50 protein-coding genes (2 of these 50 only partly in view) are annotated in these 57136 nt (G+C 68.2%); 32 read left to right on the forward strand and 18 right to left on the reverse strand.

Going from position 1 to position 57136, the window contains the following annotated elements; all coding sequences use genetic code 11:
• On the forward strand, nt 1-143 hold the 3' portion of the coding sequence (locus tag AC07O4_RS05485; protein WP_495303945.1) for an NrsF family protein. The gene continues 499 nt to the left of window position 1, outside the view; the window shows 143 of its 642 coding nt (coding positions 500-642); the start codon falls outside the window, past its left edge; its stop codon occupies nt 141-143.
• A gap of 17 nt (nt 144-160) precedes the next feature.
• On the opposite strand, the gene AC07O4_RS05490 is transcribed toward AC07O4_RS05485, so the two are convergent.
• Nucleotides 161-1672 (reverse strand): helicase HerA-like C-terminal domain-containing protein, encoded by a 1512-nt coding sequence (locus tag AC07O4_RS05490; protein WP_307693558.1) that lies wholly within the window; start codon nt 1670-1672, stop codon nt 161-163.
• Nucleotides 1673-1774: 102 nt separating this feature from the next.
• Between AC07O4_RS05490 and AC07O4_RS05495 the strand changes: the two genes are divergently transcribed.
• Genes AC07O4_RS05495 through fabG form a run of 10 tightly spaced genes read left to right on the forward strand, consistent with a single transcriptional unit; the run spans nt 1775 to nt 11310 of the window.
• Nucleotides 1775-2086, forward strand: coding sequence for a phosphopantetheine-binding protein (locus tag AC07O4_RS05495; protein ID WP_062482694.1), 312 nt, complete (start codon nt 1775-1777; stop codon nt 2084-2086).
• A gap of 3 nt (nt 2087-2089) precedes the next feature.
• On the forward strand, nt 2090-2734 hold the full coding sequence (locus AC07O4_RS05500; RefSeq protein WP_492677032.1) for a COG4648 family protein: 645 nt from the start codon (nt 2090-2092) through the stop codon (nt 2732-2734).
• 16 nt (nt 2735-2750) lie between these two features.
• Nucleotides 2751-4466: an ApeI family dehydratase gene (locus tag AC07O4_RS05505; RefSeq protein WP_495303946.1), complete on the forward strand. Its 1716-nt coding sequence runs from the start codon at nt 2751-2753 to the stop codon at nt 4464-4466.
• A complete protein-coding gene (locus AC07O4_RS05510) occupies nt 4463-5473 on the forward strand; it encodes a lysophospholipid acyltransferase family protein (protein ID WP_495303947.1) in 1011 nt (336 codons plus the stop codon). Before AC07O4_RS05505 ends, AC07O4_RS05510 begins: the two co-directional genes overlap by 4 nt.
• A 28-nt stretch (nt 5474-5501) precedes the next feature.
• Entirely contained in the window at nt 5502-6080 is a 579-nt protein-coding gene (locus AC07O4_RS05515; RefSeq protein WP_495303948.1) for a LolA-related protein, read from the forward strand.
• The gene (locus AC07O4_RS05520; RefSeq protein ID WP_495303949.1) at nt 6077-8482 is read left to right on the forward strand and encodes an MMPL family transporter; all 2406 of its coding nucleotides are present in this window, start codon (nt 6077-6079) and stop codon (nt 8480-8482) included. Before AC07O4_RS05515 ends, AC07O4_RS05520 begins: the two co-directional genes overlap by 4 nt.
• A 20-nt stretch (nt 8483-8502) precedes the next feature.
• Nucleotides 8503-9345, forward strand: a complete 843-nt coding sequence (locus tag AC07O4_RS05525; protein WP_495303950.1) for a polysaccharide deacetylase family protein — start codon at nt 8503-8505, stop codon at nt 9343-9345.
• Nucleotides 9342-10112, forward strand: a complete 771-nt coding sequence (locus AC07O4_RS05530) for a class I SAM-dependent methyltransferase (RefSeq protein ID WP_495303951.1) — start codon at nt 9342-9344, stop codon at nt 10110-10112. The genes AC07O4_RS05525 and AC07O4_RS05530 overlap by 4 nt, the downstream gene beginning before the upstream one ends.
• On the forward strand, nt 10109-10582 hold the full coding sequence (locus tag AC07O4_RS05535) for a hotdog family protein (RefSeq protein ID WP_369647000.1): 474 nt from the start codon (nt 10109-10111) through the stop codon (nt 10580-10582). Before AC07O4_RS05530 ends, AC07O4_RS05535 begins: the two co-directional genes overlap by 4 nt.
• Nucleotides 10579-11310: a 3-oxoacyl-ACP reductase FabG gene (gene fabG / locus AC07O4_RS05540; protein ID WP_159271769.1), complete on the forward strand. Its 732-nt coding sequence runs from the start codon at nt 10579-10581 to the stop codon at nt 11308-11310. Before AC07O4_RS05535 ends, fabG begins: the two co-directional genes overlap by 4 nt.
• A gap of 256 nt (nt 11311-11566) precedes the next feature.
• Here fabG and AC07O4_RS05545 read toward each other — a convergent pair whose 3' ends face one another.
• From AC07O4_RS05545 to AC07O4_RS05560, 4 genes are all read right to left on the reverse strand, one after another.
• Entirely contained in the window at nt 11567-12259 is a 693-nt protein-coding gene (locus AC07O4_RS05545; RefSeq protein WP_062471226.1) for a P-loop NTPase family protein, read from the reverse strand.
• Between the two features lie 79 nt (nt 12260-12338).
• Nucleotides 12339-13637 carry a type II toxin-antitoxin system HipA family toxin gene (locus tag AC07O4_RS05550; RefSeq protein WP_495303952.1) on the reverse strand — a complete coding sequence of 433 codons (1299 nt, stop codon included), beginning with the start codon at nt 13635-13637 and terminating at the stop codon, nt 12339-12341.
• Nucleotides 13634-13954 (reverse strand): helix-turn-helix domain-containing protein, encoded by a 321-nt coding sequence (locus AC07O4_RS05555; RefSeq protein WP_070060699.1) that lies wholly within the window; start codon nt 13952-13954, stop codon nt 13634-13636. Before AC07O4_RS05555 ends, AC07O4_RS05550 begins: the two co-directional genes overlap by 4 nt.
• Before the next feature lie 55 nt (nt 13955-14009).
• On the reverse strand, nt 14010-14780 hold the full coding sequence (locus AC07O4_RS05560) for a hypothetical protein (protein WP_159276935.1): 771 nt from the start codon (nt 14778-14780) through the stop codon (nt 14010-14012).
• A gap of 113 nt (nt 14781-14893) precedes the next feature.
• Here AC07O4_RS05560 and smc point away from each other — a divergent pair, with 113 nt between their 5' ends.
• From smc to def, 5 genes are all read left to right on the forward strand, one after another.
• Nucleotides 14894-18409, forward strand: a complete 3516-nt coding sequence (smc, locus tag AC07O4_RS05565; RefSeq protein WP_495303953.1) for a chromosome segregation protein SMC — start codon at nt 14894-14896, stop codon at nt 18407-18409.
• Between the two features lie 13 nt (nt 18410-18422).
• On the forward strand, nt 18423-19529 hold the full coding sequence (locus AC07O4_RS05570; protein ID WP_062471237.1) for a cell division protein ZipA C-terminal FtsZ-binding domain-containing protein: 1107 nt from the start codon (nt 18423-18425) through the stop codon (nt 19527-19529).
• 26 nt (nt 19530-19555) lie between these two features.
• Complete coding sequence (gene ligA, locus AC07O4_RS05575) at nt 19556-21652, forward strand: NAD-dependent DNA ligase LigA (protein WP_495303954.1); 2097 nt, start codon at nt 19556-19558, stop codon at nt 21650-21652.
• A gap of 119 nt (nt 21653-21771) precedes the next feature.
• Nucleotides 21772-22212: a hypothetical protein gene (locus AC07O4_RS05580; RefSeq protein ID WP_307590163.1), complete on the forward strand. Its 441-nt coding sequence runs from the start codon at nt 21772-21774 to the stop codon at nt 22210-22212.
• 49 nt (nt 22213-22261) lie between these two features.
• Nucleotides 22262-22801 (forward strand): peptide deformylase, encoded by a 540-nt coding sequence (gene def, locus AC07O4_RS05585; protein WP_070060694.1) that lies wholly within the window; start codon nt 22262-22264, stop codon nt 22799-22801.
• A gap of 20 nt (nt 22802-22821) precedes the next feature.
• Here def and AC07O4_RS05590 read toward each other — a convergent pair whose 3' ends face one another.
• On the reverse strand, nt 22822-23211 hold the full coding sequence (locus AC07O4_RS05590) for a DoxX family protein (RefSeq protein WP_062471245.1): 390 nt from the start codon (nt 23209-23211) through the stop codon (nt 22822-22824).
• A gap of 179 nt (nt 23212-23390) precedes the next feature.
• Between AC07O4_RS05590 and AC07O4_RS05595 the strand changes: the two genes are divergently transcribed.
• Genes AC07O4_RS05595 through AC07O4_RS05605 form a run of 3 tightly spaced genes read left to right on the forward strand, consistent with a single transcriptional unit; the run spans nt 23391 to nt 26484 of the window.
• Nucleotides 23391-24434: an amino acid ABC transporter substrate-binding protein gene (locus tag AC07O4_RS05595; RefSeq protein WP_492743225.1), complete on the forward strand. Its 1044-nt coding sequence runs from the start codon at nt 23391-23393 to the stop codon at nt 24432-24434.
• Entirely contained in the window at nt 24431-25429 is a 999-nt protein-coding gene (locus AC07O4_RS05600) for an amino acid ABC transporter permease (protein WP_492743211.1), read from the forward strand. The genes AC07O4_RS05595 and AC07O4_RS05600 overlap by 4 nt, the downstream gene beginning before the upstream one ends.
• Nucleotides 25426-26484, forward strand: coding sequence for an amino acid ABC transporter permease (locus tag AC07O4_RS05605; RefSeq protein ID WP_495303955.1), 1059 nt, complete (start codon nt 25426-25428; stop codon nt 26482-26484). The genes AC07O4_RS05600 and AC07O4_RS05605 overlap by 4 nt, the downstream gene beginning before the upstream one ends.
• Here the strand turns inward: AC07O4_RS05605 and AC07O4_RS05610 are convergent.
• The 3 genes from AC07O4_RS05610 to AC07O4_RS05620 form a co-directional block, all read right to left on the reverse strand.
• Nucleotides 26439-26852, reverse strand: a complete 414-nt coding sequence (locus tag AC07O4_RS05610) for a PPC domain-containing DNA-binding protein (protein ID WP_495303956.1) — start codon at nt 26850-26852, stop codon at nt 26439-26441. The genes AC07O4_RS05605 and AC07O4_RS05610 overlap by 46 nt on opposite strands.
• A 16-nt stretch (nt 26853-26868) precedes the next feature.
• Nucleotides 26869-28524, reverse strand: a complete 1656-nt coding sequence (gene pgm / locus AC07O4_RS05615; protein WP_495303957.1) for a phosphoglucomutase (alpha-D-glucose-1,6-bisphosphate-dependent) — start codon at nt 28522-28524, stop codon at nt 26869-26871.
• Between the two features lie 124 nt (nt 28525-28648).
• Complete coding sequence (locus tag AC07O4_RS05620; RefSeq protein WP_062471259.1) at nt 28649-28891, reverse strand: helix-turn-helix domain-containing protein; 243 nt, start codon at nt 28889-28891, stop codon at nt 28649-28651.
• A 198-nt stretch (nt 28892-29089) separates the two neighbouring features.
• Here AC07O4_RS05620 and AC07O4_RS05625 point away from each other — a divergent pair, with 198 nt between their 5' ends.
• Together AC07O4_RS05625 and AC07O4_RS05630 are read left to right on the forward strand one after the other, a co-directional pair.
• Nucleotides 29090-29722 carry a response regulator gene (locus AC07O4_RS05625; RefSeq protein WP_495303958.1) on the forward strand — a complete coding sequence of 211 codons (633 nt, stop codon included), beginning with the start codon at nt 29090-29092 and terminating at the stop codon, nt 29720-29722.
• Between the two features lie 53 nt (nt 29723-29775).
• A complete protein-coding gene (locus tag AC07O4_RS05630; RefSeq protein ID WP_095948574.1) occupies nt 29776-30120 on the forward strand; it encodes a hypothetical protein in 345 nt (114 codons plus the stop codon).
• Nucleotides 30121-30144: 24 nt separating this feature from the next.
• Here AC07O4_RS05630 and AC07O4_RS05635 read toward each other — a convergent pair whose 3' ends face one another.
• Together AC07O4_RS05635 and map are read right to left on the reverse strand one after the other, a co-directional pair.
• A complete protein-coding gene (locus AC07O4_RS05635) occupies nt 30145-32754 on the reverse strand; it encodes a [protein-PII] uridylyltransferase (RefSeq protein ID WP_062471264.1) in 2610 nt (869 codons plus the stop codon).
• A 22-nt stretch (nt 32755-32776) separates the two neighbouring features.
• Nucleotides 32777-33601, reverse strand: a complete 825-nt coding sequence (gene map / locus AC07O4_RS05640) for a type I methionyl aminopeptidase (protein WP_062471267.1) — start codon at nt 33599-33601, stop codon at nt 32777-32779.
• Nucleotides 33602-33758: 157 nt separating this feature from the next.
• Between map and purL the strand changes: the two genes are divergently transcribed.
• A complete protein-coding gene (gene purL / locus AC07O4_RS05645; RefSeq protein ID WP_495303959.1) occupies nt 33759-37727 on the forward strand; it encodes a phosphoribosylformylglycinamidine synthase in 3969 nt (1322 codons plus the stop codon).
• 115 nt (nt 37728-37842) lie between these two features.
• Here purL and AC07O4_RS05650 read toward each other — a convergent pair whose 3' ends face one another.
• Nucleotides 37843-38526, reverse strand: coding sequence for a GntR family transcriptional regulator (locus tag AC07O4_RS05650; protein WP_095745340.1), 684 nt, complete (start codon nt 38524-38526; stop codon nt 37843-37845).
• Nucleotides 38527-38649: 123 nt separating this feature from the next.
• On the opposite strand from AC07O4_RS05650, the gene AC07O4_RS05655 reads away from it, so the two are divergent.
• Genes AC07O4_RS05655 through AC07O4_RS05665 form a run of 3 tightly spaced genes read left to right on the forward strand, consistent with a single transcriptional unit; the run spans nt 38650 to nt 41735 of the window.
• Nucleotides 38650-39336: a DUF2848 domain-containing protein gene (locus AC07O4_RS05655; protein ID WP_495303960.1), complete on the forward strand. Its 687-nt coding sequence runs from the start codon at nt 38650-38652 to the stop codon at nt 39334-39336.
• A gap of 16 nt (nt 39337-39352) precedes the next feature.
• Nucleotides 39353-40711: an amidase gene (locus AC07O4_RS05660; protein ID WP_495303961.1), complete on the forward strand. Its 1359-nt coding sequence runs from the start codon at nt 39353-39355 to the stop codon at nt 40709-40711.
• A 37-nt stretch (nt 40712-40748) separates the two neighbouring features.
• Nucleotides 40749-41735, forward strand: coding sequence for a Bug family tripartite tricarboxylate transporter substrate binding protein (locus tag AC07O4_RS05665; protein ID WP_139701590.1), 987 nt, complete (start codon nt 40749-40751; stop codon nt 41733-41735).
• Nucleotides 41736-41784: 49 nt separating this feature from the next.
• On the opposite strand, the gene AC07O4_RS05670 is transcribed toward AC07O4_RS05665, so the two are convergent.
• The 6 genes from AC07O4_RS05670 to AC07O4_RS05695 all read right to left on the reverse strand — a co-directional run bounded on the left by AC07O4_RS05670 (nt 41785) and on the right by AC07O4_RS05695 (nt 46567).
• Complete coding sequence (locus AC07O4_RS05670) at nt 41785-42570, reverse strand: peptidylprolyl isomerase (RefSeq protein ID WP_062471282.1); 786 nt, start codon at nt 42568-42570, stop codon at nt 41785-41787.
• Nucleotides 42571-42699: 129 nt separating this feature from the next.
• Complete coding sequence (locus AC07O4_RS05675; RefSeq protein ID WP_056580792.1) at nt 42700-42978, reverse strand: BolA family protein; 279 nt, start codon at nt 42976-42978, stop codon at nt 42700-42702.
• Nucleotides 42975-43514 carry a septation protein A gene (locus AC07O4_RS05680; protein WP_062471286.1) on the reverse strand — a complete coding sequence of 180 codons (540 nt, stop codon included), beginning with the start codon at nt 43512-43514 and terminating at the stop codon, nt 42975-42977. Before AC07O4_RS05680 ends, AC07O4_RS05675 begins: the two co-directional genes overlap by 4 nt.
• Entirely contained in the window at nt 43511-43924 is a 414-nt protein-coding gene (gene msrB, locus AC07O4_RS05685) for a peptide-methionine (R)-S-oxide reductase MsrB (RefSeq protein WP_070060682.1), read from the reverse strand. Before msrB ends, AC07O4_RS05680 begins: the two co-directional genes overlap by 4 nt.
• A complete protein-coding gene (locus AC07O4_RS05690) occupies nt 43921-45402 on the reverse strand; it encodes a protein adenylyltransferase SelO (RefSeq protein WP_495303962.1) in 1482 nt (493 codons plus the stop codon). Before AC07O4_RS05690 ends, msrB begins: the two co-directional genes overlap by 4 nt.
• A 73-nt stretch (nt 45403-45475) precedes the next feature.
• Nucleotides 45476-46567, reverse strand: coding sequence for an AraC family transcriptional regulator (locus tag AC07O4_RS05695; RefSeq protein ID WP_139701692.1), 1092 nt, complete (start codon nt 46565-46567; stop codon nt 45476-45478).
• Between the two features lie 149 nt (nt 46568-46716).
• Here AC07O4_RS05695 and AC07O4_RS05700 point away from each other — a divergent pair, with 149 nt between their 5' ends.
• The 7 genes from AC07O4_RS05700 to AC07O4_RS05730 all read left to right on the forward strand — a co-directional run.
• The gene (locus AC07O4_RS05700; protein ID WP_495303963.1) at nt 46717-48549 is read left to right on the forward strand and encodes a carboxylesterase/lipase family protein; all 1833 of its coding nucleotides are present in this window, start codon (nt 46717-46719) and stop codon (nt 48547-48549) included.
• Between the two features lie 91 nt (nt 48550-48640).
• Entirely contained in the window at nt 48641-50515 is a 1875-nt protein-coding gene (locus AC07O4_RS05705) for a CocE/NonD family hydrolase (RefSeq protein ID WP_495303964.1), read from the forward strand.
• Between the two features lie 114 nt (nt 50516-50629).
• Nucleotides 50630-52273 carry a 3-(methylthio)propionyl-CoA ligase gene (locus tag AC07O4_RS05710; RefSeq protein ID WP_495303965.1) on the forward strand — a complete coding sequence of 548 codons (1644 nt, stop codon included), beginning with the start codon at nt 50630-50632 and terminating at the stop codon, nt 52271-52273.
• Nucleotides 52274-52413: 140 nt separating this feature from the next.
• A complete protein-coding gene (locus AC07O4_RS05715; RefSeq protein ID WP_062471303.1) occupies nt 52414-53643 on the forward strand; it encodes a branched-chain amino acid ABC transporter substrate-binding protein in 1230 nt (409 codons plus the stop codon).
• Between the two features lie 201 nt (nt 53644-53844).
• Nucleotides 53845-55086, forward strand: coding sequence for a branched-chain amino acid ABC transporter substrate-binding protein (locus AC07O4_RS05720; RefSeq protein WP_062471306.1), 1242 nt, complete (start codon nt 53845-53847; stop codon nt 55084-55086).
• A gap of 83 nt (nt 55087-55169) precedes the next feature.
• Nucleotides 55170-56123 carry a branched-chain amino acid ABC transporter permease gene (locus AC07O4_RS05725; protein ID WP_062471309.1) on the forward strand — a complete coding sequence of 318 codons (954 nt, stop codon included), beginning with the start codon at nt 55170-55172 and terminating at the stop codon, nt 56121-56123.
• A gap of 4 nt (nt 56124-56127) precedes the next feature.
• Nucleotides 56128-57136, forward strand: the 5' portion of a protein-coding gene (locus AC07O4_RS05730) for a branched-chain amino acid ABC transporter permease (protein WP_062471312.1). Its footprint extends 317 nt past the window's final position; 1009 of the gene's 1326 nt are visible here — the first part of the coding sequence; the start codon lies at nt 56128-56130; its stop codon lies off the right edge, out of view.

The following is a 57136-nucleotide window of genomic DNA, read 5'->3' on the forward strand; positions in this document are numbered from 1 at the left end:
TGGCCGGCGGCGTGGGCGCGTCGGTCTACGCGCTGCACTGCATGGAGCTGACCGCGCCGTTCCTCGCGGTCTGGTACGTGAGCGGGATCGCGGTGCCGGTGCTGCTGGGCGCGGTACTGGGGCCGCGCCTGCTGCGCTGGTAGCGAGTCGCTTTCTACTTTTAGCGCTTCTTGCTGCCGAAGATCCCGCCCAGCACGCCGCGCAGGATCTCCTTGCCCACCGACGTGCCCATGGTGCGCACCGCCGACTTGGCCATGGTCTGCACGAGGCCGTCGCGCTTGCCGCCGCGCGGGCCGGTGCTGCCGAAGAGCATGTCGTTGAGCATGCCGCCCATGCCGGACGATTCTTCCGCGGCGGCCCCGCCCTTGGCGCCGGCAGCCGGTGCATCGGGGGCGCTCTCGGCGCGGCCCTTGAGCTTTTCGTAGGCCGATTCGCGGTCGACCGTCTTCTCGTACACACCCGCCACCAGCGAGCCCGCGATCAGCGCCTTGCGCTGCTCGGGCGTGATCGGGCCGAGCTGGCTGCCCGGCGGCAACACGTACACGCGCTCGGTGATGCTCGGACGGCCCTTGGCGTCCAGGAAGCTCACCAGCGCCTCGCCCACGGCGAGTTCGGTGATGGCGGTCTCGATGTCCAGGCCGGGCTTCTGGCGCATGGTGCTGGCGGCGGCCTTCACGGCCTTCTGGTCGCGCGGGGTGAAGGCGCGCAGCGCGTGCTGCACCCGGTTGCCCAGCTGGGCCAGCACCGAGTCGGGAATGTCCAGCGGGTTTTGCGTGACGAAATACACGCCGACACCCTTGGAGCGCACCAGCCGCACCACGAGTTCGATGCGTTCGACCAGCGCCTTGGGCGCCTCGTTGAACAGCAGGTGGGCCTCGTCGAAGAAGAAGGCCAGCTTCGGCTTCTCGGGGTCGCCGATTTCAGGCAGCTGCTCGAACAGCTCCGACAGCATCCACAGCAGGAAGGTGGCGTACAGGCGCGGCGAGTTCATGAGCTTGTCGGCCGCCAGGATGTTCACCACCCCCTTGCCGCCCACCGTCTGCATGAAGTCGGTGATGTTGAGCATCGGCTCGCCGAAGAACTTGTCGCCGCCCTGGGTCTCGATCTGCAGCAGGCCGCGCTGGATCGCCCCCACGCTGGCGGCGCTGATATTGCCGTACTCGGTGGTGAACTGGCTTGCGTTCTCGCCCACGTACTGCAGCATGGCGCGCAGGTCTTTCAGGTCGAGCAGCAGCATGCCGCTGTCGTCGGCGATCTTGAACACCAGGTTCAGCACGCCGGCCTGGGTTTCGTTCACGTCGAGCATGCGGCCCAGCAGCAGCGGGCCCATGTCGGACACGGTGGCGCGCACCGGGTGGCCCTGTTCGCCGAACACGTCCCACAGCGTGACGGGGCAGGCGGCGGGCTCGGGCACGTCGATGCCGCGTTCCTTGAGCGTGGCGGCCAGTTTTTCGCCCACGCTGCCTTTCTGGCTGATGCCGGTCAAGTCGCCCTTGACGTCGGCCATGAACACCGGCACGCCGATGTTCGACAGTTGTTCGGCGATGGTCTGGAGCGAGACGGTCTTGCCGGTGCCGGTGGCGCCGGTGATCAGGCCATGGCGGTTGGCCAGGCCGGGCAGGAGGGTGCACTCGATGGTGTCGTGGCGTGCGATCAGAAGGGGGTCGGCCATGGGGCGCTCCGGGTCGTATCGAAGCGCGCAGTCTAATCAACCGCCACTCCTATAATTCACGACCCCGCACGGTCGTTCAGGAAAAAAGTTCAGGAGGTTTTTTTGTCATCGACTGCTCAGCCCCCCATTCCCGCCACTGGCGATGCATCCGAACAGTCGCCGATCGAAAAAGAGCTGGCCGTGTTGCTCGTGAACGCGCTCAATCTCGAGGTCGCACCTGAAGAGATCGTTCCCACCGACCCGCTGTACGGCGAAGGTTTGGGCCTCGACTCCATCGACATCCTCGAAGTCGCGCTCGAAGTTTCGCGCCGCTATGGTTTCCAGCTGCGCTCGGACGACGAGCGCAACCAGCAGATCTTCCAGTCGCTGCGTACGCTCGCGACCCACGTCGCCGAGCACCGCAGCGCCACCTGATCCATGTCCCGATGGCGACTCGTCCTCCTGCTGCTGGTGGGGGTCACGTATGCCGGCCTCTCCCACTGGATGACGCTGTTCCACGCCACCGAGCCCTGGGCTGTGGTGGTGTTGCTCGGCCCGCTGTGGATCGCCGCCATGGGCTGCGCCGCCAGCTGGTTCGGCCGCTGGGGCCTGGCCATTGCGGCGGCGCTGGGCATCGGCGGCTTCTCGCTCGTCTTCCTCGGTGAGGCGGGCGACACGAACCGCCTGTACGTGCTGCAGCACATCGGCATCAACGGCGCCTTGTGCGGCTGGTTCGGCTCGACGCTGCGCGGCAAGGGCCTGCCGCTGATCACCCAGTTCGCGCAGCGCGTGCACCCGCTGAAGGGACACATGCTGTCGTACACGACGCGCCTGACGCAGGTGTGGACGGTGTATTTCGCCGTGGTGGTGGTCTCGTCGATCGTGGTCTACCTGACGATGCCGTTCTCGGCCTGGTCGCTGCTGGCCAACGTGCTGTCGCCGCTGAGCGTGGCGCTGCTTTTCGTGGGCGAGCACCTCGTGCGCTACCGCCTGCATCCCGAATTCGAACGCACGCGCCTCGTCGATGCGGTGCGCGCGTTCTACGGCACCTCGACGGTGGACAACGGCGCTGGCGGCCAATGAAACAGGCACAGCCCGCGTGACCCCCGACACCGCTTCTTCTTCCTTCCTGCCGCTGCTCGCGGACCGCAACCCCGATGCGCCCCTGGCCTGGCGCGCCGGCCAGCCGGTCAGCACACGCCAGTTCCTGGCCGACGTCGCGCGCCTGGCGCCCGCACTGCCCGCCGAAGGTCCTGCCGTCAACCTCTGCCTCGACCGCTACGCCTTCGCCGTGAGCCTGGGCGCTGCGCTGGTGCGCGGCCACGCCAGCCTGCTGCCGCCCGATGCGCGGCCGGACACGCTGGCGCGCCTGACCGAAACCGGCGGCGCCCACCTGTTCGCGCTGACCGACGACGCCAAGCTCGAGACGCCCGGCATGCGGCGCCTGCAGGTCGAGGCCGTGCCCGGCCCGGCCGGCGATGCGCCGGTGCCCGCCATCGACGGCGGCCGGCATGCGGCCAGCCTGCTCACGTCGGGTTCCACCGGCGTGCCGCAACCGCATGCCAAGGCCTGGCGCACGCTGGTCGGCGACGTCGAAGTGGCGGTCGAGCGGCTGTGCCGCGTGCTGCAGCGGCCCACGCTCGAAGGGCTCACGCTGGTGGCGACCGTGCCGGTGCAGCACAGCTACGGCCTGGAGTCGTCGGTGCTGCTCGCGATGCTCGGTGGCGCGGCCTTTGAGACCGGGCGGCCGTTCTTTCCGGCCGACGTCGCGAAGGCGCTGACCTCGGTGCCGCGCCCGCGCGCGCTGGTGACCACGCCGTTCCACCTGAAGACGCTGCTGCTGTCGGGCATCGAGTTGCCGCCGGTCGACCTGATCCTGTCGGCCACCGCGCCGCTGTCGCCGCAACTGGCCGCGCAGGCCGAGCAGGCGCTGGGCGGCGTGCTGCTCGAAATCTACGGCAGCACCGAATCGGGCCAGGTGGCCACGCGCCGCACGACCGAGAGCGAAATCTGGGAAACCTTCGGCGAAATCCGCGTGCATGCGCAGCCGGGGGAGGGCGACGGTCCCGAGCGCTTCATCTTCAGCGGCGATTTCATTCCCGAGCCGACGCCGATGGCCGACGTGCTCGAACTGCTGGACGCTCGGCGCTTTCGGCTGTTCGGCCGCGCCAACGACCTGATCCACGTCGCCGGGCGGCGCAGTTCGCTCGCGCACCTGAACTACCACCTGAACAGCATCGCGGGTGTCGAGGACGGCGCCTTCTGGCTGCCCGACGAGGTGGCCGACGGCGTGGTGCGGCCGGTGGCGTTCGTGGTCGCGCCCACGCTGTCGGCGGCGGACATCATTGCTGCACTGCGGCAACGCCTGGAGCCCGTGTTCGTGCCGCGCCGCGTGGTGCAGGTCAAGGCCTTCCCGCGCGAAGGCACGGGCAAGCTCACGGTGCGGGCGCTGCGCGAATTTGCGCTGGCCCAGCTGGCCGACGACCAGACGCCGGTGCAGATGGCGCACACGGTGCCGGTCGACCATCCGGCCTTTGCCGGCCATTTCCCCGGACAGCCGCTGGTGCCCGGCGCATTGCTGCTGGCGGAGGTCATGGAAGTCGTGCGGCGCGTGCCGGCGCTGTCGGCACGGCTCGGCGCGAGTCCGACGCTCGCGGCCGCCAAGTTCCTCGCGCCCGTGCGGCCCGGCAGCACGCTGTCCATCGAGCTGCATCCCGAGGCCGGAACCGGCCGCGGCGTGCGTTTCGACGTGCGCTGTGACGGCGTGGCGGCTGTCACCGGCCGCTGGACGGCTGTGCCAGAGTCGGCGGGATGAAGCACACCGACGCCGAAACGCGCGCCGTGGACGAAGCGGCGCGGCAGACAGCCCGCCCGGCGGCCCAGCAGGGCGACTGGGCGCGCGCGCCCGAGCGCAGCAACATGCTGGCGCTGCGCTTCATCTGCCTGATGGCGCTGGTGTGCGGGCGGCACGTCACGCGGCTGCTGCTGCCGCCGATCAGCCTGTACTTCCTGCTGTTCGCGCCGGCGCCGCGCCGCTACATCAAGCGCTACCTGTTCCGGGCCATCGGCCCGCGCGCGGGCTGGGTCGACGGCTACCGCCTGCTGCACGCGTTTTCCTCCACAGTGCTCGACCGCGTGTACTTCCTGCGCGGGCGCATGGACCTGTTCAAGCTGAAGATCGAAGGCAACGCCCCGATCGAGGCCGAGGCGGCCGAAGGGCGGGGCGCCTTCCTGCTCGGCGCCCACATCGGCAGCTTCGAGGTGCTCGGCGCCTGCAAGCAGCAAAAGCACCAGAACCGCATGCGGCTGGCGATGCTGATGTACCCGGACAACGCGCAGCGCATCACCGCCATCCTGAACGCCGTTGCGCTGCCCGAGATGCGGCCCCACGTGATCGCGCTGGGCCGGCCGCATTCCATGCTTGCGCTGCGCGACTGGCTCGACGGCGGCGGCCTCGGCGGCATGCTGGCCGACCGCACCTTGCCGGGCAGCGAGGAGCAGCCGGCAAACCAGCGCGGCAACAACATCGTGCTGCCTTTCCTGGGGCAGCCGGCCGTCTTCAACGACGGGCCGTTCCGGCTTGCGGCGCTGCTGCGCCGCAAGGTGTTCTTCATGGCCGGCATGTACGGCGGCGGTGCCCGCTACGATGTCCGGTTCGACCCGCTGGCCGACTTCGGCACGCCGTTCGCCGATGCCGCGGAGCGTGAACGCCGCATCCGAAGCGCGGTCGAAGCCTATGTGGCCCGCCTCGAGGCGCTGTGCCGCGCCTACCCGTACAACTGGTTCAACTTTCATGATTTCTGGCTCGAAGATGCGGCTTGATCGGCTTTGCAGGGTGGTGGTGCTGGCGGTGGCTTTCTGTGCCGCGCCGGCCTGGGCGGCATTCGACCTGCCCGAACTGATGGGCCTGCTGGCCAAGCAGAAGAGCGGCGAGGCGCGCTTCACCGAGCAGCGCTTCGTGCACGGCCTCGAAGGCCCGCTCGATGCGAGTGGCACGCTGAGCTTCGAGGCGCCCGACAAGCTGGTGCGCCGCACGCTGTCGCCGCGCATCGAGACCATGTCCGTCGACGGCAACACGCTGACCCTGTCGCGCGGCAACCGCAACCGCACGCTGGCGCTGGACAGCATGCCCGAGCTGCTGGGCCTGGTCGAAGCCATGCGCGGCACGCTGAGCGGCGACGGCGCCACGCTGCAGCGCTACTTCAAGAGCACCGTGACCGGCGCCGCCGGCAAGTGGACGCTCGACCTCACGCCCAACGACAGCCGGCTGGCCGCGCAGGTGCGCAGCATGCGCATCACCGGCCGCAACAGCGAGGTGTTGGGGCTGGAGATGGAGTTCGTGGGCGGTGACCGCTCGGTCATGCACATCTCGCCCAACGCGCCGCCGTCGGCGCTGCCGGCCGGCGCCCCCGGGCGCGCGACACCGTGAGCCTGGCGCAGGCGGGTGGCCCGCCGGGGTGGTCGCGCCGCATCGTCGTCCTGCTGGCGTGGCTCTTGGTCGTGGCCCTGGGCGCGGTCGTCATCGCGCGCACCCAGATCGGCGCTGACCTGTCGGCCTTTCTTCCCAAGAGCCCTGACCTGCGCCAGCGCGTGCTCATCGAGCAGCTGCAAAGCGGCGTCGCCTCGCGCACGCTGATGCTGGGCTTCGAGGGCGGCAGCGTCGAACAGCGTGCTGAGGTCTCGCGTGCCGTCGGCAAGGCAATGCGCGAGAGCCAGCTCTTCGACCTGGTGCAGAACGGCGACGTGAGCGACTGGAGCGAGGCCGGGACCTGGGTGTTCCAGCACCGCTACCAACTCTCGTCCGGCGTGATGCCGGGGCAGTTCACCGCCGAAGGGTTGCGCGAGGCCATCGTCGACACCCTGTCGATGCTCGGCACGCCGGCCGGCAACGCGATCAAACCCTTGCTCGACAGCGATCCGACGGGCGAGACCCAGCGCATCGCGATGGAGCTGGTGCCGGCCAGCGCACCGCGCAGCGAGGCCGGCGTCTGGATGTCGCGCGAGGCGCCGCGTGCGCTCATGATCGCCACCACGCGCGCGGCCGGCGGCGACCTCGATGCGCAGGCCGTTGCCATCGCCCGCGTGCAGGCCGCTTACGAAGCCGCTGCGCGCGGCATGGGCGAGGCTGCGCCCAAGCTGTTGTTGAGCGGGCCGCCCGTGTTCTCGGTCATGAGCCGCGAAAAGATCAAGACCGAAGCCATCCACCTCGCGGTGGTGGGCGGCATCGTGATGAGCGTGTTGTTGTTGCTGGCCTTTGCCTCGCCGCGCGCGCTGGTCATCGCCTTCCTGCCGGTGGCCACGGGCGTGGTGGTGGGCACCGCGTCGGTCAGCCTGGTGTTCGGCTCGGTACACGGGCTCACGCTGGGGTTCGGCAGCACGCTGATCGGCGAGACGGTCGACTACGCCATCTACTACCTGATCCAGGCACGCGGCGCGGCCGTGGCCGGCACCGGCTGGCAGCGCTGGCGCGAGGTGCATTGGCCCACGGTGCGGCTGGGCCTGCTGACCTCCGTGTGCGGCTTTGCGGCGCTGGTGTTCTCGGGCTTTCCGGGGCTGGCGCAATTGGGCGTGTTCTCGATCGCCGGGCTGGTGTCGGCCGCATTGGCCACGCGCTACGTGTTGCCCGTGCTGGCACCCGATGGCGCGACCGGCATGGGCATGCGTCGGCACATGGCTCGCCTGGCCGGCCTGCTGGTGCGCGGCCTGCCGCGCCTGCGCTGGCCGCTGGCGGCGCTCGGCGTCGCGGCGCTCGCGCTGGTGCTGTGGCAGGGCGGCCACCTGTGGCGCGCCGACCTGAGCGCGATGAGCCCCGTGCCGCGCTCGGCCCAGCAGCTCGACGAGATGCTGCGCAAGGACATCGGCGCCAGCGACGGCGGCGTGCTCGTGGTGGCCTTCGGCGACGACGAACAGGCCGCACTGCGTCACACCGAGGCCGCGGCCGCGCGCCTCGATGCGCTGGTCGACAAGGGCGAGCTCAGCGGCTACGAAGCCGTGACCCGCGTGCTGCCCAGCGTGGCCGCGCAAACGGCGCGCCAGGCCAGCCTGCCCGACGCCGACACGCTGCGTGCCAACCTGGCCGAGGCGACCAAGGGCCTGCCGCTGCCGGCATCGCGCCTCGGTCCCTTCGTGGCCGACGTGGAGGCCGCGCGCAAGCAGGCGCCGGTGCAGCGCGTCGACCTCATGGGCGGCCCGCTGGGCTCAGTGGTGAACACGCTGATGTACGAGCGACCGGGCGGTGGCTGGTCCACGCTGGTCGTGCTGCATCCCGGCCCCGGCTTCGAACAGGCGCGCCTCGAGGAGGCGCTGGCCGGGCTGCCCGAGGTGCAGGTGGTGGACGTCGGCCGCGAACTCGGCGGCCTCTACCAGCGCTACCTGCACGAAGCCTTCGTCCAGGTGCTGCTTGGTGCGCTCGCGGTGGTGGTGCTGCTGGGCGTGTACCTGCGCTCGTGGCGCCGTCTGCTGGCCGTGTGCCAGCCGCTGCTGTTCGCGGTGGTGCTCACGCTGGGCGGCATGGCGTTGGCGCAGGCTGCGCTCGGTATCCTGCACCTCGTGGGGCTGTTGCTGATCGTCGCCGTGGGATCGAACTACGCGCTCTTCTTCGACCAGCTGCGCACGACCGGGCGCGCCGACGAAGACACGCTGGCCTCGCTGATGCTGGCCAACCTCACGACGGTGGTGTCGTTCGGGCTGATCGCGATCTCGGACATTCCGGCGCTGTCGTCCATCGGCCGCGTGGTCGCGCCAGGCGCCTTGCTGGCGCTGCTGCTGTCGGCCGCGTTCGCGCGCAACGTGGCGCCCGGGAAGGGCCCGAGCCCACAGCGTCCGCGCTGATGGGAAAATCCGGACCCACCATGTCGTCGCCTTCCGCCCCTTCCACCCGTTCTGCCGCCTCCGAATCCTGGCCCTGGCCGCCGGCCATGCGCGCCAGCGCGGCCGTGCATGTGGCCGCATTGGGCGCGGGCGTGCTGGTGCCGGGCGCCTGGCCCTGGGCGCTCGGCGCGGTGGTGCTGAACCATGCGCTGATCACCGGTGCGGGCCTCACGCCGCGCAGCAACCTGCTCGGCCCGAACGTCACGCGCCTGCCCGAGGCCGCCGCTGCGCGTCGCGAGGTGGCGATCACCATCGACGACGGGCCAGAGCCCGAGGTCACGCCCCGCGTGCTCGACCTGCTGGACGCCCACGGCCAGCGCGCCACCTTCTTCTGTATCGCCGAGCGCGTGCTGGCGCATCCTGCGCTGGCGCGCGAGATCGTCGCGCGCGGCCACAGCATCCAGAACCACACCGCGCGGCATCGCCACAACTTCTCTTTCCTCGGCCCGCGCGGCTTCGCGGCGGAGATCGCGCGCGCGCAGGACATCCTGACCGACGTGACCGGCCAGCGCCCGACCTGTTTCCGCGCGCCCGCCGGCCTGCGCAACCCTTTCCTCGAACCCGTGCTGCACCGCCTCGGCCTCTCGCTCGTGAGCTGGACGCGGCGCGGTTTCGACACCCGCGAAGGCGACCCCGCCAAGGTGATGGCGCGCCTCACCCACCACCTGCAGGCGCGCGACATCCTGCTGCTGCACGACGGCAATGCTGCGCACACCGCGGCGGGGCAACCCGTCTTGCTGGAAGTCCTGCCCTTGTTGCTCCAACGCCTGCGCACCGAGGGATTGCGCGCCGTGACCCTGCCTGAAGGATTGAAGACCGCATGAGCGCCGTGATGCCATCGACGATGACCACCGACCAAGCCTGGCGCGAGCTGCACGAAGCCGCGACCGTGCCCTACAAGAAGGGCGGCACCTTCGCCTGGCAGTTCGCGCGCGGCAAGCTCGGGCGCGACCCGGTGTTCCGCGGCCTGCTCGAACGCGGGCTGATCGATGCCGAGCACCGGCGCGTGGTCGACATCGGCTGCGGACAGGGCCTCTTCGTGAGCCTGCTGGCGTCGATGAGCACGATGCAGCAACAGGGACGCTGGCCAGCCTCATGGGCCGCCACGCCGGCCGCCGCGGACTACACGGGCATCGAGCTGATGCCGAAAGACGTGGCGCGCGCCGAGGCATCGGTCGGCCACCTGAAGCCGACCCCGCGGCTGGTGTGCGCCGACATGTGCTCGGCCGCCTTGCCCGACTGCGACCTGGTCGTGATCCTCGACGTGCTGCACTACGTGGACCTCGCCGCGCAAGAGGGTGTTTTGACCCGCGTGCGCGACGCGCTGCGCCGTGGCGGCAACCCGAAGGCGCGCCTGCTGCTGCGCGTGGGCGACGCGTCGAGCACGCGCGGTTTCGCGATCAGCCAGTGGGTCGATCGCACCGTGACGCGCATCCGCGGCCACAAGGTCTCGCCGACCTGGGGCCGCCCGCTGACCGAGTGGATCGCCGTGCTGCAGCGCCTGGGTTTCCGCGTGCAAAGCATGCCGATGAGCGAAGGCACACCGTTCGCCAACGTGCTGCTGGTGGCCGACCTGGAGACTGTCGCTTGACGGCACCGCAGACGCTCGACCGCGCGGGCATTGCCGCGCGCATTCCGCACAGCGGCAGCATGTGCCTGCTGGAGCGCCTCGAAGGCTGGGACGCCGAATCGATCCACTGCAGTACCACGACGCACAGCCAGGCGGATAACCCGCTGCGCACCGAGAGCGGCTTGCTCGCGCCGAACGCCATCGAGTACGCGGCGCAGGCCATGGCGCTGCACGGCGGCCTGCTGGCCGCCGAGGGCAGCACGCCGTCGGCCGGCTTCCTGGCCAGCGCGCGCAACGTGAAGTTGGCGGCGGCGCGGCTGGACGACATCGCCGGGGCGTTGCAGGTGCGGGCGAAGCGCCTGTCCGGCGACGACCGGCAGGTCTTGTATGAATTCACGGTGGCGGCCGACGACGGCCGCCTGCTGGCCGAAGGCCGGGCCGTGGTGGTCTTGAACACGCCGCTGGCGGACACGGAAAGCACACCGTCATGAGTTTCGAAGGAAAACGCACACTGATCACCGGCGCCAGCGGCGCGCTCGGCGCGGCCATGGCGGAGCGTTTTGCGCGCGACGGCGCCACCGTGCTGCTGCATGCGAACTCGCGGCCCGAGGCCATCGAGCAACTGGCCGCGTCGATCACCGCCGCCGGCGGCAAGGCGGAATGCCATGTGTTCGACTTGCGCAGCGACGAAGCCTGCGCGGCCGGCTGCGCACGCATCCTCGAAGGCGGCGCAGTACAGATCCTCGTCAACAACGCGGGCGTGCACGACGACGCCGTGCTGCCCGGCATGCGCGCCGAGCAATGGCACAAGGTGATCGACGTGTCGCTGAACGGATTCTTCCGCGTGACCCAGCCGCTGCTGCTGCCGATGATGCGCACCCGCTGGGGGCGTGTGCTGAACATCTCGTCCGTCGCCGCCATCGCGGGGAACAAGGGGCAGGTGAATTACGCGGCGGCCAAGGGCGCGCTGAACAGTGCGACCAAGGCGCTGTCGCTGGAGGTGGCGTCGCGCGGCGTGACCGTGAATGCGATCGCGCCGGGGATCATCGCCTCGCCGATGGCCGATGCGGTGTTCGACCCCGCGCTCATCAACCAGATGGTGCCCGTGAAGCGCGCCGGAACGCCGCAGGAAGTGGCGGCGCTGGCGGCGTTCCTGGCAAGCGATGAAGCTGCGTACATCACGGGTCAGGTGATCTCGATCAACGGCGGGATGATCTGAGGCCCTGCCAGTTCGTTCTTCCCTATCAGGGGCAGGGCATTCGCCTTACCCCGAAGCCCGGCAGGCGGTGCGGTGTGGGCGGCCCCTCTGTGCCGCCGAGGAGCGCAGCGTTTCGCGGATCAGGGCTCGCAGCTGTTTGAGCCGCAGGCGAGTTCTGCGAGACCCCGCGAAACGCGAGCACCGCAGGGCAGCCGCGAAGCGGCTGGCACAGTGGGGCCGACCACGCCGTGCCGCCTGTCGGGCGCTCCCAAAAGGCCTAGAGAGGCAGCGTATCGAACGCAGCGTAGGCCGTAGCCAGCCAAGACTTCACGCGCTGCCGTTCCAGCAACCCAAGCGCATGCGGCCCTTCGCGGTCGTTCACCGCCTTCCAGAAACTCGTGTTCTGCGCATCGATCTTGCGCATGCTGGCTTCGTGCAAACGCGGTAAGGCAATGACGCGTGCGCCATTCGCATTGGCCTTCGACAGCGACTGCGACGCCAGCAGCATTCCGAAGTCGCTGCCGCGCCCGTAGTTCTGCACCACGATGTAGTTGGGCCGGTTGCCGAAGGTGTCGATCAGCGTACCGAGCAGGTCGGTGGAGTCCTTGCCGTCGTCCAGCACGTGCCAGAAGTTGACCGTGACGTCGATCTCCTCGAACACATCGAACAGGTCCGATTCCTTGATCCAGCGTGACAGCGGCGCCAGCGTCTGCGCCGCGAGGTCGACGATCACGCTCTGCTTCGGGTTGGTCTCGAAGCCGTTCACCACCGTGTCCAGGCCTTCGAAGCTGTCGACCACCACGGGCGAGGCAAAGCCCTCGTAGAAGCGGGTGAAAGAGCTGTGCGAACGGTCGGTGTCGAAGCCGGTGAAGGGCCGGCTGCGATCGATGAAGTACTGGGCCAGCACGCGTGCGGTGACCGATTTGCCGACACCGCCTTTCTCGCCGCCAATGAAGTTGATGGAGCTCATGAGTGGTTGCTGCCTCGAATGGGTTGAGGGGTGGAGGAGGGCGGATTCATTCTAGGGGTCGCTTGCTGCGCCGCAGTGGCTAGCGACCTCGCTTGCTCATGCCTTGCAGCAAGGGATGTGCCTGCAGGCGCTGCTGCAGCCGTTTTTTCCACGGAGCCGGCAACGCCGAGCCGTCGATCATCGCGGGCCACTGGTCGCGCGCGAGACGGGCCGTGTCGGCGACCACGCGTCGCATGCGCGGCTCGTGCAAGCCCGCCGAGAAACAGAAGGCGCGCACGTTGGCCGGTGTGAACATCGCGGTGCGACGCGCAGCGGTGGCGCTCACCGGGGCCGGCAGCAGCGGCAGCGCATGGCCCTCGACACCCTGCAGCGCTGCATAAGCCACGATGTCGTAGGCCGGCGCCAGGCGCGGCGCGATGCCATCGGGGTACAGCACGCCGAAGTTCTTCAGGTGGGCATCGGGGTTGCCCAGCAGGTCGTTGACCACGAGCCGGCGCACCAGTTCGAGCACGGCGTCTTCGCCCAGCGACGGAAAGGCGCGCATCGCGAGCGCCATGTCGAGGTAGCTTCCGCTGTACTTGTGCATCGGGTCGACCGCCAGCACCTGCGCGAAGTCTTCGAAATGGATGCGGCGCGCGCCATCGCGGTCGAAACGTGTGACGGCCAGGAACTCGGGCTCGTCCGGCAACGCATAGCTGTGCTCCGCCGCAATGGCCGACAGCGGCGCGAGTTCGGCATGGCACACCTCGACACCCGCCACCCCGGCCATCTGCAGCGAGAGCATCTCGAGTTGCGGCATGTGCGGCCGACCGGCCACCGGCAGCTTGGCGATCACGCGCGTGCTGGCACCGGCGCGCACGCGCGCCACGTAGCGGCCGCCCTGGCGGCGCAGGCCCAGCTTGGGCTGCACGCCCGAGACCGAGATGCCCTGCGGCATCGGCAGCTCGACCACCGACATCTCGAGCGCGTCCTGGTCCTGCGTGATGAGCCGTTGCAGCGTGCCGCGGTCCACCGACACCGGGCGCGCGGCCACGGCGCCGGGCAGGTCGCCGCCGCAGGCCGCCAGCAATTCGAAGTGATCGTTCTCGCGGCACCCGCGCAACTGCGCGATGTGGCTGCGCAGCACGCCTTCAGGTAGCAGGTTCTGGAAGAAGCCGGGCAACTGGCCGCCCTGGGCGTTGAACAGCGGGTTCTTCACGTCGCTCCACAGCGCGGCCTGGGCCGCCGGGTCGCTCGCAACCATCGACAGCGAAAGCACGCCGGGCGGCGGGTTGGCGATCAGCTCGGGCTCCGCCACGAAACGGCACAGGTCGGCGTACTGGAACAGCTTGCCGAGGCGGTGCACGCCGAGCGAAATCTCGAGGATCTTGACGTTCATGGCGGTGAGCGGCGGCCCCGCACGTAGGGCGGCGCGGCGGGCGCTTCGGCCAGCGCCCGACCGACGCGCGTGGCGACCGGGCGGTAGCCGGGATCGACGGCCGTGCCTTCGCCGAAACCCTTGGGCGCGAGCTGCAGTTCGAGCCCCAGCGCATCGACCAGCGCGAGCAGCGACGACAGCTGCGGATTGCCCTTCAGGCTCAGGGCATTGCGCACCGAGCGCTCGGTGAGCCCCGAACGCAAGGCGATCTCGGCGTTCGTGAGGCCGGTGGCCCCGCGACGCGCCGTGAGGGCGGTGATGAGTTCCTGCTTGTCCACGGAAAGATATTACCGCAAATGCCTATTTGGGAAACATATTTCCGATGCGAAGAGCCTACTTGGGGATCAGCGTGAAAAGCGGCATGACCACGCCCATCACCCAGTTCTGGCCGAAATCGAGGGCCGCCCGGCGGTACTTCTCGTCGGCCTGCGCGGCCAGCAGGTCGAGTCGTGCCACCACCTTCGACAGTTCGCGATCGGCCACGAGGTTGCGCCCGCGCTCGCTGATCTCGGTGGCCAGCAGCAGCGGCTGGCCGTCGGGGCCGGTCTTGGAGGAAATGAGCCAGAGCGAAATCTCGAAGTTGCGCGCCGTGCGGTAGCTGTTCTCGGCGTCGACCCCGTCGATCATGGTCTGGTCCCAGGTGTTGCCGTTGGCTTGCTTGAGCATCGAGGCCCACCCGACGACCAGCGCCGCCACGCGGTCGCCCTGGTAGGCCTGCGGACCGGTCTCGAAGGCCAGGCGGATGGCGTCGATGCCGGTGGCGCCGCGCAGCTCGGGCAGCGGCGTGCCCTGCAGGACCGCGTCCCAGGTGCGCTGCGTGGCTTCTTCCATGCTGGCGGCCGACTTGCGCCATTCGCGCGGGTTGCGTCGGTACAGCGTGGTCTGCACACGGCGCACCGATTGCAGGTTGTCGCGCAGCGACAGGTTGGCGATGCGGTTGGTGCCCGATTGCAGCCATTCCTGGTTGCCGTAGGGCTCGGCGCGCTCGGTGGAACGGAAGGAGGAACAGCCCGTCAGCGCCAGCGGCGCGAGCAGGGCGGCCGCGGTGCCTGCCAGCAGGCAGGTGCGTCGCGCCGCGAGGGGAGAAGCCAGGGAATCGCTCATGCCCTGACGTTATCATCCACGGCTGGGGCGGCGGCCCGCTTCAAGCTGCGGGCCCGTGCAATTTTCCTTACAAATCAATACCTTGGCGCTATGCCAAGGCAGGGCGACAAGTCGTGCGTCTTAACTCCATCAAGCTCTCGGGCTTCAAGTCGTTCGCCGAACCCACCAACTTCCTGCTGCCGGGCCAACTGGTCGGGGTGGTGGGTCCGAACGGCTGCGGCAAGTCGAACATCATGGATGCCGTGCGCTGGGTGCTCGGCGAGTCGCGTGCGTCGGAACTGCGCGGCGAGTCGATGCAGGACGTGATCTTCAACGGCACGACCACCCGCAAGCAGGCCAGCCGCTCGAGCGTCGAACTCGTGTTCGACAACGCCGACCACCGCGCCGGCGGCCAGTGGAACCAGTTCACGGAAATCGCCGTGCGCCGCGTGCTCACGCGCGACGGCACCAGCAGCTACTACATCAACAACCAGCCGGTGCGTCGCCGCGACGTGCAGGACGTGTTCCTCGGCACCGGCCTGGGCCCGCGCGCCTACGCCATCATCGGCCAGGGCACGATCAGCCGGATCATCGAATCCAAGCCCGAAGAGCTGCGCCTGTTCCTCGAAGAAGCCGCCGGTGTCTCCAAGTACAAGGAGCGCCGCCGCGAAACCGAGAACCGCCTGGGCGACACGCGCGAGAACCTCACGCGCGTGGAAGACATCCTGCGCGAACTCAACGCCAACCTCGAGAAGCTCGAGAAGCAGGCCGAGGTGGCGGCGCGCTACAACGCGCTGCAGGGCGACGCCACGAAGAAGCAGCACCAGCTGTGGTTCCTCAAGCGCGGCGAAAGCGATGCCGATCAGGCCAAGATCAAGGCCGATTCGGAAAAGGCGATCAACGACCTCGAATCGCGCACCGCCGACCTGCGCCGCATCGAGTCCGAACTCGAAACCGTGCGCCAGGCCCACTACGGCGCCGGCGACCTGGTGAACCAGGCGCAGGGCAAGCTGTATGAAGCCAGCGCCGAAGTCGGCCGGCTCGAAGGCGAGATCCGCTTCGTGGTCGAGGGCCGCCAGCGCGTCGAACAACGCCTGGTGCAGTTGCGCGAGCAGATGGGCCAGTGGGGCCGTCGCCGCGAAGAGGCCGAGGCCGAAATCGAGACGCTGGCCGGTGCCGGCGTGGATGCCGAAGAGCAGGCCATCCTGCTGGCCGCCCAGCTCGAAGAGCACGACGCGCGTCTGCCTGACCTCGAAGAGGCCGTGCAGCGTGCGCAGAACGAGGCCAACACCCAGCGCGCGACGGTGTCGCAGGTGCAGCAGCAGATCCAGGTGCTGGCCGCCGACCAGCGCAACATCGAAGACCAGAGCCGCCAGCTCACGCTGCGCAGCGAACGCCTGCGCGCCGATCAGAACGCACTGGCCGCGCCCGACGAAGACCGGCTGACCGAGATGCAGGAGCAGCTGGCCGCGGCGCAGGAAACCGCCAGCGAATCCGACGCCCGCCTGCAGGAACTGCAGGAGGCTGTGCCCCAGCTCGACGAAGACCGCCGCGCCAAGCAGCAGGCCGTCAACACCGAGGGCGCCCGCCACGCCGAGTTCTCGGCCCGCCTCGAAGCGCTGCGTGCGCTGCAGGAGAAGGTCAAGACCGACGGCAAGCTCGCCCCCTGGCTCGCCAAGCACGGCCTCGACGGCCTGCAGGGCCTGTGGAGCCGCATCCACATCGAGCAGGGCTGGGAGAACGCGCTCGAATCCGCGCTGCGCGAGCGCCTGGGCGCGCTCGAAGTCAGCCGGCTCGACATGGTGCGCGCCTTCGGCAATGACGCACCGCCCGCCAAGCTCGCCTTCTACAGCCCGCCCGCCGCCGGCGTGCCGCAGGACACGAGCGCGCTGCCCAAGCTGTCGAGCCTGCTGCGCCTGAACGACGCCGGCCAGCAGGCGCTGCTGAACGACTGGCTGCACGGTTGCTACACGGCCGAGACTTTCGAAGAGGCGCTGGCCCAGCGCGCCACGCTGCAGCCCGGCGAGGTGATCTATGTGCGCAGCGGCCATGCCGTGTCGTCGCACAGCGTGAACTTCTACGCGCCCGATTCCGAGCAGGCCGGCCTCCTGGCCCGCCAGCAGGAAATGGAAAACCTCGAGCGCCAGCTCAAGGCCCAGACGCTCATCAACGAAGAGGCGCGCACTGCGCTGGTCCGCGCCGAAGCGGCCTACGGCGATGCCGCACAGCGCCTCGTCACGGCCCGCCGCGAAGCCGCCGAAACGCAGTCGCGCGCCCATGAACTGCAGGTCGAAACGCTGCGCATGACGCAGCTCGCCGAACAGACCCGCGCGCGCAGTCAGCAGCTGGCCGCCGACCTCGGCGAGGTCGATGCCCAGCTCGAGGAACTGCAAGAAAAGCGCATCGCCGCCGAAGGCCGCTTCGAAGAACTCGACATGCAGCTGGCCGACAGCCAGGAGCGCCATGCGCAGCTCGACGAGCGCGTGATCGAAGCCGGCCGCGCGCTCACGGCCAGCCGCGAACAGCACCGCAGCCTCGAGCGGCAGGCGCAGGAAGCCACCTTCTCGCAGCGCACGCTCGAAGCGCGCCGCGGCGAACTGAACCGCAGCATCGAAACCGCCTCGCAGCAGACCGTGGCGCTGACCGACGAAGACGAGCGTGCCCGCGCCGAGCTGAGCCGCCTGTCGGATGCCGCCGCGCAAGCCGGCTTGCAGGACGCGCTGTCGCTCAAGCTGGAGCGCGAGACCGCCTTGGGCGCGGCCCGCAGCCAGTACGACGACCTCACGCTCAAGCTGCGCGCCAGCGACGAGCGCCGGTTGCAGCTGGAGCGTGAACTCGATCCGCTGCGCCAGCGCATCACCGAGTTCCAGCTCAAGGAGCAGGCCGCGCGCCTGGGCGTCGAGCAGTACCAGCAGCTGCTGGACGACGCCGGTGCCGACCTCGAAGCGGTCGCGCAATCGATCGAGACCGAGAAGGTGCGCCTGACGGGCCTGCAAAGCGAAATCGACCGCCTGAACCGCGAAGTGGTTGCGCTCGGCGCCGTCAACCTCGCCGCGCTCGACGAACTCGCGATTGCGAGCGAGCGCAAGATCTTCCTCGACGCCCAGTCGGCCGACCTGAACGAAGCCATCGGCACGCTCGAAGACGCCATCCGCAAGATCGACGCCGAAACGCGCGACCTGCTCGGCGGCACCTTCAAGATCGTCAACGAGCACTTCAGCCGCATGTTCCCGGAGCTGTTCGGCGGCGGCAACGCCAAACTGATGATGACGGGCGACGAAATCCTCGATTCCGGCGTGCAGGTCATGGCCCAGCCGCCCGGCAAGAAGAACCAGACCATCCACCTGCTCTCGGGCGGCGAGAAGGCGCTCACGGCCATTGCGCTCGTGTTCGCCATCTTCCAGCTGAACCCGGCGCCTTTCTGTCTGCTGGACGAAGTGGACGCGCCGCTGGACGACGCCAACACCGAACGCTATGCCAAACTCGTCTCCGCCATGAGCCGTGAAACCCAGTTCCTTTTCATCAGCCACAACAAGATCGCCATGGAAATGGCCGAACAGCTGATCGGCGTGACCATGCAGGAGCAGGGCGTGTCGCGCATCGTTGCGGTCGACATGGAGTCGGCGGTCTCGATGGTCGAAGCGGCATAAGGCAGGCGCGCGCATGAGCAATCTCACCCTCGCCCTGGCGATCCTCGGCGGCCTCGTTCTCGCGGCCGTCGTGGCCTACAACACCCTGATGTCGCGCCGCAACGCGCCGCGCCAGCCCGATGCGGTCGATGTCGCGCTGGCCGAAGCCGAGCGCGCGCTGGCCGGCGGCAGCGATGGCGGCGTGGAGCCGATGCTCCATGCCGACCCGAGCCAGGTGGCCGGCAGCGACCGCCACGAGCCGCTGTTCGACCCCGACCTGCCCGCGCCCAGCGGCGTGCCCGTGCCCACCGGCGAGCGCCGCGGCGGGCTCGATCCGCTGATCGACGTGATCGCGCCCATTTCGCTCGAAGGCCTGGCCTCGGGCGATGCCGCGCTCGCGTCCATGCCGTCGACGCGCCGCGCCGGCAGCAAGCCGGTGGCCATCGAAGGCCTGAACGACCTCACCAGCCAGTGGGAGCCGCCGGCGCCCGGGCAGCGCTACCGCGCGTTCCAGGTCGGCGTGCAGCTGGCCAACCGCACCGGGGCGCTCAACGAGATCGAGTACTCCGAGTTCGTGGTCAAGGCGCAGGCCTTTGCCGATGCCGTGAACGGCGCGCCGGAGTTTCCCGAGATGCTCGACGAAGTGGCGCGCGCCCGCGAGCTCGACCAGTTCGCCAGCGCGCACGACGCGCAACTGGGCTTCGTGCTGCGTGCGCTGCACGCGGCCTGGAGCCCGGGCTACGTGCAGCAGAACGCCGCGCGGCTGGGCTTTGTCGCCGGGATCATTCCGGGCCGCATGGTGCTGCCGACCAGCGAGGCCGGCCTGCCGCCGATCCTCGGGCTCTCGTTCGACACCCAGGCCGCGCTGGCCGACGATCCGGCGCAATCGGCGATTCGCGAACTCAGCCTGAGCCTCGATGTGCCGCAGGTCGATCGCGGCGAAGAGCCGTTCCGTCGCATGCGTGAAGCTGCTGCCACGCTCGCCCGCGAGATGGACGGCGTGGTGACCGACAGCGACGGCCAGTTGCTGCGCGACGAAACCATGGACGTGATCGGCACCGACCTCGAGCAGCTGTACGACACGCTTGACGCACGCGACCTCGCCGCGGGCTCGCCGCTGGCGCGACGCCTCTTCAGCTGATCCGTCTTTTCCCCGAGGGACACCCCATGACAACGCGCGACGAAGCGGCACGCGAAGCCGCCGCACTGAGCGAGCAGCTGCATCGCCACGCCCATCTGTACTACGTGCTCGACGCCCCCGAGCTGCCCGACGCCGAGTACGACAAGATGTTCCAGCGCCTGCAGGTGCTGGAGACCGAGTTTCCCGAACTGCGCGCGCCCGATTCGCCGACGCAGCGCGTGGGCGGCACGGTGCTCGACAGCCTGGCCAAGGTGCGCCACCGGGTGCCGATGCTGTCGATCCGCACCGAGACCGACATCACGCCCGCCGGCGCCAGCGCCTTCGACGCGCGCGTGCGCCGCGAACTGGGCCTGGCCGAAGACGCGCCGCAGATCAGCTACGTCTGCGAACTCAAGTTCGACGGGCTGGCCATGAGCCTGCGCTACGAGCACGGCGTGCTGGTGCAGGCCGCCACGCGCGGCGACGGCGAGGTGGGCGAGGACGTCACGCAGAACATCCGCACCATCCGTGAGATTCCACTGAAGCTCAAGGGCACGGCGCCGCCCGTGGTCGAGGTGCGTGGCGAGGTCTACATGAAGCGTGCCGATTTCGACGCTCTTAACGAGCGCCAGCGCCAGAAGATCGCCGCCGGGCAGAAGAACGAGAAGGTGTTCGTCAACCCGCGCAACGCGGCGGCCGGCGCGGTGCGCCAGCACGACCCGGCGATCGCGGCAGAGCGCCCGCTGAGCTTCTTTGCCTACGGCCTGGGCGAGGTTTCGCCCGCGACCGACGGCGGTCCCGACATCGCGACCCAGTTCGACTGGCTGCAACAGTTTCACGCCTGGGGCTTTCCGGTGGCCACGCAGACCGCGCGGGCGACCGGCGCTATTGAACTGATAGCGTTCCATGAAACCATCGGCCGCCAGCGCGATGCGCTGCCGTACGACATCGACGGCGTGGTCTACAAGGTCGACAGCCTGGAGTTGCAGCGCCAGCTGGGATTTGTTTCGCGCGAACCGCGCTGGGCCGTGGCCCACAAGTACCCGGCGCAGGAGCAGCTGACCGAGGTGGTCGGCATCGAGATCCAGGTGGGCCGCACCGGCAAGCTCACGCCGGTGGCCAAGCTGGCGCCGGTGTTCGTGGGCGGCGTGACGGTGACCAACGCCACGTTGCACAACGAGGACGAAGCCCGCCGCAAGGACGTGCGCGTGGGCGACACGGTGATCGTGAGGCGTGCCGGCGACGTGATTCCGGAAGTGGTGGGCGTGGCGCCCGACAGCCTGGCCAAGCCCGACGACCAGCGCGGCGCGGTCTTCACCATGCCGCACAAGTGCCCCGTCTGCGATTCCGAGGCGGTGCGGGAGGAGGGCGAGGTCGACTACCGTTGCACCGGCGGCCTGTTCTGCGCGGCGCAGCGCAAGGAGGCCATCCTGCATTTCGCGGCGCGGCGCGCGGTCGATGTCGACGGGCTGGGCGACAAGCTGGTCGAACAGCTGGTCGATGCCAACCTGATTCGCACCTTGCCCGATCTCTACAAGCTCGGCTTCGTCACGCTGGCGGGCCTGGACCGCATGGCCGAGAAGTCGGCCCAGAACCTCGTCGATGCGCTCGAAGCCTCGAAGAAGACCACGCTGCCGCGCTTTCTGTTCGGCCTGGGCATCCGCCACGTCGGCGAGAGCACGGCGAAAGACCTCGCCAAGCATTTCGGCAAGCTCGACGCCATCATGGACGCGACCGAGGAACAGCTGCTCGAGGTCAACGACGTCGGCCCGGTGGTGGCGCAGAGCCTGCGCACCTTCTTCGACCAACCGCACAACCGCGAAGTGGTCGAGCAGCTGCGCGCCTGCGGCCTGACCTGGGAAGAGTTCGAGCCCGAGGCCCGTGCCCCCAAGCCTTTGGCGGGACTGACCTTCGTGATCACCGGCACCCTTCCTACGCTGGGCCGCGACGAAGCGAAGGATAAATTGGAGGCAGCCGGCGCCAAGGTGGCCGGCTCCGTCAGCAAGAAGACCCACTACCTCGTGGCCGGGGAAGAGGCCGGCAGCAAGCTGGACAAGGCGCGCGACCTCGGCGTCACGGTGATTGACGAGGCGCGTATGCTGGAGATCCTCGCCAGCGGTGTTCCGCCGGCACCCGACGCCTGAGTCGCCCGGCGCCCGGGATCCAGGCCTTTACCGGCCGTTACGCGACTTCACACCAGCGCAGTCAACAGGGTCTACAAGCGGGCGTTGAACGATCACAGAAGGCCGACAAGGAGTCCCTCATGCAAAAAATTCGTGTTCTCGCTACCAGCCTCGCACTCGGCGGCATCGCGCTGCTGAGCGGCTGCGTGGCCGTTCCTGGCGATCCGTACTACTCCGGCGGCTATTCCGAACCGTACTACTCCGATCCGGGTCCCGTGGTGGTGCCGGCGCCGGTCTACATCCAGGGTGGCGGCTACTACGACAACCGTCGCCCGTACTACGACCGCCGTCCTTACTACGACGGCCGTCGGCCGGCTTACCCGTACCCCGGCGTGCGACCCTCGTACCCGACGACCCGCCCGGGTTGGGGCGGTGGCCGTCCGCCAGTTGCCGTGGTGCCACCGGTGCGACCCGGCGGGGGTGGCGTGCCCGGCATCACGCCCTCGCATCCGCAGCAGATGCCGCAAGGTCGCGCGCGGCTATGGACCTCGCCCGACTCGCAAGGCACCACGCCTCCCTGATCGTGGCGCTGATGTGAGGTTCGCGTGAGGCTGTCGCGATAATCCCGCCATGGCCTTCCGCGAAATTCTCAAGATGGGCGACCCCCGGCTGCTGCGCACCGCGCAGCCGGTCGCCGCTTTCGACACCGACGAACTGCACCTGCTGGTGCGCGACATGTTCGAGACCATGCAGGCGGTCAATGGCGCCGGCCTCGCGGCGCCGCAGATCGGCGTCGACCTGCAGTTGGTGATCTTCGGCACCGACACCGTCAATCCACGCTACCCCGACGCGCCGCCGGTGCCACGCACCGTGCTGCTCAACCCCGTCATCACGCCGCTGGGCGATGAAGAGGAAGAGGGCTGGGAGGGCTGCCTGTCGGTGCCCGGCCTGCGCGGCGTGGTGCCGCGCTTCGCCCACATCCGCTACACGGGCTTCGACCTGTATGGCGACCCGATCGACCGCACCGCCGACGGCTTCCATGCGCGCGTGGTGCAGCACGAGGTTGACCACCTGTTCGGCAAGCTGTACCCGATGCGGGTGCGCGATTTCTCGCGCTTCGGCTACACCGAGGTCCTGTTCCCGGGCCTCGATGCGGCCGACGACGACTGATTCGCCAGTCGCCTCTTCGCTTACTTGTTGTTGAGCCCGAAGCGCCCGCCGCCCGTGAGCGCGAGCGAGATCGCCGCGAACAGGAACATGCCCTGCAGTTCCAGCGCCCAACCGCCTTGCCCGTTCAGCGCGCCGAGGTCCTTGCGGTGGGCCAGCCAGATTGCCACCACCATGTTGATGGCCACGACCAGCGCGGCGGGCCGCGTGAACAGGCCAACGATCAGCAGCACCGGCGCCAGGATCTCGCCCACGTAGACCAGGTAGGCCAGCACCGCGGGCACGCCGTGCGACGCGAGCATGCCGCCGATGCCGTCGACGCCCTTGCCGACTTTGGCAATGCCATGCAGCAGGATGAGGATGCCCAGCGCAACGCGCAGGATGAGCTTGCCGGTGTCGTCGGACTTGACCATGGTGTGATTCCTGTTCGGGAGTGATGAAAGGGCCGTATGGTAGTGAAACTGGCCGCGCCGCCAACCGATCGCCCGCGAGCGGATCGACATATGTATCCAACGCAGGGTTCTTTGTCGGCGGCCTGCATCGCCCCGTACACTGCCTTTTGCCTACTGTTGAGGAGCACACACCAATGATGATGAAGAAGACAAGCACCCGATTCCGCCCGGCACTGCTCGCCGCTGCCTCCGTTCTTGCGCTGGCCGCCACGGCCCCGGCCTTCGCCGGCAAGACGCTCGACGCGGTCAAGCAGCGCGGCACCGTCAAGTGCGGCGTGACCAACGGCGTGGCCGGTTTCTCGGCCCCCGACACGCAGGGCAACTGGTCGGGCCTGGACGTTGACACCTGCCGCGCCATCGCCGCGGCCGTGCTGGGCGATCCCAAGAAGGTCGACTTCGTGCCGCTGAATTCGCAGCAGCGCTTCTCGGCGCTGCAGGCCGGCGAGATCGACATCCTCGCGCGCAACACCACCTGGACGCTCACGCGCGACGCCTCGCTGGGCTTCAACTTCACCACCATCACCTACTACGACGGCCAGGGCTTCCTGGTGCCCAAGAAGCTCAAGGTGACGAGCGCCAAGCAGCTCAAGAACGCCACCATCTGCACGCAGTCGGGCACCACCAACGAGAAGAACGTGTCGGACTACTTCCGCGCGCAGAACATCCCGGTGAAGACCGTCGTGTTCGAGAGCTTCGAGGCCTCGTTCAAGGCCTTCTTCTCGGGCCGCTGCCAGGCCTTCACCACCGACGCCTCGGCGCTGGCCGGCCTGCGCAACAAGGAAGCGCCGAACCCCGACGACTACCTCATCCTGCCCGAGCTGATCTCCAAGGAACCGCTCGCACCGCTGGTGCGCCGTGGCGACGACGAGTGGTTCGCCATCGCCAAGTGGGTGCCCAACGCGCTCATCGAGGCGGAAGAGTTCGGCGTCACGCAGGCCAATGCCGACCAGCTCAAGGCCGGCAGCAAGGACCCGGCGCAGCAGCGCCTGCTCGGCGCCGGTGAAGACCTCGGCAAGCTGCTCGGTCTCGACAAGGACTGGTCGTACCGCGCCATCAAGGCCGTGGGTAACTACGGCGAAATGTTCGAGCGCAACGTCGGACCGAAGTCGGTGCTCAAGCTGCCGCGCGGCTCCAATAATTTGTGGAGCAAGGGCGGCCTGATCTACGCACCACCCGTTAGATGAGCCGCCAGGCCTCGCGCCGCGGCGCCTGGCTGGCTTGGCTCGTGCAGGCCCTCTTGGTGCTGGCCGTCGTGGCCGGTGCCTTCTGGGTGGTGAACCATGCGCTCGAGGTGCTGCGCGCACGCGGCGTGCGTTCGGGCTTCGACTTCCTCACCGAGCCCGCGGGCTTCTCGATCAGCGAAGGCTGGCTCGACTTCGATGCCAGCCAGCCGTCGTGGCGCGCCTTCCTCGCGGGCCTGATCAACACCGTGCGCGCGGCCGTGCCGGCGGTCATCTTCGCGGTGGTGCTCGGCACGCTGATCGGCATCGGTCGGCTCGCGCCGCACGTGCTGCTGCGCGGCATCTGCACCGCGTACGTGGAGCTGCTGCGCAACGTGCCGCTGCTGGTGCAGTTGCTGATGCTGGCGTTCGCGATGGCCAACCTGCTGCCCGACCCGACCGAGCCCGTGCACCTGTTGCCGGGCGTGTGGCTCAGCAAGGGCGGGCTCAGCGTGCCCTGGCCCGTGGCGGGCGAGGGCGGCGGGTGGCCCACGCATTTCGAATGGCCCGAGCGCGGTGACTTCGGCGTGAGCGGCGGCGCCGCGCTGAGTCCGGAGTACGTGACCATCGTCGCCGGGTTGTCGCTGTACTCGGCGGCCTTCGTCGCCGAGATCGTGCGCGCCGGCATCCTCTCGGTCTCGCAGGGGCAGGTGCTGGCGGGGCAGGCGCTGGGCCTGTCGTCGGTGCAGCAACTGCGCATCGTGATCCTGCCGCAGGCGCTGCGCGTGATCGTGCCCTCGCTCACCAACCAGCTGCTGAGCCTCACCAAGAACTCGTCGCTCGCCGTGGCCGTGGGCTATCCGGAGCTGGTGTCGGTGGCCAACACCACCATCGGCTCGAACGGGCGCGCCTTCGAGTGCATCGCGATCATCATGGCGGTGTACCTGCTGCTGTCGCTCGTGATCTCCTTCGGCATGAACCGCTACAACGCGCGCGTCGCGCTGCGAGGCTGGCGATGAGAAACGTCGCGCAAGGCCCCATCGCGTGGCGCAGCGAGCTGTGGGGTTCGCCGCTGCGCGCGCTGGCCACGGTGCTTCTGCTGGGCCTGCTGGCCTGGGCCGGCTTCCACGCGTTCGAGTGGGGTGTGGTGCACGCCGTGTTCCGCCCCGACGCCGACGCGTGCCGCGCGGTGCAGCATGGCGCCTGCTGGGGCGTGGTGGCCGAGAAGTGGCGGCCCATGCTCTTCGGGCGTTTTCCGTACGAAGAGCAATGGCGCCCGGCTGTCGCTGTCGTCGTGCTGTCCGCGGTGACGGTGCTCAGCGCCTGGCCGCGCAGCTGGCGCTGGTGGCTGGCGCCCTTGTGGGGCGTGGCCTTGCTGATGTTCGTCGGATTGATGCACGGCGGCGTGGCCGGGCTGAGCGTGGTGCCGACCAGCCGCTGGGGCGGCCTGCCGCTCACCATCGGGCTCGCGGTGGTCGGGCTGGCGCTGGCCTTTCCGCTGGCGCTGCTGCTCGCGATGGGGCGGCGCTCCGAATGGCCCGTGGTGCGCACGCTGAGCGCGAGCTACATCGAACTGGTGCGCGGCGTGCCGCTGATCTCGGTGCTGTTCATGGCCTCGTTCCTGCTGCCGCTGCTGTGGCCCGCGGGCTGGCAGCCCGACGTGCTGGTGCGCGTGCTGATGGGCCTCACGCTGTTTGTCGCGGCGTATCTGGCGGAGATCATCCGCGGCGGCCTGCAGGCCGTGCCGCGCGGGCAGACCGAGGTGGCGATGGCGCTGGGCTTCGGCCGCTGGCCGGTGCAGCGCGACATCGTGCTACCGCAGGCGCTGCGCCTCGTGGTGCCGGCGCTGACCAACAGCGTGGTCGGCACGCTGAAGGACACCTCGCTGGTCACCGTCGTCGGTCTGTTCGAGCTGACCGGCGCACTCGGCCTGGCGCTGGGTGGCGATCCGGTCTGGCGGCCGTTCTACCTCGAGGGCTACCTGTTCGTGGCCGCCGTCTACTGGCTGCTGTGCTTCGGGCTGTCGCGCTACAGCGTCTGGCTCGAGCGGCGCCTGGGCACCAGCTCGGCGTAGCCGGTCTGCGCATCGGGCTCGCGCGAGAAGCGCCACTCGGGCAGCACCGCGACGAGGATCTCGGCGGTGGTGCGCACCACGCAGCCCGGCGCGGCATGGCCGCCCGACACCCGGCCGGCGCCGTCCGACACGCTGAGATGCAGGTGCGAGCCGTCGGGCGACAGCGTGCCGGCGAGCGTGAGGATTTCAAGGTCGCCTTCGATCCGCGTCGCCGTCTCTGCGCCTGCGAAACGGATGCTCGCGCCGCGCAGGCTGCCGATGCCCGAGACCACGAAGGCCGCGTCGCCGATGCCGGCTTGCGTCAGCACGGCGTCGAGCGCCGCGCGCAGGTCGTCGCCCGGTTGCAGCCGCAGCACCAGCGTGTCCATGCGCGTGCGCCTCGCGTCAGCTCGTCGACAACGCCTTGTCGACCACCTGCTGCGCCTCGCCGAGGATGCGTGCGAGGTGGTCGTCGCCGAGGAAGCTCTCGCCGTAGATCTTGTAGATGTTCTCCGTGCCCGAAGGCCGCGCGGCGAACCAGCCGTTCTCGGTGACGACCTTCACGCCGCCGATGGCCGCGCCGTTGCCCGGGGCGTGGCTCAGCACGTTCTCGATCTTCTCTCCCGCCAGCGTGGTCGAGGTGATCTGCTGCGGCGACAGGGCCGACAGGCGTTTTTTCTGCTCGGGCGTGGCGGGCGCGTCCACGCGGTCGGACACGGGGCGCCCCAGTGCCTGCGTCAGCTCGTTGAAGCGCTCGCCGGGGTCGCGACCCGTGCGCGCGGCGATCTCGGCCGAGAGCAGGGCGGGCACGATGCCGTCCTTGTCGGTGGTCCACGCGCTGCCGTCGTGGCGCAGGAAGGTGGCGCCCGCGCTTTCCTCGCCCCCGAAGCCCAGCGAGCCGTCCACCAGGCCGTCGACGAACCACTTGAAGCCCACGGGCACCTCGTACAGCGGGCGGCCCAGCCGCGCCGCCACGCGGTCGATCATGCGGCTGCTGACCACCGTCTTGCCGACGGCTGCCTGCGCCGGCCAGTGCGGGCGGTGCGTGAAGAGGTAGTCGACCATCACCGCGAGGTAGTTGTTCGGCTGCATCAAGCCCGCGCTGCGCGTGACCACGCCGTGGCGGTCGTGGTCGGTGTCGCAGGCAAAGGCGATGCCGAAGCGGTCTTTCAGCGCGACCAGCCCGTGCATCGCGTCGGGCGACGACGGGTCCATGCGGATGCGGCCGTCCCAGTCGAGCGACATGAAGCGGAAGGTCGGGTCGACCGCCTGGCTCAGCACGTTCAGGCGCTGGAGCTTGTAGCGCGCAGCAATGGCGGGCCAGTAGTGCACGCCGGCTCCGCCCAACGGGTCGACACCGAGGTCGATGGTGCCGCCGCGGATCGCGTCCATGTCGAGCACCTGGGCCAGGTCTTCGACGTAGGTGTTCAGGTAGTCGTGGCGGTGCGTGGTGGACGCCTTCAGCGCCTGCGCCAGCGGCATGCGTTTCACACCTTCGAGCTTGTTCGCCAGCATCTTGTTGGCGGCGGCTTCGACCGCGGAGGTGATGTCGGTGCCTGCGGGGCCGCCGTTGGGCGGGTTGTATTTGAAGCCGCCGCTCTCGGGCGGGTTGTGCGAAGGCGTGATCACGATGCCGTCGGCCAGGCCGCTGGTGCGTCCGCGGTTGTAGACCAGGATGGCGTGCGACACGGCCGGCGTGGGCGTGTACTCGTCGTCCTTCGACAGCATCAGCTCGACGCCGTTGGCCGCCAGCACCTCGACCGCGCTGGCGAAGGCGGGTGTGGACAGCGCGTGCGTGTCGATGCCCAGGAACAGCGGACCGTCGATGCCTTGCTGTTTGCGGTAGTCACAGATGGCCTGGCTGATCGCCAGCACATGCCATTCGTTGAACGCATCGTCGAACGAGGAGCCGCGATGCCCCGAGGTGCCGAAGGCCACGCGCTGGCTGGGTACAGCCGGGTCGGGGCGGCCGGTGTAGTAGGCCGAGACGAGGCGCGGCACGTCCACCAGCAGATCAGACGGGGCCGGCTGGCCCGCGAGGGGATGGGAAGAGGTGCTCATGTCGAAAGCGGGTGATGAAAGAGGAGCGCGCCGGCGGTGCCGTGCGCGGCCTTTCAGCATACGCCATGGCCGGGGGCGGCTTGCCGCCTGCGCGCTCGTTCGCAGAGCTTCGCTTACAACCCTTTCAATGTGAGCGCCGCGTGCGCACCCGCTCCGGGCCGTCGCCCGTGGCCAGCCACCGGGCCGGCACTTCGAAGTACGCGGCGATCGCATGCAGGTGCAGAGTGCCGGCACAACTGTGGCGGTCGGTGAGCCAGCGGATCACGGTGGGGGCGCTGACGCCGCACTGTCGGGCGAGCTCGGATTTCCATTGAGGCTGCGATCCGGCGACGAGCGAGATCAGGCGGTCTTGAAAGCTGGCGTTCATGGTCGGCCCCCTTTGGCGACAACAGCGGTCGGCTCTGAATTTCCTCGAAACGCGCCAGGCACCCAACCCCTCCTTCGCAGGGGCTGGTAGTTTTTTGCGTGGAGGGTGATCTAGTTCCGACGCGCGGCGGCTGCACCCGTGAGCACCAGCGTCAGAATGAGGGTGCATATCGGCCAGAAAGGCCGAAGGGGGTGTGCCATGAAAGTGATGTTGCTGGACGATCACGCGTTGTTTCGCGCCGGTCTACGCATGCTGCTGGAGAACACGGGTTGCAGTATCGAGATCTTCGAGGCCGCCACGGTCGACGAAGCCTGCGCTCTGGGGCTGCGCCATCCCGACCTGGACCTCTGCTTGCTGGACCTCGAGCTCAAGGGTGAGTACGGCCTGGACGCACTGGTGCGTCTGAGGGCCATGGCGCACGACATCGCGGTCGTGGTGGTGTCGGCCTCGACCGATGTAGACATCATCCGTGGCTGCCTGGAGGCGGGCGCCATGAGCTTCGTGCCCAAGACCATGCCGGCCGACTTCCTCAAGCAGGCCCTCGAGACCGTGCTGGCAGGGGAGGTCTACCTGCCGCAGGAAATCCTGCACGCGGGGCCGAAGAGCACCGCCAGGCCGACGCTCAGCCCGCGCCAGACCGACACGCTGCACGGCTTGGCGCGCGGGCTGCCGACCAAGTCGATCGCGCGCGAGCTCGGCCTGTCCGAGCACACGGTGAAGGAGTACATCGGCACCTTGTTCCAGGCACTGGGTGTGCACAATCGCACCGAGGCCGTGATCACGGGCATCCGCCTGGGACTGTTGTCTCCGCTGCAGCGCAAGGGGTCATGAGCGGGCCACCGCGGGCGGCTAAGCTTCAGGCTGGTTTCAAGGAGCAAGACAAGATGCGCATGACGTTTGGCCGGCACGGGTTTCTTCTGACGGCTGCGGCCCTGGCTGTGGTGCTCGCGGGCTGCGAGGCCCCGCCCAAGGACCGGCCGCTCACCTCCGAAGTGCCGGCGCCGCCGAGCTTCGCGCCACCGCCCGAGAGTTGCCAGGCGCCGGAAGTGCGCTTTGCGCTCGGCATGCAAGCAACCCGCCCCTTGCTGGAGGAGATGCGCCAGCGCGCCGGCGCGAAAACCGCCCGCACCGTGCCGGCCACGGCGCCGGCCGACCCGGCGCAGGACGCGACGCGTCTGAATGCACAGGTCGATCCCACGGGTCGCATCCTCGGCGCGTACTGCGGCTGAGCCGCACCCGCCAAGTCCGCGGCCTCACTGGGAGGCCAGTGCCTCCATCAGGTCGGTCTCGATGGCCAGCTGCGTCTTCTGGCCTTGCAGTTCCGGCCCGCTGATCAGGAAGGTGTCTTCCACCCGTTCGCCCAGGGTCGTCACCTTCGCCAGCTGCAGGTTCAGGTGATGCCGCGCGAGCACGCGCGCCACCGAATACAACAGGCCCGCACGGTCGCTGGCCGAGATGCTGAGCAGCCAGCGCTGCGCCTTGTCGTCGGGCACGAGGCTGATGCGTGGCTTGATCGGAAAACTGCGTACCCGGCGTGACACGCGCCCCATGCTGGGGGCGGGCAGGGCGCCGGCTTCGGTGAGCGTTTGCGCCAGGCCGGTCTCGACCATGCTGATCAGGTCGCGGTAGTGGTCGGGCTGGAAGGTCGTCACCACCTGGAAGGTGTCGAGCGCGTAGCCGTTGCTCGTGGTGTGGACCTTGGCGTCGAGGATGCTGAACGACGCCTGGTCGAAATAGCCGCAGATGCGTGCGAACAGGTCGGACTGGTCGGGCGTGTAGACCACCACCTGCAGCCCTTCGCCCACCGGCGACAGGTGCGCGCGCACGATGGGCAGGGCCTTCGGGTCGATGGGCACGTTCTTCGGCGGCACGAAGCGCGACAGCTGCTTGGCGTGCCAGGCGATCTCGGTGGCGTCGTGGCGCATGAAGTAGCCGACGTCGAGCGTGTCCCACAGCGCCTTGTGCGCCTCGAAGCGCTGGGCGTGCAGGGCCAGCTGCACCAGCGCCTCGCGCTTGCGGGCCTCGACCTCGGCGTCCGGGTCGGGCATGCGCCCGCCCAGGGCGCGCAGCGTGAAGCGATACAGGTCTTCGAGCAGCTTGCCTTTCCAGGCATTCCACACGCGCGGCGAGGTGCCGCGGATGTCGGCCACCGTCAGCAGGTACAGCGCCGTGAGGTAACGCTCGTTGCCCACGCGCTTGGCAAAAGCGCCGATGACCTCGGGGTCGCCCAGGTCCTGCTTCTGCGCGACCTGGCTCATCACCAGGTGCTCGGCCACGAGGAATTCGATGAGCTTGGCGTCTTCACGCGCAATGCCGTGCTGCTTGCAGAAGCGCTGCACGTCGCGCGCGCCGAGCGTGGAGTGGTCGCCGCCGCGGCCCTTGGCGATGTCGTGGAAGAGGGCGGCGACGTAGAGGATCCAGGGCTTGTCCCAGCCGGCCGCGAGCTGCGAGCAGCCCGGGTACTCGTGCGCATGCTCGGCGATGAAGAAGCGGCGCACGTTGCGCAGCACCATCAGGATGTGCTGGTCGACCGTGTACACATGGAACAGGTCGTGCTGCATCTGCCCCACGATGCTGCGGAACACGCGCAGGTAGCGTCCCAGCACCGAGGTCTGGTTCATGAGCCGGAAGGCATGCGTGATGCCGTAGGGTTGCTGCAGGATCCGCATGAAGGTCACGTGGTTGACCGGGTCGTTGCGGAACTTGCTGTCCATGACGTGGCGCGCGTTGTACAGCGCGCGCAGCGTGCGCGCCGACAGGCCCTTCACGCCGATGGTCTTCTGGTACAGCAGGAAGGTCTCGAGCACCGCATGCGGCTCGCGCTCGTACAGGTCGTCGCTGGCGATCTCGATCAGGCCGGCGCGTTCGTAGAAACGCTCGTTGATCGTCGTGGGCTGCTCGTCGATGGGCTGCAGCCGCTCGGAAATATTGAGCAGCAGGATCTGGTTGAGCTGCGACACCGCCTTGGCCGCCCAGTAGTAGCGACGCATCAGCGCTTCGCTCGACTTGCGCTGCGACTCGCTCTCGTAGCCGAAGCTCGCGGCCACGGCGGTCTGCAGGTCGAACACCAGTCGGTCTTCGCGCCGGTTGGCGATCACGTGCAGGCGGGCGCGGATGAGCGAGAGCAGGGCCTCGTTGCGCTTGATCTGCTGCGCCTCGAAGGGCGTGGCCAGGCCGTTCTTGGCCAGGTCGTCCCAGCGGCTGCCGAAGCCGGCGGCCTTGCTCATCCACAGGATGGTCTGCAGGTCGCGCAGGCCGCCGGGCGATTCCTTGCAGTTGGGTTCGAGCGCGTAGGGCGTGTTGTCGAACTTCTGGTGGCGGTGCCGCATTTCCTGCGACTTGGCCACGAAGAAGGCCTGCGGATCGATGGCCTGGGTGAAGCGGCGGCGGAAGGCCGCAAAGAGCTTCTTGTCGCCCGTGATCAGGCGCGATTCGAGCAGCGAGGTCTGGACCGTGATGTCCTTGGCGGCCTCGTCCAGGCACTCCTCGAGCGTGCGCACGCTGGAGCCAATCTCGAGGCCGGCGTCCCAGCACTGGCCGATGAAGGCCTCGATGCGGGCCGGCTCGACGCCGCTGTCCTGGCCTTCGGGCGGCAGCAGCAGCAGCACGTCGACGTCGGAGTACGGAAACAGCTCGCCGCGCCCGTAGCCGCCCACCGCGGCCAGCGCGAAGGCGTCGCCGAAGCCGGCCTCGTTCCACAGCGCCGTGAGCGTCTGGTCGGCCAGCGCCGAGAGCTGGCGCAGCACCGTGTGGACGCTGCGGGTGGGCGCGCGTGCGAAGCGCAGGGTGTCGAAAAGGGCGAGCTTTTTCGCGCGATAGGCTTCGCGCAGCGTCGCCACGTCGATCTTGGCTGCTTCGATCACGGCGGGGGCGCGCTGGGGCGCGTCAGGTTTTGGTGGAGGTGACGAAGGCCGGCAGCGGCGGGCTGCCTTCGGAGAGCGTCAGCACCTCGTAGCCGGTCTCGGTGACGAGCACCGTGTGCTCCCACTGGGCCGACAGCGAATGGTCGCGCGTGACGATGGTCCAGCCGTCGTACTGGCCGCCCTTGAAGTCTTCCTTCACGTCGCGCTTGCCGGCGTTGATCATCGGCTCGATGGTGAAGATCATGCCGGGCTTGAGCTCTTCCATGGTGCCCGGGCGGCCGTAGTGCAGCACCTGGGGTTCTTCGTGGAAGCGCTGGCCCACGCCGTGGCCGCAGAACTCGCGCACGATCGAGAAGCCCTGGCCCTCGGCGAACTTCTGGATCGCATGGCCCACGTCGCCCAGGTGAGCGCCGGGGCGCACCTGCAGGATGCCGTGCCACATGGCCTCGAAGGTGACGTTGCACAGGCGCTTGGCGGCAATGGAGGCGTCGCCGATCACGAACATGCGGCTGTTGTCGCCGAACCAGCCGTCCTTGATGACGGTGACGTCGACGTTCATGATGTCGCCCTTCTTCAGGGGCTTGTCATTGGGGATGCCGTGGCACACCACGTGGTTCACCGAGGTGCACAGCGACTTCGGGAACGGCACGCTGCTGGCGCCCATGTAGCCCACCGTGGCCGAGGTGGTGCCCTGTTTGACCATGTACTCGGCGGCCAGGCGGTCCACGTCGTTGGTCGTGATGCCGGGCTTGATGAAGGGCGTGAGGTAGTCCAGCACCTCGGACCCGAGGCGGCAGGCGACCCGCATGGCTTCGATGCCTGCGGCGTCTTTGTAGGTAATGCTCATGCCCCGAATTATCCCATTCGGCAAGCTAAAATTCCGGGTTAACGCGGATGACCCCAGTCAGCGGCCTCCGCCTCGATTCCTTGATTCCCAACGCGGCCCCCGAGGCCCTCCATCGACCGTGACGCAGCCCGCACCTCAAGCCCTTCCTGTCGTAACCATGTTCGAGGGCGGCAGCGCACTCAGCGACTTCCGTGCGCGGCAACTGCTGCCGAAGCTGCAGGCCATCGAGCCACGCATCGAGGGCATTTCGGCCCGTTTCGTGCACCTGGTGGTCACCGATGCGTCGCTGGGCGACGCCGAACGCGAGCGCTTTGCCGCGCTGCTGACCTACGGCGAGCCCTTCGAGGCCCCGGCGGCCAAGGCGAGCGCCTCGGTGGTCGTCACGCCCCGCCTGGGCACCGTGTCGCCCTGGGCCTCCAAGGCAACCGACATCGCCCACAACTGCGGCCTGGCACTGCGCCGCGTGGAGCGCGTCACCCAGTACCACCTGAAGCTGAAGGCGCCGCTGATCGGCAAGGCCCCCGTGCTCGAGGGCGACGCCCTGGCCGCCGTGGCCGGCCCGCTGCATGACCGCATGACCGAATCGGTGCTCGCCGCGGTCGAGCAGGCGGCCAGCCTGTTCAGCGAACTGCCGGCCCAGCCGATGGCGCAGGTCGACGTGCAAACGGGCGGGCGCGACGCCCTGGTGGCGGCCAATACCGGCTTCGGCCTGGCGCTGGCGGAAGACGAAATCGACTACCTCGTCGAAGCCTTCACCCGCCTGGGCCGCAACCCCAGCGACGTCGAACTGATGATGTTCGCGCAGGCCAACAGCGAGCACTGCCGCCACAAGATCTTCAACGCCAACTTCACCATCGACGGCGTGGCCCAGCCGCAGAGCCTGTTCTCGATGATCCGCCACACCGAGAAGCAGAACCCGCAACACACGGTGATCGCCTATGCGGACAACGCCTCGGTGATGGAAGGCGCGACCATCGAGCGCTTCATTCCGGCGAACGGCTCGCAGAGCTATCAAAAAGATAGCGCCCTGAGCCATGTGCTGATGAAGGTCGAGACGCACAACCACCCGACGGCCATTTCCCCGTTCCCGGGCGCCTCGACCGGCGCGGGCGGCGAGATCCGCGACGAAGGCGCCACCGGCCGCGGCTCCAAGCCCAAGGCCGGCCTGACCGGCTTCACGGTTTCCAAGCTTTGGCCCGAAGACGGCCACTACGGCAAGCCCGAGCACATCGCGAGCCCGCTGCAGATCATGACCGAGGGCCCGCTGGGCGGCGCCGCGTTCAACAACGAATTCGGCCGTCCCAACCTGCTGGGCTACTTCCGCGAATACGAACAGGCCGTGGCGAGCGACCTTGATACCGTGCAGCGCGGCTACCACAAGCCCATCATGATCGCGGGCGGCCTGGGCAGCATCGACGCTACCCAGACCAAGAAGATCCAGTTCCCGGCCGGCTCGCTGCTGATCCAGCTCGGCGGCCCCGGCATGCGCATCGGCATGGGCGGCAGCGCCGCCAGCTCGATGGCGACCGGCGCCAATGCGGCCGAGCTCGACTTCGACTCGGTGCAGCGCGGCAACCCCGAGATCGAACGCCGTGCGCAGGAGGTCATCAACCACTGCTGGCAGCAGGGCGCGGCCAACCCGATCCTGGCGATCCACGACGTGGGCGCGGGCGGCCTGAGCAATGCCTTCCCCGAACTGACCAACGACGCCGGCCGCGGCGCGCGCTTCGACCTGCGCGCCGTGCCGCTCGAAGAGTCGGGCATGGCCCCCAAGGAAATCTGGTGCAACGAGAGCCAGGAGCGCTACGTGCTGGCCATCGCGCCGGAGTCGCTTGAGCAGTTCAAGGCCTTCTGCGAGCGCGAGCGCTGCCCGTTCTCGGTGGTCGGCGTGGCGACCGAAGAGCGCCAGCTGCTGGTGGCCGACGAAGGCGCGGCGGTGCAGCCGGTCGACATGCCCATGGACGTGCTGCTGGGCAAGCCGCCCAAGATGCACCGCGACGTGAAGACCGTCGCCCGCAGCTTCAAGCCGCTCGACCTCACGGGCGTCGACCTGCAGAAGGCCGCCATCGACGTGCTCGCGCACCCGACCGTGGCTTCGAAGCGCTTCCTCATCACCATCGGCGACCGCAGCGTGGGCGGCCTGACGCACCGCGACCAGATGGTCGGTCCGTGGCAGGTGCCCGTGGCCGATTGCGCCGTGACGCTGGCCGACTACAAGGGCTTCGCGGGTGAGGCGATGAGCATGGGCGAGCGCACGCCGCTGGCCGCGCTCGACGCGCCGGCCTCGGGCCGTATGGCCGTGGCCGAGGCCATCACCAACCTGCTGGCCGCGCCGATCGAACTCTCACGCCTCAAGCTGTCGGCCAACTGGATGGCCGCCTGCGGCGAGCCCGGCGAAGACGCCGCGCTGTACGAGACCGTGAAGGCCGTGGGCCTGGAACTGTGCCCGGCCCTGGGCGTGTCGATTCCGGTCGGCAAGGATTCGCTGTCGATGCGCACGCAGTGGAAGGACGATGGCGAAGCCAAGAAGGTCACGTCGCCGGTCAGCCTGATCGTCACCGCCTTCGCCTCGCTGGCCGACGTGCGCGGCACGCTCACGCCGCAGCTCGACGCGACCGAAGACGACACCACGCTGGTGCTCATCGACCTCGGCCGTGGCCAGCACCGCATGGCCGGCAGCATCCTGTCGCAGACGCTGAACCAGAGCGGCGACATCGTGCCCGACCTCGACGACCCGGCGCAGCTGGTCGCGCTGGTCAACGCCGTGAACGCGCTGCGCGCCGACGGCAAGATCCTCGCGATGCACGACCGCAGCGACGGCGGCCTGTTCGCCACCGCCTGCGAAATGGCCTTTGCCGGCCATGTCGGCGTGGCGCTGAACGTCGACATGCTCGTCACCGAAGGCGACGGCATTTCCGACAGCCGCATGGAAACCGGCGACGCCAAGAACTGGGCGCAGCAGGTCAGCGCGCGCCGCGAAGAGCTCACGCTCAAGGCGCTGTTCAACGAAGAGCTGGGCATGGTGCTGCAGGTGCGCACCGCCGAGCGCAACGACGTCATGCAGGTGCTGCGCGCCCATGGCCTGAGCACGCACAGCCACTTCGTCGGCAAGACGCGCCCGGCCAGCTCGGCCATGGACGCCGGCAAGGGCAAGCTCGAAGTCTGGCGCGATGCCAAGTCGGTGTTCAGCGCCTCGCTGCACGACCTGCACCAGGTCTGGGATTCGGTCAGCTGGAAGATCGCCCGCGAGCGCGACAACCCCGCCTGCGCCGATGCCGAGCACGCCGCGGCCGGCGTGCCGAACGACCCGGGCATGCACGTGTTCCTGCCGAACGCCCCGGTGGCACCGGCCATCCTGCAGTCGCGCCCCAAGGTCGCGATCCTGCGCGAGCAGGGCGTCAACTCGCATGTCGAGATGGCCTATGCCTTCACCGAAGCCGGCTTCGAGGCCTTCGACGTCCACATGACCGACCTGCAGACGGGCAGGGCGGACTTGGCCGCGTTCAAGGGCGTGGTCGCCTGCGGCGGCTTCAGCTACGGCGACACGCTGGGCGCGGGCATCGGCTGGGCGCGCAGCATCACCTTCAACCCGAAGCTGGCCGAGCAGTTCAAGACCTTCTTCGGTCGCGCCGACACCTTCGGGCTGGGCGTGTGCAACGGCTGCCAGATGTTTGCCGAACTGGCCGACATCATCCCGGGCGCCGAAGCCTGGCCGCGCTTCACCACCAACCAGAGCGAGCGTTTCGAGGCGCGCCTGTCGATGGTCGAGGTGCTCGAGTCGCCCAGCATCTTCTTCGCGGGCATGGCCGGCAGCCGCCTGCCGATCGCGGTGGCGCACGGCGAGGGCTACGCCAATTTCAAGCACCGCGGCGACGCGGCCAAGGCCATCGGCGCGATGCGCTTCGTGGACAACCACGGCCAGCCGACCGAGCAGTACCCGTTCAACCCGAACGGCAGCGCGGGTGGGCTGACCTCGGTCACCACGCCGGACGGCCGCTTCACCGCCGTGATGCCGCACCCGGAGCGCGTGTTCCGCAACATCCAGATGAGCTGGACCTCGGGCGACAAGAGCGACCTGAGCCCGTGGATGCAGATCTGGCGCAACGCGCGCAAGTGGGTGGGTTGATCGACCGAAGTCGGGCCGTGCAGGCGGCCTGACGACAGTCAACGAAAAATGCCCTCCAGGCTCGGGTCTGGAGGGCATTTTTTCATGGGAATTGATGCGCCTGAGGCGCCGTCGATCAACGCTGGCTGTTCAGCATCGACGCCTTGAACGACAGCACATGCGTCTTCGCCGCTTCGGCCGCTGCATCGGCGTCATGCCGCTGCAGCGTGGCGACGATGGTGCGGTGCTCTTCGATCACCTCGGCCAGATGTCCCTCGGCGGCCAGTGAGATCGCCCAGAAGCGCTGCGAGCGTGCGTGCAGCACGCTCAGGATGTCCTGCAGCATCGCGTTGCGCGCCGCCGCTGCGATCTTTTCGTGGAAGAGGCGGTCCAGGTTCATCACCGACATCGCATCGCGCCGCTGCGCGGCCGCTTCGAACTGCTCGGCGATGGCCTGCAGCTCGGCCAGCTCGGCCTCGGTGATGGCCGCCGCGGCCAGGCGCATGCACAGCACCTCGTTCACCAGCCGGACCTCGATGAGCTCCAGCGCGTCGTTGATCGACAGCGGCGAAGCCATCGCGCCCTTGCGCGGAATGATGCGGACCAGGCCCTCGGCCGACAGGCGGTGCAGCGCCTGGTTCACCGGCGTGCGGCCCACGCCCAGCCGCTCCATCACCTGGGCGGTGTTGAGGTATTCCCCGGGCTTGTAGGCCAGGGTCACCAGGGCTTCCTTCAGGCGCAGGTAGGCGGTTTCGTTGAGGGAGATGGCTGCTTCGGGCCGCCGGACGGGGGCTTTGCGGGCGGGCGTGGCTGCGTTCATCGGGGCGGGAGGGTCATGGTGGAGTTCCCCGATGGTACCTGCGGGAAATCCCTTTGAAGTTTCTGTGGACTCACTGTAATATCGTTGTGAAATTTCACTGGAACTTCAATCGAGCTGCCACCCATGAAACTGTCTTTCGAACTTCCCGAGGGGAATGCCCCGCAAACGCTGAGTTTCGAGGCCCGGCACCTCGTGATCGCCGGTTGGACCGGGCGCGACACCGCCGCCATCGAGCACCACATCGAGGAACTCGCCGAGCTCGGCGTGCCCGCGCCCAGCACCGTGCCGCTGTTCTACCGGGTGGCCACCCAGCAGCTGAGCCAGGCCGACGTCGTGCAGGTGGTGGGGGCCGACACCTCGGGCGAGGTCGAGCCGCTGCTGTTCCTGCACGGGGGCGAGTTCTTCGTCTCGATCGGCTCGGACCACACCGACCGCGCGCTGGAAGCGCACAGCGTGGCGCTGTCCAAGCAGATCTGCGTGAAGCCCGTGGCGCGCAGCGCCTGGCGGCTGGCCGACGTGCAGGAGCGCTGGGACACGCTGGTGCTGCGCTCGTGGATCGAGGAAGGCGGTGAATGGCGTCTGTACCAGGAAGGCACGTTGGCCGCGCTGCGTCCGCCGGCCGATCTGCTGGCGCGCTGCGCCGCGGCCGACGGCGAACCGGCCGACGGCTTCGCGATGACCTGCGGCACCGTCGGCGCCATTGGCGGCATCCGCCCGGCCGCGCGCTTTCGCATGGAGCTGGTCGACGAACACATGGGCCGCCGCATCGCGCACGAATACCGCGCGGTCTCGCTGCCGATCGTCGCTTGACGCACGAGGACCGCACATGCCCGCCGCGATCTCCCTCGAAGCCGCCCGTGCCGACCTGGCCGCAGGCCGCACCACCTCGGCCGCGCTGACCGCCTCGGCGCTGCAACGCATCGCCGACCCTGCCGGCGAAGGCGCGCGCACCTTCACGCGCGTGCTGGAAGACCGCGCCCAGCACCTGGCGCGCGCCTCCGACAGCCTGCGCGAAGCCGGCGTCGTGCGCTCGCCGCTCGAAGGCCTGCCGGTCTCGGTCAAGGACCTGTTCGACGTGGCCGGCGAAACGACGACCGCCGGTTCCGTCGTGCTGCGCGACGCGCCGCCCGCCGCGCGCGACGCCGAGGCCGTGCGGCGCCTGCTGGCGGCCGGCGCCGTGCTGGTCGGCAAGACGAACATGACCGAGTTCGCGTACTCCGGCCTCGGCCTCAACCCGCACTACGGGACGCCGGCCAATCCGTGGCAGCGCGGCGAGCGGCGCATTCCCGGTGGCTCGTCCTCGGGCGCAGCCGTGGCGGTGGCCGACGGCATGTGCGTCGCGAGCGTCGGCAGCGACACCGGCGGCTCGGCGCGCATTCCGGCGGCGCTGTGCGGCATCACCGGCTTCAAGCCGACGGCGCGTCGCATGCCCGGCACCGGGCTCGTGCCGCTGTCGCACAGCCTCGACGCGGTCGGCGTGATGGCGCTCGACGTGGCCGGTTGCGTGGCGATGGATGCGGTGCTGTCCGGCGTGTCCGAGGCGCCCCGAACGCAGCACCTGCGCCAGGCCCGCTTCGCGGTGCCGACCTCGCTGGTGCAAGACGGCATGGACGCGCACGTCGCCGCAACTTTCCAGCGCGCGCTGCAGCGCCTCTCGGCCGCCGGCGCGCAGCTGGTCGAACTGGCGGTGCCCGAGTTCGACGAGCTCGCGGCCATCAATGCCGCAGGCGGCTTCAGCGCCGCCGAGTCGTGGGCGTGGCATGCCGAGCTGATCGAACGCAGCGGCAGCGGCTACGACCCGCGCGTGCTCAGCCGCATCCTGCGCGGCAAGGACTTCACGGCGCGCGCCTACCTCGTGCTGCAGGCGCAGCGGGCCGATTGGCAGCGCCGCGTGGCCGCGCGCCTGGGCGAATTCGATGGCTGGCTCATGCCGACCGTGCCGCTGGTGGCGCCGCGCATCGAGGCCCTCGAAGCCGACGAGGCGCAGTACGTCGCGGTCAACGCCGCGATGCTGCGCAACCCCTCCATCGTCAACTTCATGGACGGCTGCGCCATCTCCTTGCCCTGCCACGCGGCCGGCGAAGCGCCCGTGGGCCTGAGCCTTGCTGGCCTGCCGATGCGCGACGCCGCGCTGCTCGCGTGGGCCGCCGACATCGAACGCACCCTGCGCGCCACCGCCGATTGACCCGTCTGCCTACCCTCAAGAAACTCCGGAGAACCTCATGACCCAGCGCTTCCGTTTCCCGCTCGCCTCGCTTGCCTGTCTTGCCGCCGGCCTGGCGTGCATCGTGCCCGCCGCCCATGCGCAGGATGCCTATCCGTCCAAGCCGATCCGCATGGTCGTGCCGTTCCCACCGGGCGGCAGCATCGACATGACGGCGCGCCTGGTCGGCCAGAAGCTCTCGACGGCGCTGGGCCAGCCCGTGCTGGTGGACAACCGCCCCGGCGCCAGCGGCAACATCGGCATGGACTACGTCGCCAAGGCGCCCAAGGACGGCTACACCTTGCTGATGGTGCACACCGGCCTGGCCTCCAACGGGCACATGTTCGCGAAGCTGCCCTATGACCCGATCAAGGACCTGGCGCCCGTGATCCGCGTGGCCGACCAGCCCAACGTGCTCATCATGAATCCCAAGTGGACGTTCAAGAACGTCGGCGAGCTGGTGGCCTATGCCAAGGCCAACCCCGGCAAGCTCAGCGTCGGCACCTCGGGCGTGGGCGGCCCGCAGGACGTGGCCGCGCGCCGCTTCATGCAGATGACCGGCACCGATTTGCTCAACGTGGCGTACAAGGGCGGGGCGCCCGCGCTGTCCGACCTGGTCGGTGGGCAGATCGACATGATGTTCGAGACCTCGCCGACCGCCGTGCCCTATGCCAAGAGCGGCAAGCTGAAGGCGCTGGCGGTCACGGGCGACAAGCGCGTCTCGACCTTGCCCGACGTGCCGACGGTGGCCGAGTCCGGTGTGCCGGGCTACCGCTTCATGGGCTGGGTCGGCCTGGTGGCGCCGGCCGGAACGCCCGCACCGGTCATCGCCAAGCTCAACGAGCAGGTGCAGGCGCTGCTCAAGAACGCCGACACGCAAAAGCAGTTCACCGATCTCAGCCTGGAAGTCATCGGCGGCTCGACGGCGGACTTCACAAGCTTTGTGCGCAAGGAGTCGAACGACTACGCCCGGTTCGTCAAAGACTTCAACATCACGCCGCAATGAAAAAAGCCCCGCAGTTGCGGGGCTTTTTCTTGGGCGATGGGCCGCAGGCTTACTCGACCTTGGCCTTCGCGCGCAGGTCTTCCTGGTACTTCTGCAGGCGCTGCTGTTGCAGCTGCTGCGTGATCTGCGGCTTCACTTCTTCCAGCTTCGGCAGTTGGGCCTGGCGGATGTCGTCGACGCGGATGATGTGGTAGCCGAACTGGGTCTTGACCGGGGCAGGGGTGGTCTCGCCCTTCTTGAGCTTGATCATCGCTTCCGAGAACTCGGGCACGAAGCTGGCGGGGTTGGCCCAGTCGAGGTCGCCGCCGTTGGCGCCCGAACCCGGGTCCTTGCTCTGCTTCTTGGCGATGTCTTCGAACTTGGCGCCCTTCTTCAGGTCGGCCATGATCTTCTTGGCCTGGTCTTCGGTCTCGACCAGGATGTGGCGGGCCTTGAATTCCTTGCCGCCGTTGGCTGCCACGAACTTGTCGTACTCGGCCTTCACGTCGGCGTCGGACACCGCGTTGGTCTTGCGGTAGTTCTCGAACAGCGCGCGGATCAGGATGGCCTGGCGGGCGAGTTCGAGCTGGTTCTTGTAGTCCTCGGTGGCGTCCAGGCCTTGCTTTTGCGCTTCCTGCATGAACACTTCGCGCGCCACGATTTCCTCGCGCAGCTGGCTTTGCATCTCGGGCGTCACCGGGCGGCCGGCGGCAGCCAGCTGCTGGGCCAGGACGTCCATGCGGGCCTTGGGCACCGGCTTGCCGTTGACGATGGCTGCGTTCTGCGCCAGGGCCGACAGGGGGAGTGCACCGATCAGCGCTGCGGCCGCAACGGCCTGCAAGATGTGTTTTTTCATGAAATGAATATCAGGCTGGAGAGGAAATGCGCGTGTAGGAAAAGGCGCGGGAAAGAAAGCAGGAATCAGGAGAAAAGAAGGAGAGGGTGGGCGGCCGCGGCGAACGCGGCAAGCAACCGATTGGACGACTCAGAGCACCTCGATGGCGATGGCGTGCAGACCCTGTGCGATAAAAACTTGGAGGGCATCATACACAAGCCGATGCCGCGCCACGCGGGGCTTTCCGTCGAACAGCGGGGAGGCGATGCGCACCCGGAAATGCGTGCCGTAGCCCTCGGCGTTGGCGCCCGCATGGCCCGCGTGGGCGGCGCTTTCGTCGATCACTTCGAGCTGCGTGGGCGAAAGCGAGGCGCGCAGCGCCGCCTCGAGTGCGGCCACGGTGGGCAGGGGGATGGTGGTGGTCGTCATGCGGTCGGCTTGTCTTCCTTGAGGTGCGGCGCGATGTACAGGCCCTGCGCCACCAGGAAGACGATCGGGAACACGTAGCCCCAGAGCTTGAAGTTGACCCAGGCCTCGGTCGTGAAGTACGCCGCCACGTAGCCGTTGATGAGCGCCATGAAGAGGCAATAACCGATCCACGCCACGTTGAGCCGGCCCCAGATGCGCTCGGGCAACTCGAGCTGCGCGCCCAGCAGCATCTTCAGGAAGTTCTTCTTCAGCGCCCACAGGGCCACGGCCAGCGCGACGGCCATGGCGCCGTACAGCACCGTCGGCTTCCACTTGATGAAGCGGTCGTCGTGCAGCACCAGCGTGAGCGTGCCGAACAGCAGGATCAGCACCAGCGTGGCCTTCTGCATCGCCTGCAGCTTACGTTCCATGGCGTAGATGACGGCCATCTGCACCACGGTGGCGGCCATCAGCACGCCGGTGGCGGTGTAGATGTCGGCGAACTTGTAGGCGCCGAAGAACAGCAGGATCGGAAAGAAGTCGAGGAGCAGTTTCATTTCTTCTTCTGGAAGTCGAGCGACGCCGAGTTCATGCAGTAGCGCAGGCCGGTTTCGGTGGGGCCGTCGGGGAACACGTGGCCCAGGTGGGCGCCGCAATTGGCGCACACGTTCTCGGTGCGCACCATGCCGTGCGAACGGTCGACGATGTTGCGGATGGCGCCCGGCACGGCTTCTTCGGAGAAGCTGGGCCAGCCGCAGCCGGCGTCGAACTTGGTGGCGGCTTCGAACAGCTTGGCGCCGCAGCAGATGCAGTGGTAGGTGCCGTCGTCCCAGTGGGCTTCGTACTTGCCGGTGAAGGGGCGTTCGGTGGCGGCGTGGCGCGTCACCTCGAAGGCGGCGGGTTCGGCACCCTTCTCAGCGAGCAGGGCTTTCCATTCGGCGTCGGTTTTCTGTACGGGCGTGGTCATGAGGAGCAGCTGATTTCGATCGTGGAGGCCCAGTCGGGCGGGAAGCCGGCGTAGTCGTCGGCACCGGGGTGTTCTTCACATGGGGTTTGGAGCAGCGTCAGCAAGGTTGCCACACCCGCATGGTCCTTTTGCTGACTGGCTTCGATGGCCTGCTGGCCCAGGTGGTTCCGCAGCACGAACTTGGGGTTCGACTGCCGCATCAATTTTGCCGCTTCGGCACGCTGCGATTGTGCATGGCGCTCCGAAAAAGAGAGCATCCAGGCATCGAAGCCGGCCCGGTCGAGGAACAGGTCGCGCACCGGCTCCACGTTGCCGTCGGCCATGTGGTTCGACAGGCGGCGCCAGAAGATGGTGTGGTCGACCTTCTCGGCGGCCATCAGCTTGAGCACGCCCTCGATCAGCGCGCGGTCGCCCTCGGCGGGCGCCGACAGGCCCAGCTTGGCGCGCATGCGGTCTTCGAAGGCGTTGGGGAACACGGTCTTGTACGACTCCAGCGCGGCCACGGCGATTTCCTGGTCGCCGATCAGCGGCAGCAGCGCCTGCGCCAGGCAGAACAGGTTCCAGTAGGCGACGTTGGGTTGCTGGTTGAAGGCGTAGCGGCCCTGGGTGTCGCTGTGGTTGCAGATGTGGCGCGGGTCGAAGCCATCGAGGAACTGGAACGGCCCGTAGTCGATGGTGAGCCCGAGGATGCTCATGTTGTCGGTGTTCATCACCCCGTGGCAGAAGCCCACGGCCTGCCACTGTGCGAGCAGGGCGGCGGTGCGCTCGCTCACGGCCTCGAGGAAGGCGGCGTAGGCGTTGCCGTTGAAGCGCGCGGTGGCGCGGCACTCGGGGTAGTAGCGGTCGATGACGTAGTCGGCCAGCGCGCGCAGCTCGTCTTCGCGCTGGTTGGCGGCGAAGTGCTCGAAGTGGCCGAAGCGGATGAAGCTGGGCGCCACGCGGGTGACCACGGCAGCGCTTTCCAGCTCCTCACGGCGCACGCGGGCGTCCGAGCCCGTCACGCACAGCGCGCGCGTGGTCGGAATGCCCAGGCCATGCATGGCCTCGCTGCACAGGAACTCGCGGATGCTCGAGCGCAGCACGGCGCGGCCGTCGCCGCCGCGCGAATAGGGCGTGCGCCCCGCGCCCTTGAGCTGCACTTCGAGCCCGCCCTCGGTCTCGCCGAGCAGGATCGCGCGCCCATCGCCCAGTTGCCCGGCCCAGACGCCGAACTGGTGGCCGCTGTAGACCGTGGCGAAAGGCCGCGTGCCCGCGACCGGCAGGCTGCCGGTGAGGGCGGCGAGCGTGGTGTCCGAGTCGCGCCAGCCGGGCGGCAGGCCCAGCTCGCGCGCCACGGCGTCGCTGTGGCCGACCCAGTACGGGTCGGACAGTGGCGTGGGGCGCAGTTCGGTGAAAAAGGCGGGGCCCAGCGTCGAGAAGCCGGGCTTCCAGCGCAGGCCCAGGTCGGCGACCGGGGTGTCTTCGGCTAACAAGCTCATGCCCGGATTGTCCGGCAGCGCGCGAAACCCCTGGCCGCGGAGGCCATCGGGCGCGTGGGGCGGGCGCCGCCGCTCAGTTCAGCAGCGCGCCGCGCAGCGCCCCGGCGCCGTCGAGCGCGAGGCTGGCGCGGTACTGGGCCGGCGGCAGGCCGAACCAGCGCTTGCAGGCGCGAAAGAAGTTGCTGACGTCGACGAAGCCCAGCCGGTCGGCCACGTCCGCGAGCGTGTGGCGCTGTTCGGCCAGGTACTGCTTGGCGAGTTCGCGGCGGGTGCGGTCGAGCAGCGCCTGGAACGACACCGACTCCTCCTGCAAGCGGCGCTGCAGCGTGCGGTCAGCCAAGCCCAGGCCCGAGGCCACGTCCTGGCGGCGCGGCTCGCCGTGCTGCAGCCGGCGCGCGATCTCGGCGCACACCAGGCTGGCGGTGGTGGTCTGGCCCAGCAGGTTGAGCTGGTCGTCGAGCAGGTGCTCCTGCATCTCGCCCAGGGCCGGGTGGTGGGTGGGCAGCGGCATGGTCATGTCGGCCGACGACAGCAGCACGCGGTTGGCGGGCGCGTTGAAGCGGATCTCGCAGCCGAAGGCCTCGCGGTGCAGCCGGTCGTTGGCCGGCGGCGGATAGACGAACTCCATGGCCAGCGGCTGCAGCTCGCGCCGCGTGAGCCACTGGCACTGCATGAGCACGGTCAGCAGGGCGTACTCGACGCGCTGGCGCGGGATCGGCAGGCTGCCGCCGGTGTGCTCCATGACCATCCAGCAGCCGCGCGCGTCGGACTGCAGCGAGAACGCGGTGGCGTCGGAGATCACGGCCATGTAGCGCGTGAGCCGCGTGAGCGCCGCGCCCAGGGTGGGGCTGCAGGCCATGGCGTGGCCCACGGTGCCCAGCTTGCTGTGCGTGGCGGCCAGGTCGCGGTCCAGGCCCAGCGTGGGCCGCCCGGCGTGCGCCACGGCCACTTGCCACAGCACCGAGATCTCGTCGACCGGGATGCGCGCGTTCTGGCGGTGCAGCGAGTCGGGGTCGAAGCCGGCATCGCGCAGCAGCGTGGGCACGTTCAGCCCCTCGGCCTCGAACATCGACAGCACCCCCTCCAGCCAGGCGGCCGAGCTGGTGCGCAGCTCGGGCTGCGGACAGCCGGGGCGGCGCGACGGCCGGCGCGAATGGCGCGGCAGGGAGGCTTCTGAAGTCATTCGATTGGCTCGCTTGCGATAGCGGTGAAAACGGGGCCGGTTCCTAGAATTTTTCCAGTGCACGGCGGCCCGGAGTATGGGTGCCGCGCGCCAAGCCAGGAATTCCGATTAACCCGGTGTGGAGACAAAAAATGAAGACAACGACAACAGCACAAGACCAGGGTGCGGCAGGACAGACGGCGATGGCGCGCGCCATTGCAACGGTGGCCACGCTGGCCACCGCGGCGGCGCTTGCGGCCTGCGGCGGCGGTTCGTCGGGGGCGACCGCCTTTCCCGTGTTGCCGCCTGCACCGGCTCCGGCACCCGCGCCCGCTCCGGCACCCGCCGCCGACGGCCCGATGGTGCGCCAGACCACGGCCGGCAAGGTCGAGGGCACGGACGAGAGCGCCAGGAATGGCACCTGGTCCTGGAAGGGTGTTCCGTTCGCCCAGCCGCCGGTCGGCGCGCTGCGCTGGCGCGCACCGGTCGAGCCCGAAGCCTGGACCGGCATCCGCCCGGCCAAGACCTTCGGCAACGCCTGCCTGCAGATCGGCCGGATCTTCAGCCCCGGCACCAGCAACACCTACGACGCCACCATCGGCACCAACCTGGGCAAGCCGGTCGGCAGCGAAGACTGCCTGTTCGTCAACATCTGGCGCCCGGCCACCACCGAGAAGAACCTGCCGGTGCTGCTGTTCATCCACGGCGGAAGCAATATTTCGGGTTACACGGCCGATCCGCTGTACGACGGCGCGGCGCTGGCCAAGGCCACCAACGCGGTGGTCATCACCGCCAGCTACCGCCTGGGCATCCTGGGCTTCCTGAACATGCCGCAGCTGCGACCGGGCGGCACGGCGGGCGACGACTCGGGCAACTTCGCGCTGCTGGACAACATGGCGGCACTGCGCTTCATCCAGGGCAACGTCGCCAACTTCGGCGGCGACCCGGGCAACGTCACGCTGTCGGGCGAATCGGCCGGCGCGACCAACCTGCTGGCGGTGATGACCTCGCCGATGGCCAAGGGCCTGTTCCACAAGGCCTTCGAGATGAGCGGCGGCATTTCGCTCAAGACCAATCTGCCGCCCGGGACGCTGCCGACGCTGCAGCCGGCTTCGGCCTCGCTGACGCAGGGCCAGACGATCCTCGAAAAGCTGCTTGTCGCCGACGGCACCGTGGCCGATGAAGCGGCGGCCAAGGTGTACATCGGCACGCGCTCGCCGGCGCAGATCGCCGAGTACCTGCGTGCGCAAGAGGGTGGGGCGCTGCTGACCAAGGTCACGGCAGCCGGGCAGGGCAACGTGGCGCCGATTCCCGATGGCACGGTGTTGCCGGCGGACCCGATCGGCGCCATCGCAGCCGACAAGTACGTCAAGGTGCCCATGCTCGCGGGCAACACGCGCGACGAGGGCAAGCTCTTCGCGTCGCTGCTGGGCACCATCGGCTTCCCGAAGGCCGGCTGGATCGTCAAGGACGACGCGCGCTTCTTGATGATGTTCAACTTCAACCCCGATGCTGCGCCCACGCTCACGGTGGACCACATCATCGACCCGTTCTACCTTCCGGTAGACAAGGTCGGCACCGGCTACAACGCGGCCACCGCGCTCATCACGAAGGGGCTCTTCGAGGCCAACCGCGACAACCTGCTCAACACCATGAAGACGCGCCAGTCGAACATCTGGCACTACCGTCTCGACTGGTCGCAGGAGGCCGCGCCGTGGAACGACGTGTACGGCGCATCGCACGCCTTCGACCTGCCGTTCGTGTTCGGCAACTTCGAGGGTTCGCTGCTGAGCAACGTGATGGGCGGCAAGGCCAACGAGAAGGGGCGCGTGGCGCTGTCGAGGGCCGTCATGGCCAGCGTCGGGGCCTTCATGCGCAACGGCGATCCGAACACCCCCGAGCTCGGCGCCACCTGGGGAACGTGGCCCTCGCAGTTGCTGCTCGACGCCACGCCCACCGCCACGAAGATCACCGCGGCGCCCTGATCAAAGGGATCGCCGTCCTGCCCCGAGACGCGCCTGGGCAACGCGAGCCACCAACCAGAACGATCACAGAGACAACACCATGAGGATTTCCATGCACCCCCGCCGATGGCGCCTTGCCGCGTCGCTGCTTGCCATCGCGGCGGGCCTTGCGGCCTGCGGTGGCGGTTCGTCGGGCGGCAGCGGGTTCAGCTTCTTTCCGCCCGTCGCCGAAACGCCTCCCGCGCAGCCGCCGGTCGCGCCCGAGACGGGCCCGGTCCGCAAGTGGGGCTACATCACGCTGCCCGACGGCAACAGGATGCGCTACTCGCTGCTGCTGCCCAGCGGAGGCAATGCCACCTATCCGCTGCTGGTCGAGTACGACGGCTACAGCTCGGGCTCGGCCCCGAACATCGGCCAGCGCTGGCTGGCCGAGGGCTATGCGGTGATGGGCCTCAATGTGCCGGGCACCGGCTGCTCGACGGGCGACGACCAGGTCTTCGACGCCAGCACCGGCGCGGCCGGTGCCTTCGCCCTCGAATGGGCCGGCAAGCAGCCATGGTCGAACGGCAAGATCGGCATGATCGGCTACTCGTACTCGGGCTACAACCAGCTGTGGGTGGCCGCGCACCGGCCCAAGGGCCTGCTGGCGATCACGCCCAGCAAGAATGTGACCGATCCGTACCGCGACGTGGGCTACCCGGGCGGCATCAAGAACGTCGGTTTTCCCGCGCAGTGGTGGGGCGGCTTCCCGGCCACCTGGAACCGCGCGGCCGCGCTGGCCGCCAAGCTCGACGGCGACACGGAGTGCGCCAAGACCGTGGCCGACAACATCGAGAAGCTCAAGCGCCCCGATCTCGACCTGACCAAGTGGCTCGAGAACCCGTATGCCGACGGCCTCTACGTGAAGCGCAGCGCGTTCTACGAGACCGGCAAGATCGACATCCCCGCGTTGGGCACCCAGTCGTGGCAGGACGAGCAGATCGGCCCGCGCTCGGGCTACTACGAAGACACCATGGCGCCCGAAAAGATGTGGCTCGTCAGCTCCAACGGCGACCACCACACCAACGTCACCTCCGACTACATCGACGGTACGCTGAAGCGCTTTCTCGCCCATTTCGTGAAGGGCGAGGACAACGGTTTCGAGAAGGAGCCGCACGTGCGCCTGCTGCAGGAAATGCAGCAGACCGACCAGAAGGCGATCAACGGCGCCGCCAAGCTGAAGCAGACGGGCGTGGCCGAGTTCGACCGCCTGCCGGTCAAGGTAAAGCCGATGCGCCTGTGGATGCAGCCGGGCGGCGTGCTCGCCGACGCCAAGCCGACCGTCGGTGCGGCCTCGTCCGACTACCGGTATCCGGTGAAGAGCCCGGTGGTGAACAACCCGGCCGCCGAAGGCTGGCAGGCCGTGGCCGATGCCGAGAAGGACGGCCAGCTCACCTTCACCACCGCCGCCTTGCCCGAGGACCTGAGCTTCTACGGGGAAGGCTCGGCCGACCTGTACCTGAGCGCCACCGCCGACAGCACCGACCTGCAGGTCACGGTGTCGGAAGTGCGGCCCGACGGCAAGGAAATGTTCGTGCAGCGCGGCTGGCTGCGCGCCTCCAAGCGGGCGCTCGACGCCAGCCGCTCCACCGAGCTGCGCCCCTTCGGCGATTTCACCCAGCCCAAGGAAGCGCCGCTGCAGGCCGGTCAGCCCAACCTGGTGCGCATCGAGATCCAGAAGTTCGCCCATGTCTTTCGCGCCGGCTCCAGCATCCGCGTGACGGTGGACTCGCCGTCGCAGACCGGCTTCTGGCTGTTCGGCAACGACACGAGGCCTTCGACCAACACGCTGTGGCACCAGGGCGCGAACGCGTCGAGCATCGTGCTGGGTTATGTCGCCTACCCGCATGCGGCGGCGCTGCCCGAGTGCGGCAAGACGCTGCGCCAGCCGTGCCGCACCAACGTGGTGACGGTGCCCGCGGGCACCGGTCCGAAGGCGCCCACTTGAGCCGCTTCGTTCAATCATGCAGTGCGGGTTTGTGTCATTGTGCAAGTGGCCGAAGCTTGCGTGAATCTCTCGTTCGCAACGCTTTTTGAAGTCATTTCACATAGGAGTCCGTAGATGCTGGGTTTGATGCAAGACCAACCGCTTTTGATCTCGTCGCTGATCGAGTTCGTCGAGCGCCACAACGGCGACGGCGAGATCGTCTCGCGCCGTGTCGAGGGCGATATCCACCGTTGCACCTGGAGCGACATCGCATCGCGCGCCAGGCAGGTGGCCAATGCGCTGGATGGCGAGCAACTGCTGTTCAGCGACCGCATCGCCACCCTGGCCTGGAACGGCTACCGCCACCTGGAGCTGTACTACGGCGTGAGCGGCAGCGGCCGCGTGCTGCACACCATCAACCCGCGCCTGCACCCCGACCAGATCGCGTGGATCGCCAACCATGCCGAAGACCAGATCCTGTGCTTCGACCTGAGCTTCCTGCCGCTCGTGCAGGCGGTGCATGCGCGTTGTCCCACGATCCGGAAATGGGTTGCACTGTGTGATGCCGACAGGCTGCCGGCCGACAGCGGCGTGCCCAACCTCGTGAGCTACGAGGCCTGGATCGGCACGCAGTCCACCACCTACGACTGGCCCACCTTCGACGAGAACTCGGCCTCGAGCATGTGCTACACGAGCGGCACCACGGGCAACCCGAAGGCCGCGCTGTACAGCCACCGCTCGACCATGCTGCATGCCTACGCTGCCGCGCTGCCCGATGTCATGCGCATCTCGGCGCAAGACTCGGTGCTGCCGGTGGTGCCGATGTTCCACGTCAACGCCTGGGGCATTCCGTACTCGGCCGCGCTGGTGGGCTGCAAGCTCGTGTTCCCGGGCCCGTCGCTGGACGGCAAGTCGGTGTACGAACTCATCGAGTCCGAAGGCGTGACCTTCGCGGCCGGCGTGCCCACCGTGTGGCAGATGATGCTGGGCCACATGCAGACCAACGGCCTGAAGTTCAGCAAGCTGAACCGCACCGTCATCGGTGGCTCGGCCTGCCCGCCGGCCATGATCACGGCGTTCCAGGAGAACTACAACGTCGAGGTGCTGCATGCCTGGGGCATGACCGAGATGAGCCCGCTGGGCACGCTGTGCACGCTGAAGAACAAGCACCTGTCGCTGCCCGCCGACGCACAGCTGCAGATCCGCATGAAGCAGGGCCGGGCCATCTTCGGCGTCGACATGAAGATCGTCGACGGCAACGGCGACGAGCTGCCCTGGGACGGCAAGGCCTACGGCGACCTGTTGGTCAAGGGCCCCTGGGTCGTCAAGGAGTACTACAAGGGCGAGGGCGGCAACCCGCTGGTCGCCGACGCCGCAGGCCGGGGCTGGTTCCCCACCGGCGACGTGGCCACCATCGACGCCGAGGGCTACCTGCAGATCACCGACCGCAGCAAGGACGTGATCAAGTCCGGCGGCGAGTGGATCAGCTCCATCGACATCGAGAACATCGCCGTCGCGCACCCGGCCATCGCCATGGCGGCCTGCATCGGCGTGTTCCACCCCAAGTGGGACGAGCGCCCGATCATCGCGGTCGTGAAGAAGCCCGGCGCCGAAGTCACCCGCGAGGAGCTGCTGAAGTTCTACGAGGGCAAGACCGCCAAGTGGCAGATCCCGGACGACGTGGTGTTCGTCGAGGCCATTCCGATCGGCGCCACCGGCAAGATCCTCAAGACCAAGCTTCGCGAACTGCTCAAGGACTACAAGCTGCCGGGCCTCTGAAGCACGGCCAAAGCCCACCCGCACTGTCGCGCACGCGATAGGAAGGCCGCCCCGGCGGCTTTCCTTCCGGGCATTCCCTGTGCGGCGAAGAAAAGGGCGCTTGTACGCTGGCGTCCCGCCTTTCAACCAGGAGACTCTTCATGCACTTCGGTATCAAGTCAGTGGCCGCCTGCGCCATGTTGGTGAGTGTTTCAGCGTCGTTCGCCCAGAAGGGCGAAACCGTCAAGATCGCCTGGCTGGACCCGCTGTCGGGTCTGATGGCGGCCGTGGGCACCAACCAGCTCAAGACGACCCAGTACCTGGCTGACGAGTTCAACAAGAAGAATGCGTCGGGCGTGAAGTTCGAGATCATCGCGATCGACAACAAGCTGAGCCCGCAGGAGACCACCGCGGCGCTGCGTTCGGCGCAGGACCAGGGTGCGCGCTACATCACTCAGGGCAACGGCTCGGGCCCGGCGCTCGCAATCATCGACGCCGTCGAGAAGAACAACGCACGCAATCCCGGCAAGGAACTGCTCTACCTGAACTATGCGGCGGTTGATCCCGACCTCACCAACAGCAAGTGCAGCTACTGGCACTTCCGCCTCGATGCCGACACCTCCATGAAGATGGAAGCGCTGACCACCTGGATGAAGGACCAGGCCGACATCAAGAAGGTCTACATCCTGGGCCAGAACTACTCCCACGGCCAGCAGGTGTCCAAGTTCGCCAAGGACAACCTCAAGACCAAGCGCCCGGACATTCAGATCGTGGGCGATGACCTGCACCCGCTCGCACAGGTGCGCGATTTCTCGCCGTACATCGCCAAGATCAAGGCCTCGGGCGCCGACACGGTCATCACCGGCAACTGGGGCTCCGACCTCTCGCTGCTCATCAAGGCGGCGAACGACTCGGGGCTGGACGTCAAGTTCCTCACGTACTACGCACCGGGCGCCGGCACGCCCACGGCCATGGGCGCCACCTCGGCCGGCAAGGTCTACACCGTGGCCTATGCCCACTACAACATGGGCGGCGAAATCCAGCGGCTGCTGACCGGCTACAAGAAGAAGATGAACGACGACCTGACGCAGTCCTCGATCTATCACACCTTCGCATTGCTCGATGCCGCTTTCGTGCAGACCAAGTCGACCGACCCCGTCAAGGTGGCCGCGGCGCTCGAAGGCATGAAGATCAAGAGCTTCAACGGCGAGGTCGAGATGCGCAAGGCCGACCACCAGTTGCAGCAGGGCCTGTACATCTCGCGCTGGGAGAAGGCCAGCGCCAAGTACCCCTACGACGCCGAGAACACCGGCTACACCAACGTCCCCGTGAAGTATTACGAGTCGTATGTGGCGAGCACGCCCACGACCTGCCAGATGAAGCGCCCCTAGGCGTCTTTGTGAACGCATTTCCTACCCATCGGTAGAAGATACCTACCGCCGGGTAGCAAAAGAAGGAAATGCACTGTCGCCTGCGCGATAGATACGTGCCTTTGCAGCCCCTTCCTTACGGGCATTCCCTGAGGGGTGGGGTGGCAAAGACTTGTACGCTTGTGCAGCGTTTTTGATATCGGTTTGACCAGGAGATATAGATTGAAGTTCGCTCTGAAGATCGCTACCGCCGCCGTGCTCGCGGCAAGTGCCACCGGTGCCCTTGCCCAGAAGGGTGAGACCGTCAAGATCGCGTGGCTGGACCCGCTGTCGGGCCTGATGGCGGCCGTCGGTACCAACCAGCTCAAGACCTTCCAGTTCCTGGCCGAAGAATTCAACAAGAAGAACGTGGCCGGCGTGAAGTTCGAGGTCATCGGCATCGACAACAAGCTCAGCCCGCAGGAAACCACCGCCGCGCTGCGCTCGGCCATGGACCAGGGCGCGCGCTACGTGGTGCAGGGCAACGGCTCCGGCCCGGCGCTGGCCATCATGGACGCGCTCGAAAAGCACAACGCCCGCAACCCGGGCAAGGAAGTCGTGTATTTCAACTACGCGGCCGTCGATCCCGACCTGACCAACAGCAAGTGCAGCTACTGGCACTTCCGCCTCGACGCCGACACCTCCATGAAGATGGAAGCCCTGACCACCTTCATGAAGGACCAGGCCGACATCAAGAAGGTGTACCTGATCAACCAGAACTACTCGCACGGCCAGCAGGTCGCGAAGTACGCCAAGGACAACCTCAAGACCAAGCGCCCCGACGTGCAGATCGTCGGCGACGACCTGCACCCGCTGGCCCAGGTGCGCGACTTCGCGCCCTACATCGCCAAGATCAAGGCCTCGGGCGCCGACACCGTCATCACCGGCAACTGGGGTTCCGACCTCGCGCTGCTCATCAAGTCGGCCAACGATGCAGGCCTGAACGTCAAGTTCTACACCTACTACGCGGTGACCAACGGCACGCCGACCGCCATGGGCGCGGCCTCGGACGGCAAGGTCTACATGGTGGGCTACAGCCACTACAACGCGCCGGGCCCGATCGCGCCGATGATGAACGAGTTCAAGAAGCGCTTCAACGAAGACCTGTACACGACGTCGCCGTACACCGTGTACGCGATGCTCGCCGAAGCCTTCGTGCGCACCAAGTCGACCGACCCCGTCAAGGTGGCCGCCGCCATGGAAGGCATGAAGTTCAAGAGCTTCAACGGCGACGTCGAGATGCGCAAGTCCGACCACCAGCTGCAGCAGGGCCTGTGGATCACGCGCTGGCAGAAGGCCGACGCGAAGAGCCCGTACAGCCCGGAGAACACCGGCTACACGCTGGCACCGGTCAAGTACTACGAGCCCTACGTCTCGAGCACGCCCACCTCGTGCCAGATGAAGCGACCCGGCGGCGCCTCCTGATCGCCTGCTGATCGCCCCCTGACCGGTCGAGGCCCGACTTCAACACTCGGGCCTCTTTCTTTTTCAACCGACACGGAAGACCGATGAACGTCGAATTCTTCGTCATCTCACTGCTCAACGGCGTCAGCTACGGCCTGCTGTTGTTCATGCTGAGCTCTGGCCTTACGCTGATCTTCAGCATGATGGGTGTGCTCAACTTTGCACACGCCAGCTTCTACATGCTGGGCGCCTATTTCGCCTACACCCTGTCAGGCATCGTCGGCTTCTGGCCCGCGCTCTTTCTCTCGCCGCTGCTGGTGGGTGCATTGGGCGCGGCCTTCGAACGCTACAGCCTGCGCCGGGTCCACAAGTTCGGCCACGTGCCCGAGCTGCTGGTGACCTTCGGTCTTTCGTACCTCATCCTCGAGCTGGTCCAGCTGGTCTGGGGCCGCTCCACGGTGCCCTACGGCCTGCCCGAGGCGCTGCAGGGGCCGCTGTTCTCGCTGTACGGCACCCAGTTCCCCAAGTCGCGCTCGTTCATCATGCTGGTGGCGATGCTCATGCTGGTGTCCGTGTGGCTGCTGCTCACGCGCACCCGCATCGGTCTGGTGATCCAGGCGGCGCTGAAGCACCCTGACATGGTCGAGGCGCTGGGCCACAACGTGCCGCGCGTGTTCATGCTGGTGTTCGGCGGCGGTGCCGCGCTGGCTGGCCTGGCGGGCGTGATCGGCGGCAACACCTACGTCACGGAGCCAGCCATGGCCGGTTCGGTCGGCACCATCATCTTCGTGGTGGTGGTGGTCGGCGGCATGGGCTCGCTGGCGGGCGCCTTCCTGGCGTCGCTGCTGATCGGCATCATCCAGACCTTCGCCGTGGCGCTGGACCACTCGCTGGCCACCGCGCTGCAGGCGCTGGGCGTGGCCGTGACCGACCAGACCTTCGGCTACGAGCTGCTCAAGCTCACCATCTCGCAGGTCGCACCGATCCTGCCGTACCTGTTCCTCGTGCTGATCCTCATCTTCCGCCCGAAGGGTCTTCTGGGCACCCGGGAGGACTGACACCATGACCACCGCAACCACCACTTCACCGACGACCCCGACGCGGTACTACCGCTTCAAGCCCTGGAACATCGGGCGCTACCTGGTCTGGGCGCTGTTCGCCCTGGTGCTGATCATCTCGCCGATGCTGTTCAAGAGCAGCCTGGCGCTGACGATGCTCTCGCAGATGGGCTACCTGATCATCATCTGCCTGAGCTACAACATCCTGCTGGGGCAGGGCGGCATGCTGAGCTTCGGCCATGCCGTCTACACCGGCCTGGGCTCGTTCATCGCCATCCACGCGATGAACATGGCGACCAAGGGCGGCCCGACGATTCCGCTGGTGCTCATTCCGCTCGTCGGCGGGCTGGCGGGGATGTTCTTCGCCATCCTGCTGGGCTTCGTGACCACCAAGAAGTCGGGCACCACCTTCGCCATGATCACCATGGGCATCGGCGAGCTCGTGGCCTCGATGGCGCTGATGTTCCCCAGCTTCTTCGGCGGCGAGGGCGGCATCACCACCGACCGCGTGTACGGCCCGAGCTTCTTCGGCTTCACCTTCGGCCCGCAGATCCAGGTGTACTACCTGATCGCCGCGTACTGCTTCGTGTGCACCGCCCTGATGTATGCCTTCACCGGCACGCCGCTGGGCCGCATGCTGAACGCGGTGCGCGACAACCCGGAGCGCGTGGAGTTCATCGGCTACAACACGCAGCGCGTGCGCTACTTCGCGTTCATCATCGCGGGCTTCTTCGCCGGCATCGGCGGCGGCCTGGCCTCGATCAACTTCGAGATCGTGAACGCGGCCGACAGCCTGAACGCCATCCGCTCGGGCGGCTACCTGCTGTTCACTTTCCTGGGCGGCGCGGTGTTCTTCTTCGGCCCGATCATCGGCGCGGTGCTGCTGGTGTTCGCCTCGATCCTGCTGTCCGAACTGTCGAAGGCCTGGCAGCTGTACTTCGGCCTGGTGTTCGTGTTCATGGTGATGTTCGCCCCCGGTGGCATCGCCAGCCTGGTCATGATGAACCTGCGCG

It is taken from the genome of Variovorax sp. GW821-FHT09D04 (assembly GCF_059416405.1).

Coding starts and splice junctions, on each gene's coding strand:
- AC07O4_RS05625 (WP_495303958.1), top strand. CDS start 29,090: ATGAAAGTGATGTTGCTGGACGATCACGCGTTGTTTCGCGCCGGTCTA.
- AC07O4_RS05620 (WP_062471259.1), bottom strand. CDS start 28,891: ATGAACGCCAGCTTTCAAGACCGCCTGATCTCGCTCGTCGCCGGATCG.
- AC07O4_RS05650 (WP_095745340.1), bottom strand. CDS start 38,526: ATGAACGCAGCCACGCCCGCCCGCAAAGCCCCCGTCCGGCGGCCCGAA.
- AC07O4_RS05660 (WP_495303961.1), top strand. CDS start 39,353: ATGCCCGCCGCGATCTCCCTCGAAGCCGCCCGTGCCGACCTGGCCGCA.
- AC07O4_RS05725 (WP_062471309.1), top strand. CDS start 55,170: ATGAACGTCGAATTCTTCGTCATCTCACTGCTCAACGGCGTCAGCTAC.
- AC07O4_RS05665 (WP_139701590.1), top strand. CDS start 40,749: ATGACCCAGCGCTTCCGTTTCCCGCTCGCCTCGCTTGCCTGTCTTGCC.
- AC07O4_RS05675 (WP_056580792.1), bottom strand. CDS start 42,978: ATGACGACCACCACCATCCCCCTGCCCACCGTGGCCGCACTCGAGGCG.
- AC07O4_RS05500 (WP_492677032.1), top strand. CDS start 2,090: ATGTCCCGATGGCGACTCGTCCTCCTGCTGCTGGTGGGGGTCACGTAT.
- AC07O4_RS05490 (WP_307693558.1), bottom strand. CDS start 1,672: ATGGCCGACCCCCTTCTGATCGCACGCCACGACACCATCGAGTGCACC.
- AC07O4_RS05655 (WP_495303960.1), top strand. CDS start 38,650: ATGAAACTGTCTTTCGAACTTCCCGAGGGGAATGCCCCGCAAACGCTG.
- AC07O4_RS05700 (WP_495303963.1), top strand. CDS start 46,717: ATGAAGACAACGACAACAGCACAAGACCAGGGTGCGGCAGGACAGACG.
- pgm (WP_495303957.1), bottom strand. CDS start 28,524: ATGAGCACCTCTTCCCATCCCCTCGCGGGCCAGCCGGCCCCGTCTGAT.
- AC07O4_RS05550 (WP_495303952.1), bottom strand. CDS start 13,637: ATGAACGTCAAGATCCTCGAGATTTCGCTCGGCGTGCACCGCCTCGGC.
- AC07O4_RS05530 (WP_495303951.1), top strand. CDS start 9,342: ATGAGCGCCGTGATGCCATCGACGATGACCACCGACCAAGCCTGGCGC.
- map (WP_062471267.1), bottom strand. CDS start 33,601: ATGAGCATTACCTACAAAGACGCCGCAGGCATCGAAGCCATGCGGGTC.
- AC07O4_RS05590 (WP_062471245.1), bottom strand. CDS start 23,211: ATGGTCAAGTCCGACGACACCGGCAAGCTCATCCTGCGCGTTGCGCTG.
- AC07O4_RS05600 (WP_492743211.1), top strand. CDS start 24,431: ATGAGCCGCCAGGCCTCGCGCCGCGGCGCCTGGCTGGCTTGGCTCGTG.
- fabG (WP_159271769.1), top strand. CDS start 10,579: ATGAGTTTCGAAGGAAAACGCACACTGATCACCGGCGCCAGCGGCGCG.
- AC07O4_RS05715 (WP_062471303.1), top strand. CDS start 52,414: ATGCACTTCGGTATCAAGTCAGTGGCCGCCTGCGCCATGTTGGTGAGT.
- AC07O4_RS05545 (WP_062471226.1), bottom strand. CDS start 12,259: ATGAGCTCCATCAACTTCATTGGCGGCGAGAAAGGCGGTGTCGGCAAA.
- AC07O4_RS05610 (WP_495303956.1), bottom strand. CDS start 26,852: ATGGACACGCTGGTGCTGCGGCTGCAACCGGGCGACGACCTGCGCGCG.
- AC07O4_RS05605 (WP_495303955.1), top strand. CDS start 25,426: ATGAGAAACGTCGCGCAAGGCCCCATCGCGTGGCGCAGCGAGCTGTGG.
- AC07O4_RS05525 (WP_495303950.1), top strand. CDS start 8,503: ATGTCGTCGCCTTCCGCCCCTTCCACCCGTTCTGCCGCCTCCGAATCC.
- AC07O4_RS05595 (WP_492743225.1), top strand. CDS start 23,391: ATGAAGAAGACAAGCACCCGATTCCGCCCGGCACTGCTCGCCGCTGCC.
- AC07O4_RS05690 (WP_495303962.1), bottom strand. CDS start 45,402: ATGAGCTTGTTAGCCGAAGACACCCCGGTCGCCGACCTGGGCCTGCGC.
- AC07O4_RS05680 (WP_062471286.1), bottom strand. CDS start 43,514: ATGAAACTGCTCCTCGACTTCTTTCCGATCCTGCTGTTCTTCGGCGCC.
- ligA (WP_495303954.1), top strand. CDS start 19,556: ATGACAACGCGCGACGAAGCGGCACGCGAAGCCGCCGCACTGAGCGAG.
- AC07O4_RS05570 (WP_062471237.1), top strand. CDS start 18,423: ATGAGCAATCTCACCCTCGCCCTGGCGATCCTCGGCGGCCTCGTTCTC.
- AC07O4_RS05560 (WP_159276935.1), bottom strand. CDS start 14,780: ATGAGCGATTCCCTGGCTTCTCCCCTCGCGGCGCGACGCACCTGCCTG.
- msrB (WP_070060682.1), bottom strand. CDS start 43,924: ATGACCACGCCCGTACAGAAAACCGACGCCGAATGGAAAGCCCTGCTC.
- purL (WP_495303959.1), top strand. CDS start 33,759: ATGTTCGAGGGCGGCAGCGCACTCAGCGACTTCCGTGCGCGGCAACTG.
- AC07O4_RS05670 (WP_062471282.1), bottom strand. CDS start 42,570: ATGAAAAAACACATCTTGCAGGCCGTTGCGGCCGCAGCGCTGATCGGT.
- AC07O4_RS05580 (WP_307590163.1), top strand. CDS start 21,772: ATGCAAAAAATTCGTGTTCTCGCTACCAGCCTCGCACTCGGCGGCATC.
- def (WP_070060694.1), top strand. CDS start 22,262: ATGGCCTTCCGCGAAATTCTCAAGATGGGCGACCCCCGGCTGCTGCGC.
- AC07O4_RS05705 (WP_495303964.1), top strand. CDS start 48,641: ATGCACCCCCGCCGATGGCGCCTTGCCGCGTCGCTGCTTGCCATCGCG.
- AC07O4_RS05710 (WP_495303965.1), top strand. CDS start 50,630: ATGCTGGGTTTGATGCAAGACCAACCGCTTTTGATCTCGTCGCTGATC.
- AC07O4_RS05630 (WP_095948574.1), top strand. CDS start 29,776: ATGCGCATGACGTTTGGCCGGCACGGGTTTCTTCTGACGGCTGCGGCC.
- AC07O4_RS05510 (WP_495303947.1), top strand. CDS start 4,463: ATGAAGCACACCGACGCCGAAACGCGCGCCGTGGACGAAGCGGCGCGG.